41 protein-coding genes and 1 pseudogene (1 of these 42 running past the window's edge) are annotated in these 57,671 nt (G+C 73.4%); 22 read left to right on the top strand and 20 right to left on the bottom strand.

The annotated features are described in order from the left end of the window. Positions 1-311: the 3' portion of an AzlC family ABC transporter permease gene (locus tag FSY66_RS08805; RefSeq protein ID WP_144793822.1), read on the top strand. 526 nt of this gene lie to the left of the window's left edge; 311 of the gene's 837 nt are visible here — the last part of the coding sequence; its start codon lies beyond the left edge, outside the window; it ends in the stop codon at positions 309-311. Beyond that, the gene (locus FSY66_RS08800; protein WP_144793819.1) at positions 304-633 is read left to right on the top strand and encodes a branched-chain amino acid transporter permease; all 330 of its coding nucleotides are present in this window, start codon (positions 304-306) and stop codon (positions 631-633) included. The genes FSY66_RS08805 and FSY66_RS08800 overlap by 8 nt, the downstream gene beginning before the upstream one ends. Positions 634-649: 16 nt before the next feature. On the opposite strand, the gene FSY66_RS08795 is transcribed toward FSY66_RS08800, so the two are convergent. Continuing rightward, positions 650-1,399 (bottom strand): GAP family protein, encoded by a 750-nt coding sequence (locus tag FSY66_RS08795; protein WP_144793816.1) that lies wholly within the window; start codon positions 1,397-1,399, stop codon positions 650-652. Between the two features lie 202 nt (positions 1,400-1,601). Between FSY66_RS08795 and FSY66_RS08790 the strand changes: the two genes are divergently transcribed. The 4 genes from FSY66_RS08790 (at position 1,602) to FSY66_RS08775 (ending at position 7,408) form a co-directional block, all read left to right on the top strand. After that, on the top strand, positions 1,602-3,101 hold the full coding sequence (locus FSY66_RS08790) for a sensor histidine kinase (protein ID WP_144793813.1): 1,500 nt from the start codon (positions 1,602-1,604) through the stop codon (positions 3,099-3,101). Then, positions 3,098-3,841 (top strand): response regulator, encoded by a 744-nt coding sequence (locus FSY66_RS08785; RefSeq protein ID WP_260853606.1) that lies wholly within the window; start codon positions 3,098-3,100, stop codon positions 3,839-3,841. The genes FSY66_RS08790 and FSY66_RS08785 overlap by 4 nt, the downstream gene beginning before the upstream one ends. 186 nt (positions 3,842-4,027) lie before the next feature. Beyond that, entirely contained in the window at positions 4,028-5,830 is a 1,803-nt protein-coding gene (locus tag FSY66_RS08780) for an acetyl/propionyl/methylcrotonyl-CoA carboxylase subunit alpha (RefSeq protein WP_144793807.1), read from the top strand. A gap of 168 nt (positions 5,831-5,998) precedes the next feature. Next, positions 5,999-7,408, top strand: coding sequence for an MFS transporter (locus tag FSY66_RS08775; RefSeq protein ID WP_144793804.1), 1,410 nt, complete (start codon positions 5,999-6,001; stop codon positions 7,406-7,408). A 134-nt stretch (positions 7,409-7,542) separates the two neighbouring features. Here FSY66_RS08775 and FSY66_RS08770 read toward each other — a convergent pair whose 3' ends face one another. Continuing rightward, positions 7,543-8,976, bottom strand: a complete 1,434-nt coding sequence (locus FSY66_RS08770; RefSeq protein ID WP_144793801.1) for an NAD(P)H-quinone dehydrogenase — start codon at positions 8,974-8,976, stop codon at positions 7,543-7,545. Positions 8,977-9,162: 186 nt separating this feature from the next. On the opposite strand from FSY66_RS08770, the gene FSY66_RS08765 reads away from it, so the two are divergent. The 4 genes from FSY66_RS08765 (at position 9,163) to FSY66_RS08750 (ending at position 16,034) form a co-directional block, all read left to right on the top strand. Then, positions 9,163-12,144: an ATP-binding cassette domain-containing protein gene (locus tag FSY66_RS08765; protein ID WP_144793798.1), complete on the top strand. Its 2,982-nt coding sequence runs from the start codon at positions 9,163-9,165 to the stop codon at positions 12,142-12,144. A 218-nt stretch (positions 12,145-12,362) separates the two neighbouring features. Next, positions 12,363-13,199 carry a purine-nucleoside phosphorylase gene (locus FSY66_RS08760; RefSeq protein ID WP_144793794.1) on the top strand — a complete coding sequence of 279 codons (837 nt, stop codon included), beginning with the start codon at positions 12,363-12,365 and terminating at the stop codon, positions 13,197-13,199. Next, positions 13,196-14,995, top strand: coding sequence for a phospho-sugar mutase (locus tag FSY66_RS08755; RefSeq protein ID WP_144793791.1), 1,800 nt, complete (start codon positions 13,196-13,198; stop codon positions 14,993-14,995). Before FSY66_RS08760 ends, FSY66_RS08755 begins: the two co-directional genes overlap by 4 nt. Positions 14,996-15,170: 175 nt before the next feature. Further along, the gene (locus tag FSY66_RS08750; protein ID WP_144793788.1) at positions 15,171-16,034 is read left to right on the top strand and encodes a trimeric intracellular cation channel family protein; all 864 of its coding nucleotides are present in this window, start codon (positions 15,171-15,173) and stop codon (positions 16,032-16,034) included. On the opposite strand, the gene FSY66_RS08745 is transcribed toward FSY66_RS08750, so the two are convergent. Together FSY66_RS08745 and nirD are read right to left on the bottom strand one after the other, a co-directional pair. Further along, positions 16,012-16,818 (bottom strand): sirohydrochlorin chelatase, encoded by an 807-nt coding sequence (locus tag FSY66_RS08745; RefSeq protein WP_144793785.1) that lies wholly within the window; start codon positions 16,816-16,818, stop codon positions 16,012-16,014. The two genes, FSY66_RS08750 and FSY66_RS08745, sit on opposite strands and share 23 nt — an antisense overlap. Beyond that, complete coding sequence (gene nirD / locus FSY66_RS08740) at positions 16,815-17,156, bottom strand: nitrite reductase small subunit NirD (protein ID WP_144793781.1); 342 nt, start codon at positions 17,154-17,156, stop codon at positions 16,815-16,817. Before nirD ends, FSY66_RS08745 begins: the two co-directional genes overlap by 4 nt. 317 nt (positions 17,157-17,473) lie before the next feature. On the opposite strand from nirD, the gene nirB reads away from it, so the two are divergent. The 4 genes from nirB (at position 17,474) to FSY66_RS08720 (ending at position 23,655) form a co-directional block, all read left to right on the top strand. Further along, positions 17,474-20,140 (top strand): nitrite reductase large subunit NirB, encoded by a 2,667-nt coding sequence (gene nirB, locus FSY66_RS08735; RefSeq protein WP_144793778.1) that lies wholly within the window; start codon positions 17,474-17,476, stop codon positions 20,138-20,140. A gap of 66 nt (positions 20,141-20,206) precedes the next feature. Further along, positions 20,207-22,321 (top strand): uroporphyrinogen-III C-methyltransferase, encoded by a 2,115-nt coding sequence (gene cobA / locus FSY66_RS13030; RefSeq protein ID WP_144793775.1) that lies wholly within the window; start codon positions 20,207-20,209, stop codon positions 22,319-22,321. A 254-nt stretch (positions 22,322-22,575) separates the two neighbouring features. After that, positions 22,576-23,283: a deoxyribose-phosphate aldolase gene (gene deoC / locus FSY66_RS08725; RefSeq protein WP_144793772.1), complete on the top strand. Its 708-nt coding sequence runs from the start codon at positions 22,576-22,578 to the stop codon at positions 23,281-23,283. 75 nt (positions 23,284-23,358) lie between these two features. Continuing rightward, positions 23,359-23,655: a hypothetical protein gene (locus FSY66_RS08720; protein ID WP_144793769.1), complete on the top strand. Its 297-nt coding sequence runs from the start codon at positions 23,359-23,361 to the stop codon at positions 23,653-23,655. A gap of 508 nt (positions 23,656-24,163) precedes the next feature. Here FSY66_RS08720 and mfd read toward each other — a convergent pair. Next, entirely contained in the window at positions 24,164-27,910 is a 3,747-nt protein-coding gene (gene mfd, locus FSY66_RS08715; protein WP_144793766.1) for a transcription-repair coupling factor, read from the bottom strand. Positions 27,911-28,099: 189 nt separating this feature from the next. Then, on the bottom strand, positions 28,100-29,146 hold the full coding sequence (locus FSY66_RS08710) for a glycosyltransferase family 2 protein (RefSeq protein ID WP_144793763.1): 1,047 nt from the start codon (positions 29,144-29,146) through the stop codon (positions 28,100-28,102). Positions 29,147-29,645: 499 nt separating this feature from the next. Between FSY66_RS08710 and FSY66_RS08705 the strand changes: the two genes are divergently transcribed. The 4 genes from FSY66_RS08705 (at position 29,646) to FSY66_RS08690 (ending at position 34,162) form a co-directional block, all read left to right on the top strand. Continuing rightward, on the top strand, positions 29,646-30,260 hold the full coding sequence (locus tag FSY66_RS08705) for a YveK family protein (RefSeq protein WP_186304521.1): 615 nt from the start codon (positions 29,646-29,648) through the stop codon (positions 30,258-30,260). Beyond that, positions 30,260-31,465, top strand: a complete 1,206-nt coding sequence (locus FSY66_RS08700; protein ID WP_144793757.1) for a glycosyltransferase — start codon at positions 30,260-30,262, stop codon at positions 31,463-31,465. The genes FSY66_RS08705 and FSY66_RS08700 overlap by 1 nt, the downstream gene beginning before the upstream one ends. Before the next feature lie 63 nt (positions 31,466-31,528). After that, positions 31,529-32,986, top strand: coding sequence for a hypothetical protein (locus FSY66_RS08695; RefSeq protein ID WP_144793754.1), 1,458 nt, complete (start codon positions 31,529-31,531; stop codon positions 32,984-32,986). 93 nt (positions 32,987-33,079) lie between these two features. Then, the gene (locus tag FSY66_RS08690; protein ID WP_144793751.1) at positions 33,080-34,162 is read left to right on the top strand and encodes a glycosyltransferase; all 1,083 of its coding nucleotides are present in this window, start codon (positions 33,080-33,082) and stop codon (positions 34,160-34,162) included. On the opposite strand, the gene FSY66_RS08685 is transcribed toward FSY66_RS08690, so the two are convergent. The 10 genes and pseudogenes from FSY66_RS08685 to FSY66_RS08640 all read right to left on the bottom strand — a co-directional run bounded on the left by FSY66_RS08685 (position 34,135) and on the right by FSY66_RS08640 (position 48,003). Further along, on the bottom strand, positions 34,135-35,838 hold the full coding sequence (locus FSY66_RS08685) for a lipopolysaccharide biosynthesis protein (protein WP_144793748.1): 1,704 nt from the start codon (positions 35,836-35,838) through the stop codon (positions 34,135-34,137). The two genes, FSY66_RS08690 and FSY66_RS08685, sit on opposite strands and share 28 nt — an antisense overlap. A 110-nt stretch (positions 35,839-35,948) precedes the next feature. Then, a complete protein-coding gene (locus FSY66_RS08680) occupies positions 35,949-37,748 on the bottom strand; it encodes an alpha/beta hydrolase family protein (RefSeq protein WP_144793745.1) in 1,800 nt (599 codons plus the stop codon). Positions 37,749-37,887: 139 nt separating this feature from the next. Then, a complete protein-coding gene (locus FSY66_RS08675) occupies positions 37,888-39,741 on the bottom strand; it encodes an alpha/beta hydrolase family protein (RefSeq protein ID WP_144793742.1) in 1,854 nt (617 codons plus the stop codon). 98 nt (positions 39,742-39,839) lie between these two features. Further along, positions 39,840-42,320, bottom strand: a complete 2,481-nt coding sequence (locus tag FSY66_RS08670) for a glycoside hydrolase family 2 protein (protein ID WP_144793739.1) — start codon at positions 42,318-42,320, stop codon at positions 39,840-39,842. A 209-nt stretch (positions 42,321-42,529) separates the two neighbouring features. Further along, a complete protein-coding gene (locus tag FSY66_RS08665) occupies positions 42,530-43,555 on the bottom strand; it encodes a DUF1839 family protein (RefSeq protein WP_186304520.1) in 1,026 nt (341 codons plus the stop codon). Continuing rightward, on the bottom strand, positions 43,552-44,541 hold the full coding sequence (locus FSY66_RS08660; protein WP_260853605.1) for a class-II aminoacyl-tRNA synthetase family protein: 990 nt from the start codon (positions 44,539-44,541) through the stop codon (positions 43,552-43,554). Before FSY66_RS08660 ends, FSY66_RS08665 begins: the two co-directional genes overlap by 4 nt. Then, complete coding sequence (locus FSY66_RS08655) at positions 44,538-45,746, bottom strand: acyl-CoA dehydrogenase family protein (protein ID WP_144793730.1); 1,209 nt, start codon at positions 45,744-45,746, stop codon at positions 44,538-44,540. The genes FSY66_RS08660 and FSY66_RS08655 overlap by 4 nt, the downstream gene beginning before the upstream one ends. Next, positions 45,743-46,003 carry an acyl carrier protein gene (locus FSY66_RS12870; protein ID WP_144793727.1) on the bottom strand — a complete coding sequence of 87 codons (261 nt, stop codon included), beginning with the start codon at positions 46,001-46,003 and terminating at the stop codon, positions 45,743-45,745. The genes FSY66_RS08655 and FSY66_RS12870 overlap by 4 nt, the downstream gene beginning before the upstream one ends. A gap of 483 nt (positions 46,004-46,486) precedes the next feature. After that, positions 46,487-46,807, bottom strand: a pseudogene (locus FSY66_RS13110) (4'-phosphopantetheinyl transferase superfamily protein); the annotation flags it as partial. Beyond that, positions 46,795-48,003 carry a glycosyltransferase gene (locus tag FSY66_RS08640; RefSeq protein WP_144793725.1) on the bottom strand — a complete coding sequence of 403 codons (1,209 nt, stop codon included), beginning with the start codon at positions 48,001-48,003 and terminating at the stop codon, positions 46,795-46,797. The gene FSY66_RS08640 and the pseudogene FSY66_RS13110, both read right to left, overlap by 13 nt. 292 nt (positions 48,004-48,295) lie before the next feature. Here FSY66_RS08640 and FSY66_RS08635 point away from each other — a divergent pair, with 292 nt between their 5' ends. Both FSY66_RS08635 and nhaA read left to right on the top strand, forming a co-directional pair. Further along, positions 48,296-48,820: a DUF2505 domain-containing protein gene (locus FSY66_RS08635; RefSeq protein WP_260853604.1), complete on the top strand. Its 525-nt coding sequence runs from the start codon at positions 48,296-48,298 to the stop codon at positions 48,818-48,820. A gap of 238 nt (positions 48,821-49,058) precedes the next feature. Beyond that, positions 49,059-50,354 carry a Na+/H+ antiporter NhaA gene (gene nhaA / locus FSY66_RS08630; protein WP_144793722.1) on the top strand — a complete coding sequence of 432 codons (1,296 nt, stop codon included), beginning with the start codon at positions 49,059-49,061 and terminating at the stop codon, positions 50,352-50,354. A gap of 125 nt (positions 50,355-50,479) precedes the next feature. On the opposite strand, the gene sufU is transcribed toward nhaA, so the two are convergent. From sufU to FSY66_RS08610, 4 genes are all read right to left on the bottom strand, one after another. Then, the gene (gene sufU / locus FSY66_RS08625; protein WP_144793719.1) at positions 50,480-50,983 is read right to left on the bottom strand and encodes a Fe-S cluster assembly sulfur transfer protein SufU; all 504 of its coding nucleotides are present in this window, start codon (positions 50,981-50,983) and stop codon (positions 50,480-50,482) included. After that, positions 50,980-52,344: a cysteine desulfurase gene (locus FSY66_RS08620; protein ID WP_144793716.1), complete on the bottom strand. Its 1,365-nt coding sequence runs from the start codon at positions 52,342-52,344 to the stop codon at positions 50,980-50,982. The genes sufU and FSY66_RS08620 overlap by 4 nt, the downstream gene beginning before the upstream one ends. 127 nt (positions 52,345-52,471) lie before the next feature. Next, a complete protein-coding gene (gene pth / locus FSY66_RS08615; RefSeq protein WP_144793713.1) occupies positions 52,472-53,053 on the bottom strand; it encodes an aminoacyl-tRNA hydrolase in 582 nt (193 codons plus the stop codon). Positions 53,054-53,203: 150 nt separating this feature from the next. Continuing rightward, on the bottom strand, positions 53,204-53,875 hold the full coding sequence (locus FSY66_RS08610) for a 50S ribosomal protein L25/general stress protein Ctc (RefSeq protein WP_144793711.1): 672 nt from the start codon (positions 53,873-53,875) through the stop codon (positions 53,204-53,206). Between the two features lie 576 nt (positions 53,876-54,451). Here FSY66_RS08610 and FSY66_RS08605 point away from each other — a divergent pair. Both FSY66_RS08605 and FSY66_RS08600 read left to right on the top strand, forming a co-directional pair. Beyond that, positions 54,452-56,143: a sugar transferase gene (locus tag FSY66_RS08605; RefSeq protein WP_144793708.1), complete on the top strand. Its 1,692-nt coding sequence runs from the start codon at positions 54,452-54,454 to the stop codon at positions 56,141-56,143. A 281-nt stretch (positions 56,144-56,424) separates the two neighbouring features. After that, positions 56,425-57,671: GH25 family lysozyme (locus FSY66_RS08600; protein ID WP_260853603.1), on the top strand; the 1,247-nt coding region annotated here is incomplete at its 3' end.

The following is a 57,671-nucleotide window of genomic DNA, read 5'->3' as shown; positions in this document are numbered from 1 at the left end:
TCCCGCCGTGGATCGAGGGCCTCGACTTCGCCATGACCGCGCTGTTCGTGGTGCTCGCCGTCGACGCCCACCGAGCCCACCGCTCGCTCCCCCTGCCGCTGATCGCCGCGGCCATCGGCCTTGCCGGCGCGGCCGTCCTGGGCTCGAACATGCTGGCCCCCGCGATGGGCGCCTACGTCCTGGTGCTGCTGATCGGCTACGCCGTCGGCAGGATCCGCGGCCGGGATCTGCCGACGACCGGGCAGACGGAGATCGTCGGCCCCGCCCCCGACCCCGATCCCGCTCCCGGAGAGGAGCCCCGAGATGGCTGAGCTGCCCTGCATCCTGGCGGCCGTGGCGGTCGCGGCGGCCGTCACCTGGGCGCTGCGGGCCCTCCCGTTCGCCATGCTGGCCCCGCTGCAGGAATCGCGGCTGCTGCCCTACATCGGCGACCGGCTGGCCGTGGGCGTGATGATCATCCTGGTCATCTATACCCTGCAGGACCTCGATCTGGTCGCCATGAGCGTCTCGATCCCGGCAGCGGTCGCCCTCGCCGTCACGGTGGGGCTGCACCTGTGGCGCGGGAACATGGTCCTGAGCCTCGTGGCCGGAACGCTCACGCACGTGGTCCTGGCCTCCCTGTGGCAGGCCTGAGCCCGCGAGGACGCCGTCACAGCAGCCGCCCGATGCCGCGCAGGCCCACCAGGACGCCCACGATGCCCAGTCCCCAGGCCACCGCATCGGGCGCTGTGCGCACGGCCAGCTCCCGCGCCGACGACAGCGGGCCGCTGCCCCGCTCCCCCAGGACCAGCCTCGCCAGCGCGAGCAGCAGCGCCGGCAGGACCATGACCAGGCAGTACAGCGCGATCAGCAGCATCGACGACGCCGGACCCAGGTCGTAGCGCCCCATCCCGGCGATCGCCGCCAGGTACGGGATCATCGTGGCGGCCTCCACGAGCCCGGCGGCCAGGGCCAGCAGGGCCACCCCGCGCCAGCTGCTCACCACGCGATCGGCGCGGTCGATCCATCGCCGCATCGAGGCCTCCGGATCGCCTCCGCGCCTGCGGATCTCCGCCGGATCCAGCCACCAGCTCAGCAGGACGAGGGCCGCGCCGACCACGACGAGCGCCGCAGCGCCGGCCCGCTGCTCGAGCACCGCCGCGACCGGGGCCAGCAGCGCCTGCAGGCCCGCGAGCAGCGCCAGCCCCAGCGCCCAGTAGAAGACGGCGATGATCCCCAGGTAGCCCAGGACCCGCAGCGCCGTCGCCCGCGCGCCGAGGCCCCGCGAGCGTCCGCTCAGCAGCAGGAGCACCGCCGGGATGGCCAGGGTCCCCGCGCTCGTGGCGTCCAGCAGGGCCAGCACGGCGAACATGATCTGATCGTGGCCGCTGATCTGCGTCAGCTCTCGCATCGTGTCCATGCCCTCGAGGCTTCCGGACGGGACGCGGCCCGGGCATCGGCCATCGGTCGCGATCCGAGGGCCCCGGGCGGCCGCCGCTGCGCACCCACGGGACGGGCGGGCTCCCCCGGAGGTCCCGGCGAGCTCCCCCGTTCGATGGAGATCGCCCGGAGGAGCCGGGCGGCCCTCCCTGCTCGCGCCCGGGGCCCGCTAGCCTCGGGTCATGACCGAGCCGCCCGCCCCGCCCCGCGTGTCCGCGCGGGATCTCGGCATCGCGGGGGCCTACGCGCTGGCCACGACTGCGACCTGGGCGGCCCACACCTCGCTGACGGACGTGGCCGGCCTTCCGCTGGCGGTCCCCCGCCCGATCGCGCTGCTCCTGCTGGTGGCCGCCAGCGCTGCCGTCGCCCTGCGCCGAGTGCGCCCCGGAGCCATGCTCCTGCTGACGGGCGGACTGGGCACCGCGGCCCTGGTGCTCGACAGCGGCGTCGGCGGGTTCCTCCTGGTCTTCGAAGCGGTCTTCTCCGCCGTCCTGCACGGCTCCCGGCGGCTGATGCGGCTCGTGACGGTCCTGTGCGTGGGCACGACGGGGGTCCTGCTGCTCGCGACGCTGGTCGTCGTGGACCTGCGCTCGCTGGGATTCGCCGTGAGCCTGCAGGCGTTCCTGGTGCTGATCCTGCCGCTGCTGTGGGCCGGGGAGGTCCGCGGCCACCGCGAGGCCAGGGCCCAGGCGGAGCGGGCCGCCGCCGCCGAGCGGGAGGCGGCGGACCGGCTGCTCGAGCTCGAGCATGCCCGCACGGCGCTGCGGCTGCAGGAGCAGCGCACGCACCTGGCCCAGGAGCTGCACGACGGGGTCACCGGGCACCTCTCCGCCGTGGCGCTGCAGACCGGCGCCCTGCGCTCGAGCGCCGCGCACCGCGCCGACCCCGAGGCCCTGGACCGCTCGCTCGAGGCCGTGCGACGCAGCGCCCTGGAGGCCATGGCGGACATGCGCAGCCTCATCGACGTCCTGCGCACCGACGGGTCGGAGGCCGCCGGCGCCGCCTCGTGGGACAGCCTGATCGCCCGGCTGCGGGCGCTGCGCCCCGACGCCGCGATCGAGATCGACGACGATGCGGTCGCCGCCCTGGAGCGCCGCGGGATCTCCGCGCACGCCCTGCGCATCGGGCAGGAGGCCGTCACGAACCTGCTCAAGCACTCCGGGCCGGGCCCGGTGCGCCTCTCGCTCGGCCTCGCCGCGTCCTCGGAACCGGAACCGGGCTCGACTCCCGCTCCCGGGACGGCCGCCCCCGACGGCGCGGACCGGGAGCCGGCGGCGCGCCGGTCCGCCGGGCCGACCCCGGTCACCGGCGCCCGACCGGGCCCTGCGGACGCGCGGGACATCGTGCTGCACGTCGACTCGCCGCTGCCCGGCACGCCCGCGAAGGATCACGGGGCGGGCCTCGGGCTCCCCTCGATGGCCCACCGCGCCGCCGAGACGGGCGGGTCCTGCCAGGCCGGGCCCACGGGCCAGTCGCAGTGGCGGGTGCTCGCCGTGTGGCCCAGCCAGCCGTCGCACCGGGAGACGCGGGTTCCCGGCGCCGCGGCCGGCCCCGCTGCACAGATCCCCGCGGCCCCCGCAGCCGGTCCCGCCGCATGCCACGCCGCAGACCCCGATGCGGGCCCTGCGGCCCCGGCCGACGCGGCAGCCCGGCCGCAGCCCTCCCAGGAGCCCGCCTCGTGATCACCGCAGTGCTGGCCGACGACCACGCCGCCATCCGCGCCGGCGTGCGCATGATCCTGGAGACCGCGGATCCGCCGATCTCCGTGCTCGGCGAGGCCGGCACCGCGGAGGCCGCCGTGCAGCTGGCGGACCGGACCCGCCCCGATGTCGTCCTGCTCGACGTCCGCATGCCCGGCGACAGCGGGCTCGCCGTGATCGAGCGGCTGCGCGGCAGCGGCGCGGCGGTGCTCATGCTGACGTCATTCGCCCTGGACGACTACATCGTGGCCGCGCTGAGCGCCGGCGCCTCCGGCTTCCTGGTCAAGACCGCCGAGCCGAGCGAGATCGTCGAGGCGGTCCGCCGGGTCGCCGCCGGGGACGCCGCGCTGTCGCCGGAGGTCCTGCGAGCGGTGATCGACCGGGCCGTCGCGCGCCCCGCTTCGACGGCCGCGCCGAGGCCGCCGCGGCCGTCGGGGGCCGAGGACGATGCCGCGGCGGCAGGAGGCCGCGCCGGCGGCGAGGGCTCCGCAGAGGACCCCGCCCCGGGGCCGGGCCCGGCCGGTCCGGCCGAGCCGCTGACCGGGCGCGAGCGCGACGTCCTGCGGCTGCTGGCCCGGGGCCTGAGCAACCAGCAGATCGCCGCGCAGCTCGTCGTCGCCGAGTCCACGGTGAAGACCCACGTCTCCCATGTGCTGACGAAGCTCGGCGCGGCCTCGCGTGTGCAGGCCGCCCTGTGGTGGGGCCGCCACGGCGACGGCTGACTACACTCGAAGCGTCCTCGGTGCGCGGGCCGCACGCGAGGAGCACCAGCCGCAGCGCCGTCGGGTTTGTCGATCCCCTACATCACGCTCCCGCAGCGGATGTGATCGAATGAGCGTCTGACCGGGGCCGGACAGGGCCCTTCCGCCGACCTGCGCGCGAGCCGCGTCTTCCGAGGAGAGCAACCAGTGACCGCACCGCAGGCCCCCGCCGCCGACACGACCGCCGCGCGCAGACCAGTGACCAAGGTCCTGGTCGCCAACCGCGGCGAGATCGCCGTGCGCGTGATCCGCGCCGCGAAGGACGAGGGCCTGACCTCGGTGGCCGTCTACGCGGACCCCGATCGCGACGCTCTGCACGTGCGCATGGCCGACGAGGCCTACGGCCTGGGCGGCACGACCGCGGCCGACTCCTACCTGGTGATCGACAAGATCCTCGACGCCGCCGCTCGCTCCGGCGCGGATGCGGTCCACCCCGGCTACGGCTTCCTCTCAGAGAACGCGGACTTCGCGGCCGCCGTCATCAGCGCGGGGCTGACCTGGATCGGCCCGCCCCCGCACGCGATCGCCTCGCTGGGCGACAAGGTGGCCGCGCGCAAGATCGCCGAGTCCGTCGACGCCCCGCGCGTGCCCGGGACCTCCGATCCGGTCGACTCCGCCGACGAGGTGCTGGCCTTCGCCGACGAGCACGGCCTGCCGGTGGCCATCAAGGCGGCCTTCGGCGGCGGCGGCCGCGGCATCAAGGTCGCGCGCACCCGCGAGGAGATCCCCGAGCTCTACGCCTCGGCCGTGCGCGAGGCCGTGGCGGCCTTCGGGCGCGGCGAGTGCTTCGTCGAGCGCTTCCTGGACTCCCCGCGCCACGTCGAGACCCAGTGCCTGGCCGATGCCCACGGCAATGTCGTCGTCGTCTCGACGCGCGACTGCTCGCTGCAGCGGCGCAATCAGAAGCTCGTCGAGGAGGCTCCCGCACCGTACCTGTCCGACGAGCAGATGCAGCGCCTGTACTCCTCGTCCAAGGAGATCCTGCGCAAGGCCGGCTACCAGGGCGCCGGGACGTGTGAGTTCCTGGTCGGCCAGGACGGGATCATCTCCTTCCTCGAGGTCAACACGCGCCTGCAGGTCGAGCACCCGGTCTCCGAGGAGGTCACGGGGATCGACCTGGTCCGCGAGCAGTTCCGCATCGCCCGGGGCGAGGAGCTGGGCTTCGACGACCCCGTGGTGCGCGGCCACTCGATCGAGTTCCGCATCAACGGCGAGGATCCCGGCCGCGGCTTCATGCCGGCGCCCGGCACCCTGTCGCGGCTGCGCTTCCCGTCCGGGCCCGGCGTGCGCGTGGACTCCGGCGTGGTCGAGGGCGAGACCGTCTCGGGCAGCTTCGACTCCATGATCGCCAAGCTGGTCGTGACGGGCGCCGACCGGGACCAGGCCCTGGCGCGCTCGCGCCGGGCGCTGGCGGAGCTCGAGATCCAGGGCATGGCCACCGTCGTGCCGTTCGACCGCGCCGTCGTCGACGATCCGGCCTTCGCGCCCTCCGGCGACCAGCCGTTCTCGGTGCACACCCGCTGGATCGAGACCGAGTTCGCCAACGAGCTCGAGCCGTTCGCCGGCACGCCCGAGGCGAGCGCGGAGGCCGAGGAGCGGCAGACGATCGTCGTCGAGGTGGCCGGCAAGCGCCTCGAGGTCGCGCTGCCCGCGACCGTCCTGGGCTCGGGCAAGCCGCAGGCCGCCCCGGCGGCCAAGAACCGCCGCGAGCGCGGACGCGGCGCGGCCAAGGCCTCGGGCAACGACCTCACCTCGCCCATGCAGGGCACCGTGGTGAAGCTGGCCGTGGACAACGGCGCCGAGGTCTCCGAGGGCGACACCGTGGTGGTCATCGAGGCCATGAAGATGGAGCAGCCGCTCAAGGCGCACAAGGACGGCACCGTCTCGGGCCTGGAGGTCACCCCGGGCGACACCGTCTCGGCCGGGACGGTGCTGGCCACCATCCGCTGAGCCTTCCGCTCCCGCCCGCTCCTCAGGGGCCGGTCCGACGCCCTCCGCGGCCTCGGACCGGCCCCTGAGCCCGTTCCGGGTTGCTCACATGCTGAGACGGAATGTCACGATGCGGTCACCGCTCTCTATCCTTCTCGACGGATCAGCCCCTCCGTCGAAAGCACCGCCATGTCCACGACCGTCGACGGCGCCGCAGCGCACGGCACCGCCAGCAAGCCCCCGGTGAAGCGCAGCCAGGTCGTCCTGGCCTCCCTCATCGGCACCACCATCGAGTTCTACGACTTCTACGTCTACGCCACGGCCGCCGTCGCGGTCTTCCCGGCGCTGTTCTTCACCGGGGAGGACGAGACCGCCAAGCTGCTGGCCTCGATGGCCACCTTCGGGGCGGCCTTCGTCGCCCGCCCCGTCGGCTCCGTGATCTTCGGCCACTTCGGCGATCGCATCGGCCGCAAGGCCACCCTGATCGGCGCCCTGCTGACCATGGGCATCGCGACGTTCCTGATCGGCCTGCTGCCGACCTACTACGCGATCGGGCTCTGGGCGCCGCTGCTGCTGACGATCCTGCGCTTCTGCCAGGGCCTGGGCCTGGGCGGGGAGTGGTCGGGCGCCTCGCTGCTGGCCACCGAGTACGCCGAGGAGGGCAAGCGCGGCCGGGCCGCCATGTGGCCCCAGCTCGGCGCCCCGTTCGGCTTCATCCTGGCCAACGGCTTCATGCTCCTGCTGACGGTGGCCATGGGATTCACCTCGGCGGCCGTCGACGGCCTGGACCACGGCTTCCTGGTCTGGGGCTGGCGCATCCCGTTCCTGGCCTCGATCGCCATGGTCCTGATCGGGCTGTGGGTCCGCATCTCGATCGAGGAGACCCCCGTCTTCCAGCAGGCGCTGGACACGAAGCAGGACGTCAGGTCGCCTCTGGGCGAGGTCTTCCGCACGTCGTGGGTCCAGATGATCCAGGGCACGTTCATCATGCTGGCCACCTACGTGCTCTTCTACCTGATGACCGCGTGGATCCTCTCCTACGGCATCGGCTCCCCCGACGACGGCATGCTCGGGATCCCGTACCGGTCGTTCCTGGTGATCCAGCTCATCGCGGTGCTGCTCTTCGCGGCCATGGTCCCGGTCTCGGGATGGCTCGCCGACCGCTTCGGGCGCCGCTCGTCGCTGCTCGTGATCACCGCGGCGATCATCGTCTTCGGCCTGGTCTTCGGCTGGTTCATCGCCCCGGAGAACCTCGGCACGGGCACCGAGATCGACATCGTGCGCCTGCTGTGCTTCCTGGCGCTCGGCATGGCCCTGATGGGACTGACCTTCGGGTCGATGTCGGCCGTGCTCCCCGAGCTGTTCCCCACGAACGTCCGCTACACGGGATCGGGCATCGCGTACAACGTCGCCTCGATCCTGGGGGCCGCGCTCACCCCGTTCGTCGCCGTGTGGCTGACCTCGACGTTCGGCGTCTCCGCGGTGGGCCTGTACCTCTCGCTGGCCGCTCTGATCACCCTCGTGGCCCTCTGGTTCTCCCCGGAGACCAGGGACGTGGACATGCACACCGTCGGGCAGCGGTCCCGCCCGGTGCGCTGATCGCACAGCCGCACCGAACGCGCGGCGCCGAGCGCCCAGCACCGACGACGGGCCCCGGGAGATCACCTCCCGGGGCCCCGTCGTCGTCCTCGCCGGAACATCCCGCCTCCGCACCCGGCGCGGAGGCGGGCCGGTCACATGCGGTGGTGCAGGCGCCGGGCGACCTCCGAGATCGTGCCGGACAGCGACGGGTAGACGGTGAAGGTCTCGGCGAGATCGTCGACCGTGAGGCCCTTCGACACGGCCACGGACAGCGCGAAGATCAGCTCCGAGGCGCGCGGGCCGACCACCACGCCGCCGAGCACGGTGCCCGGGCCCTTCCGGGCGATGATCTTCACGAAGCCGTCGTCGACGGCCATCATCTTGGCCCGGGGGTTGTTGGGCAGCGGGATCTTGTAGACGTCGGCGGCGTAGCGCCCGGAGCGCACGTCGCCCTCGCCGATGCCCACCGAGGCGATCTCCGGGGACGTGAAGATGTTGGAGGCGACCACGTCGGTGCGCAGCGGCCGCACGGCGTCGCCCAGGAAGTGGGAGACGGCGATGCGGCCCTGCATGGCCGCGACCGAGGCCAGCGGCAGCTGGCCGGTGCAGTCGCCGGCGGCGTAGATCGACGGCACCGCGGTGCGCGAGACGCCGTCGACCTCGATGTGGCCCGAGTCCGAGACGACCACGCCCGTGCTCTCCAGCCCGAGGCCCTCGGTGTTGGGGATCCCGCCCACGGCCATCAGGCAGTGCGAGGCGGCGACCTTGCGGCCGTCGTCGAGCGTCACGACCACGCCGTCGTCCGTGCGCTCGACGGCCGAGGCGCGCGAGCGCGACATGACGTTGAGGCCGCGGCGCTCGAAGACGTTCTCGAGCACCTCCGCGGCGTCGCTGTCCTCCCCGGGCAGCACCTGATCGCGCGAGGACACGAGCGTCACCTTGGCGCCCAGCCCGTTGTAGGCCGAGGCGAACTCCGCGCCCGTGACGCCCGAGCCGACGACGACGAGGTGCTCCGGGATCTCGGTGAGCGAGTACAGCTGGGTCCAGTTGAAGATCCGCTCGCCGTCCGGGCGCGCGGAGCCGAGCTCGCGCGGGTGCGCGCCGACCGCCAGCAGGACCGCGTCGGCGTCGAGGTCGTACTCCATGCCGTCGGAGGCGCTCACGCGCACGGTGCGGTCGTCGACCATCGTGCCGCGGCCGTCGACCAGGTGGATGCCGTCGCGCTCCAGGCCCCGGCGGATGTCGCGGGACTGCGTCGCGGCCAGGCGCAGCAGGCGGGTGTTGACGACCTCCAGATCGACCTCGAGGCCGTTGAGGCTCTCGTCCTCGCTCGTGGCCCCGGCCACGTGGACGCCGAGGTCCTGGGCCTCCGTGAAGCGGTTCATGGTGTCCGCGGAGGCGATGAGGGTCTTGGAGGGCACGACGTCGGTCAGCACCGCGGAGCCGCCCATGCCCTTCTCCTCGATGACCGTGACCTCGGCCCCGAGGGTGCGCGCGTGCAGGGCGGCCTCGTAGCCTCCGGGGCCGCCGCCGATGATGACGAGTCGCTTGGTGGTCTGCCGGTGGGAATCCTGGGATGAGCTCACACGGCCATTGTGCCAAAGCCGCCAGCGCCGCAGCCGTCCGACGAGGGCGCGGGCGGGTGAGAGCCCTCACCGGCGGAGGCGGCGCACCGGGGCCGCGTCACAGTTCGGGCGCCGATGCCCCGGCGGATATATTCGCGGTCGTGAAGGGGGTTCCCCTCCCCCTCGTCGCCGCGGCTCGGAGGCCCCATGCACCCCCTGTCCCTGACCATCGCGGGGCGGACCCGCGAGCTGGATCCGCGGCGGCCGTGGACGGTGGGCTCCTCGCAGTACGCCGACGTCCGCGTGGAGCACCCCGGCGTGCAGGACATCCACGTGATCCTGCGCTGGAGCGGGGCCTCCTGGACCGTCGAGGACCGCGGCTCCGATGCGGGGACCGCGTTCAACGGCTTCCGGCTCCAGGCGCACATGGCGGCCCTGCTGGAGCAGCCGGCGCAGATCACCCTGGCCTCCGACACCGGCCGCGGCCTGCTCGTCGAGCTGGCGCCGCAGCGCCCGGCGCCGGAGGCCGCTGCGGGCCGGCGGCCCGGCACGGACCAGGTCCCCCGGCCCCAGCGCGCCGACGGCCCCTCCGGCGGCGGGGCCCATGCGGCTGCGGCCGGACCCGGCGGGGCCCGGACCGACGCCGCCGCCGAGGAGATCCCGGCCGCCTCCGCGGAGCCGACGGTCCTCGCCCTGCCGGTCGAGCACGCCGCCCGCGGCCGGGCCGCGCAGGAGGGCCCCGGCCCCCGCGAGGGCACCCGCTCGGCGGCCTCGCAGCCCGGGGCGAGCCCGGGCGCCGACGAGCTCACCGGCACCGGGCCGGCAGCGGACGACCTCCACTCCGAGGAGATCCCCGCGGCCTCGGCCGAGCCCACGGTCTTCGCCGTGTCCATGAACCGGGGCCGCGCGGCCCGGGCGGAGGCCGACCGGGAGGCCGCCGAGGGCCCCGGCGGGCAGCCGGCGGTGGAGATCGAGCAGCGCTCCTGGGTCAACCGCCCCGAGGCCGCGGAGGTGCTGCGCGCGCCGGAGGGCGCCGAGGCGCTGCAGTCCGGCATGCGCCTGTCGCCCGCCTTCCGCGCCCGCGACGTGGGCGGGACGCTCGTCGTCGGCCGCGATCCCGCCGCCGACGTGCTGATCGACGGCCTGCTGGTCTCCCGGCGCCACGCCCAGGTGACCCGCACGCAGCGCGGCTCGGTGCTCACGGACCTGGGCTCCACCAACGGCACCTGGGTCAACGGCGAGCGCATCTCCGGGACCGTCGAGCTGCTGCCCGGCGCGCAGGCCGTCATCGGCGGCGTGCCGTTCCTGCAGACCGAGCTCGGCCTTGCCGAGGTCGTGCGCACCGAGGGCAACATGTCCATCGTGGTGCGGGACCTGACCTACACGGTCCCCGACCGCAGGAACCCGAGGCAGCGCAAGACGCTCGTCGACGACATCGCCCTGGAGATCCCGGACCGGTCGCTGATCGCGGTGATCGGCCCGTCGGGAGCCGGCAAGTCCACGTTCCTGAACTGCATGCTCGGCGATGTGAACCCCGACGAGGGGCGCATCGAGTACCACGGGCTGGATCTGGCCCGGTTCGGCTCGGCGCTGTCCTCGCAGATCGGCATGGTCCCGCAGGAGGACGTGCTGCACCGGGAGCTCACGGCGCAGCAGGTCCTCGAGTCGACCGCCGCGCTGCGGCTGCCCGAGGACGTCGACCGGGCGTCGCGGAAGGCGCGGATCGCCTCCGTGCTGGCCGCGCTCGGGCTGAGCGAGCATGCCCGCACCCCGGTCGCCCAGCTCTCGGGCGGGCAGCGCAAGCGGGTGTCGACCGCCATGGAGCTGCTGACGGGCCCGCGCTATCTCTTCCTCGACGAGCCGACCTCGGGCCTGGACCCGGACATGGACTTCGAGGTCATGGACCTCCTGCGGCGGATGGCCCACGGAGAGGTCGGCGGCGCGGACGGCTCGACCGTCGTGGTGATCACCCACTCGACCGCGAATCTGGACCTGGCCGACCGCGTGCTGGTCCTGGCCCCGGGCGGCTCGGTGGCCTACTTCGGCGAGCCCGCGGGGATGATGCCGTACTTCGAGCGCTCCCAGGGCCTCGGCCCGCAGGTGCGCGAGGTCTACAAGGGCCTCAAGGAGGATCCCGCCCGCGCCGCCGCGGCCTTCCGGCGCGAGCGCGACGACGACGGCCCCCGCGAGCGCGTGCACGCCCAGGAGCCGACGGCCGCCCCGCACGCGTCGTCGCGCCGCGGGCTGCACCAGCTCTCGGTGCTGCTGCGGCGCCAGCTCCAGCTCATGCGCACGGATGCGGCCTCCGTGCTGATCACGACCGTGATCGCCCCGGCGCTGCTGGCCCTGCTGGTGCTCGTCGTGCCGGGCGAGCACGGGCTGACGTTCCCCGAGTCCACGGACTCCGAGGTCAACCAGCCGCAGATCCTGCTGATCGTCATCCTGCTGGCGGCCGTGGCCCTGGGCCTGTTCCCGGCCTGCCGCACGTTCCTGGACGAGAAGCGGATCTTCCTGCGCGAGGCCCGCACCGGCCTGGGCGTGTGGCCGTACGTCGGGGCCAAGACGCTGCTGACGATCGCCGCGTCGCTCGTGCAGTCGCTGATCCTGGTGCTGGCCGTCCTGGCCCTGATCCCCAACGAGCCCATGGGCGCCTGGGGGCCGATGTGGCTCGAGCTGTGGATCGTGACCTTCCTGCTGACCATGACCTCGTGGCTGCTGGGCTTCCTGGTCTCCGCCCTGGTGCCGCGCTCGGACGTGGCGATGAACGTCGCCTCGCTGCTCGTGGTCGTCCAGCTGATCTTCTGCGGCGGCCTGTTCGCCATGGAGGGGGCCGCCGATGCGATCTCGCGCGCGACGCCGACCCGATGGGCCTATGCGGCCATGGGCCAGACGGGCGATCTCAACGAGATCGTGCGCACGGCGGCCGTCACGCTGCCCCAGGAGGAGGCCAATGCCGATCTGCAGGAGGACCACGACCGGGCCGTGGAGGACGCCCGACAGGCCGGGGCCCCCGAGCCCCCGCCGCTCGAGCTGCCCCCGATCGACGACTCCGGCGCGGTGCTCGACCCGCTCTGGGAGCGCACGACCCTCAACTGGTGGGGCGCCGCCGGGATCACCGCCGGCTTCGGCCTGGTGTTCCTCGTCGCCTCGGTCCTGCTGATCCGGCGCACCAAGCGCCGCAAGCGCTGAGCCGCCGCCGGCTCCCCCCGGGCCGCCCCGGTCCGCCCTGCCGCGGGCGGGGCGGCGGGCCGCCCGCGGGCTGCTTTGCCGCCGGAGGGCGCGCTGGCAGGATGTGAGGCGACGAGGGCGTCGGCTGCGACCGGGCGCCCGCACCGACGGCGGTGCGGGGCCGCGCGGTCGCCGCGACGCCCGCACGAGCTCCGATCCCGCTCCTGGAGGCCCGCACCGTGACCCAGCAGACCGCATCCGATGATCCCCTCGCCGGCGCCGACCCGTTCGAGGCGGCGCGGCGCGCCGCCGACGCGGTGCGCGAGCGCACCGGGGTGCAGACCCACGAGATCGCGCTGACCCTGGGCTCGGGCTGGGGCGGGGCCGCCGATCTGCTCGGCGAGACCGTCGCGGAGATCCCCGCCCCCGAGATCCCGGGCTTCTCCGCGCCGGCGCTCGAGGGGCACGTGGGCACGCTGCGCTCGATCCGGCTGGCCGACGGCCGGCACGCCCTCGTGATCGGGGCGCGGACGCACTTCTACGAGGGCCGCGGCGTGCGGGCCGTCGTCCACGGGGTGCGCACCGCCGCGGCCGCGGGCGCCTCGACGATGGTGCTCACCAACGGCTGCGGGGGCCTGAACCCGGAGTGGACCCCCGGCACTCCGGTGCTGATCGCGGATCACCTCAACCTCACCGGCCGCTCGCCGCTCGAGGGCGCGACGTTCCAGGACCTGACGGACCTCTACTCGCCGCGGCTGCGCGATCTCGCGCGCACCGTGGACGGGTCGCTGCCCGAGGGCGTCTACGCGCAGTTCCCCGGCCCGCACTACGAGACGCCCGCCGAGGTGCGCATGGCCGGCGTGCTCGGCGCGGACCTGGTCGGCATGTCCACCGCGCTCGAGGCCATCGCCGCGCGCCACGCCGGGCTCGAGGTCCTGGGACTGTCGCTCGTGACCAACCTCGCCGCCGGCATCCAGCAGAGCCCGCTGTCCCACCGGGAGGTCGTCGAGGCCGGGCAGGCCGCCGCGCCCCGGATCGCGGACCTGCTCGCGCGCATCGTGGGGCAGATCCGATGAGCCCCCGCAGCGATTCCGGGACCCCCGACGGCACCGCCGAGGTCCAGGCCGCCGCCGAGGGGGCCAAGCTGCTGCTCGCGGTGCGCGGGTGGATCGACCAGGACCCGGACCAGGGCGATCGCGACGAGCTGCGCGGTCTGCTCGAGCTCGTCCAGGACCCGTCCTCGCCCGAGCAGCGCGCCCAGGAGGCCGTGGCGGATCTCGCCGAGCGCTTCGGCGGGACCCTCCGGTTCGGCACCGCGGGGCTGCGCGCGCAGCTCGGGGCCGGGCCCATGAGGATGAACCGCGCGGTCGTGCGCCGCGCCGCCGCCGGCGTCGCCGCCCACGTCCTCGAGGCGGCCGGCCCGGATCCCGCCCCGCGTGCGGTCATCGGGTTCGACGCCCGCCACCGGTCCGCGGACTTCGCGCGCGACACCGCCGCCGTGCTCACCGCCGCCGGGCTGTCGGTCGAGCTCATGCCGCGCCCGCTGCCGACCCCGCTGCTGGCCTGGGCCGTGCGCTCGCGCGGAGCGGAGGTCGGCATCATGGTCACCGCCTCGCACAATCCCGCCGCCGACAACGGGTACAAGGTCTACCTCGGGGGCCGCTGCGTCGATGCCGCCGGGCAGGGCTGCCAGATCGTTCCGCCGCACGACGAGCAGATCGCGCAGCGGATCGAGGCCGTGGGCGATCTGCGGGAGCTGCCGCTGGCCGACCACGGCTGGACGACGCTTCCCGAGGACATCGACCGGCAGTACCTCGAGGCCGCCGTGGGCGCCGCGCCCGGGGAGGCGTCCGAGCCCGGCCTGAGGATCGTGCTGAGCGCGATGCACGGCGTCGGCGGCCCCACGGCCCTGGCGGCTCTGCAGCGCGCCGGATTCGACGACGTGCACCCCGTGCCCGAGCAGTTCGAGCCCGACCCGGAGTTCCCGACCGCCCCGTTCCCCAATCCCGAGGAGCCCGGGGCGCTGAGCCTCTCGCTCTCGCTGGCCCGCGAGGTCGACGCCGACCTGGTGCTGGCCAACGACCCGGATGCCGATCGCTGCGCGGTCGCCGTGCCGGATGCCCGCGATCCCCGTGCGGTCGACGGGTGGAGGGCGCTGACCGGCGACGAGGTCGGGGCGCTGCTCGGGCTGGCGGCCCTGCGGGCGGCCGACGGGGCCTCGGACAGGCCGATCGTGGCGAACTCGATCGTGTCCTCGCGCCTGCTGGGGCGGATGGCCGAGGCCGCCGGGGCGGCCCACCGCGAGACGCTGACCGGCTTCAAGTGGATCGCCCGCGTGCCGGGGCTCGTCTACGGCTACGAGGAGGCCCTGGGCTACTGCGTGGACCCCGGGACCGTGCGGGACAAGGACGGCATCACCGCCACCGTCGGGATCGCCCGCCTGGCCCGCGCCGCGGCCGCCGACGGGCGCACCCTGCTCGACGAGCTCGACGACCTGGCGCTGCGCCACGGCCTGCACACCGCCTCCCAGCTGTCGATCCGGGTGGCCGATCTCGAGCTCATCCCCGCGATGATGCGCGCCCTGCGGGAGTCGACGCCGACCGAGCTCGCGGGGTCCCCCGTCGTCTCGGTCGACGACCTCTCGCAGCCGGATCCGGGATCGGGGCTGCTGCCGACCGAGGGAATGCGCCTGCTGACCGAGGACGGCACCCGGGTCGTCGTGCGGCCCTCCGGGACCGAGCCCAAGCTCAAGTGCTACCTCGAGACCGTCGCCGGGGTCGGCTCAGCGGACCGGCTGCCCGGCGCCCGGCAGGCCGCGCGGGAGCGCCACGACGCGCTGACCGAGCAGCTGCGGGAGCTCTTCGCGGCCTGAGCCGCGCCCCGCGGTCCTGACGCGAACCGGGCGCTGGACGGGTCGTCGGGCGACCCGCCCCGCGCCGTGTGGAGTGCGTCATGGCCGCCCCGACGCGCGATCGGGCGCTGATAGCCTCGGCGGGGCCTGATCGACGGGTCCGTGCCTGTCCGAGAGCCCCGGTGAGGAGGCGGCCGTGGAACTGCTCGACCCGGAGACGATGTTCCGCGCCGTCGATCTGCTGGGGGTGTTCGTCAACGCCGTGCTGGGCGGAGCGATCGCCCGGGCCATGAAGCTCGACCTGATCGGCTTCCTGGTGCTCGGCGTCCTCTCGGGCCTCGGCGGCGGCATGATCCGCGACGTCCTCCTGCAGATCGGCCAGCCCGTGGCCCTCACGGATCCGGCGTATCTCACGACCGCGATGATCGGCACGGTCCTGGCCTTCAGCCTCTCCTTCGAGGGCAGGTGGACGAACCGGGTCCTGGTCGTGGCCGACTCCCTCTCGCTCGGCTGCTGGGCGGCCACCGGGACCTCCAAGGCGCTCGGCGCCGGTCTCGGCTGGGTCCCCTCCGTCATGCTCGGCATGATCACGGCCGTGGGCGGCGGCGCCGTGCGCGACGTGTGCATCGGCCGCATCCCCGCGATCTTCGGCGGCAGCACCCTCTACGCCACGGGGGCCTTCGTCGGCGCGATCGCCATGACGGTGGCCTGGGAGCTCGGGCGGCCGAACTGGGGCATGGCCATCGCCATCCTGCTCGCGGCGTCGCTCACGGTCCTGGCGCGGCGGCGCGGCTGGATGCTTCCGGGACAAGGCGGCTGGGACGCCCGCCTGGCCGGCCGGCAGCTCGCCCGCAGCGCGTCCGCGCGGCGTCCGCGCATCGTCGTGCACCGGGGCGCGCACCGCGCCCGACGCGCAGGCGGGAAGGGGAGCCGCGGCGGCTCGCATGCGGACCGGGGCCGGCAGACGGGCGACGACGCCGGCGGCGGAGCCGGCGATCTCGGGGCCGACCGCCCGGACGACGGCCCCTCCGGCGGGCTCAGTCCCGCCGATCCCCGGTGACGCCCAGCCGCGCCAGCCCCTCGCGCCGGCGATCGAGCACGATCTCGACGATCTCCTCCGCGATCCCGTCAGCGCCCAGCAGCGGAGGGCTCAGCACGTCGGCCCCGGCCTCGGCCGCTCGCTCGTGGAAGTCCCCCGGCGACAGCAGGAACGACGCCGCGGCCACCGGCCCTCGGGTCTGCGCGCGCACCTGCTCGACGGCCCGCGCCGCGCTCGGCCGCGCGGCCGAGACGAAGCCCGCCGTCACGGCGCGCCCGGTCAGCCGCTCGAGATCCAGGGCCTGAGCACGGACATCGGCGACGGCCCGCTCGTCCGAGGAGCCCGCGGCGATGAGCACGATCGGCCCGTCTCCCCCGCCGGCATCGGTTCCCCGCGTACGGCCCCCGTCCTGTCCCGCGCCCCGCCCGGGCCGCGCCTCGGCCAGCCGGCGGGACAGCAGCTCCGAGAGCCGCCGGTCCGGGCCCAGGGCCCCGGTGACCACGTGGTGCCCCCGCCCCTCGACGGCCCGCCGCAGATCGTGGCGGACGTGGTATCCGGCCGCGAGCAGCAGCGGCACGACCACTGCCGGGCGATCTGCCAGCTGCTCGCAGCGCTGCGCCACGTCGGGGCTCTGGACGTCGACCCAGGTCTCGAGCACGGTCGTCCCGGGCAGCGCGCGAGCCACCGCCCCGGTGATCCGCGCCGTCGTGCGCCGGGCGGCCGGCGAGCGCGATCCGTGGGCGCACAGCAGCAGGACCGGGTCCTGCGCCGCGCCGGGCGCGGCTGCCGCGTGCGCAGCCCTCACGAGCTCAGCGCGACGCTGACCCTGCCGTCGTCGGAGACGGTGACCTCGTGGACCGGCAGCGCGTACTCGTCGGAGCTCAGGCACTGCCCGGTGCGCAGGTCGTAGACCTCCTTGTAGAGCGGGGAGGTGAGGGTGGGGACGCCGTCGAGGGTGGCCCCGACGATGCCGCGGGCCATCACGAGCGATCCGGTCCGGGGATCCGCGTGGTCGACGGCCGCGATCGTGTCGTCCGGCAGACGGAAGACGGCCACCTGGCGCCCCTCGACCAGGGCGGCCTCGCCCCAGTCGACCTCGAGGTCCTGGACCGAGCAGATCTCGGCGGCGGTGCTGGTGGTCATGGGTGCGGCTCCTCGCATGCTGGATCGTGCGCAGCGGGTCCTGCCGGCGCTCGGACGGCATCCTCCCGAGGGGCACGGCAGGGCCCGGGCGGCGCCGACGCGGCTGCCCGCAGGCCGTCGCCTCCTGTCGATCGAACGTACCCGAGAGGCCCCGATCGCGCAGGTCCTCGAAAACCTCTTGGCAACTGAGGCGCGCCTTCGCGGCCTCGTGTGATGCCATCGGACTCGCGGGCTCTCCACCGGCCGCGGGTCATCGCCCGACGGGTCGGCGGCGGGCCGCCGACCGAGCACGTCCGTGAGCCGAAGGAAGACACCCCATGCCGGACACCACCGCCCACGACCTCCCCGCCGCCGAGCCCGGCTCCGCCGGGCGGCGCATCCTCGTGATCGGCGGCGGCCCCGCCGCCCACCGCTTCGTGCAGGCCATGATCAAGCGCGGGCTCGGGGAGGACACGATCACCGTGCTCTCCGAGGAGCAGTGGACCCCGTACGACCGCGTGGCCCTCGAGAAGCTCTTCCTGGACGTCGAGCGGGACCTCACCCTGGGCGACCCGGACATGTGGACGCAGACCCCCGGCGTGGTGCTGCGCACCGGCCAGCGCGCCGCCGAGCTGGACGTCAAGACCCAGACGGTGCTGACCCGCAGCGGCGAGACCTTCCCGTACGACGAGCTCGTGCTGGCCACGGGCTCGAACGCCGCGACCCTGAACATCCCCGGGGCGCACCGCGTGCATGTCTTCCGCACGATCGACGACGTCCAGGGCATCGTCGCTGAGGTCGAGCGGCTGCGCGGGGAGCTGGGCCGCAAGCCCCGCGGCGTGGTCGTCGGCGGCGGCCTGCTCGGCCTGGAGGCGGCCGCCGGGCTGCGGGACCTGGGCGCGGAGGCCACGATCCTGGACGTCGCCGAGTTCCTGCTGTGCACCCAGATGGACCGGGAAGGCGGGCTCGCCGTCAACTCGCTGATGCGCGATCAGGGCCTGGACGTGCAGTGCTCGAGCTACATCCAGGGCGTCGAGCTCGACGAGCAGGAGAACGTCGTGGGGGTCGATGTGGCCGACGGCCCCGGCCCCGATGCCGTCGTGCGCCGCCTCGACGCGGACATGGTCATCCTGGGCATCGGCATCCGCCCCCGCTCGGGCCTGGCCCGCCGCGCGGGCTTCCACCTGGCTCCGCGCGGCGGAGTCGTGGTCGACGAGGCCTGCCGCACCTCGGTGGCGCACGTGTGGGCCATCGGCGAGGTCGCCCACATCCTGGACCAGACGTGGGGCCTGGTGGGCCCGGCCAACCAGATGGCCGAGGTCGTGGCCGACCGCCTGCACGGCGGCGAGAGCTCCGTGTCCGGCTTCGACACCTCGACGCGCCTGAAGTTCGCGGGAGTGGACGTCGCCTCGTTCGGCGACGTGTACGCGACGACCCCCGGGGCGATCGAGGTCGACTACTCGGACCCCGTGGCCGGGATCTACCAGAAGATCGTGGTCGCCGAGGACCGCGAGACGCTGATCGGCGGCGTGTTCGTGGGCAATGCCGAGCCGTACGACGCCCTGCGCCCGCTGCAGGGCCGGCCGCTGCCGGCCGAGCCCGCCCGCTACCTCTCGGCCGCCGGCGGCGACGCCCCCGAGACCGAGCTGCCCGACGACGCGATCCTGTGCTCCTGCAATGCGATCCCGTTCGGCGAGGTCCGCCAGGCCGTGCGCGACGGCCATCAGAGCATCCCGGAGCTCAAGAAGTGCACGACCGCGGGAACCCAATGCGGCTCGTGCGTCCCCATGATGCAGAAGACCCTCGAGAAGACCATGGCCGCCATGGGCCTGACGGTGTCCAAGGCGCTGTGCGAGCACTTCGAGCTCTCGCGCGCCGAGCTCTACGCCGCGGTGCGCGCGACCGGCATCCGCACCTTCCCCGAGGCGCTCGAGCGGTTCGGCAAGGGGCAGGACGGCTGCGCGATCTGCAAGCCCACGATGGCCTCGATCCTCGCCTCGCAGCCCAGCGCCTACGTGCTCGACGAGGGCCGCGGGTCCCTGCAGGACACGAACGACCGCAATCTGGGCAACATGCAGAAGGACGGCACCTACTCGGTCGTCCCGCGCATCCCCGGCGGCGAGATCACCCCGGAGAAGCTCGCCGTGATCGCCGAGGTGGGGCGCGAGTACGGGCTGTACACCAAGGTCACCGGCGCTCAGCGCATCGGGCTCTACGGCGCCCGGCTCGAGGAGCTGCCCGCGATCTGGAAGCGGTTCGTGGACGCGGGCTTCGAGTCCGGGCAGGCCTACGGCAAGGCCCTGCGCAATGTGAAGTCCTGCCTGGGCTCGACCTGGTGCCGCTACGGCGTGCAGGACTCGGTGGGCATGGGCATCCGGCTGGAGAACCGGTACCGCGGCCTGCGCTCGCCCCACAAGTTCAAGATCGGCTCCTCGGGCTGCGCGCGCGACTGCGCCGAGTCCCAGTCCAAGGACATCGGCGTGATGGCGACCCCCGAGGGATGGACGCTCTACCTGGGCGGCAACGGCGGCGCGAACCCCGCCCACGCCCGGGTCTTCGCCGAGAGCATCTCGGAGGAGCAGCTCGTGCAGTACGTGGACCGCTACCTCATGTACTACATCCGCACCGCGGACAAGCTGCAGCGCACGGCCCGCTGGCTCGAGGACCTCGACGAGGAGTACGGCGACGGCATGGTCCACCTCAAGGCCGTGCTGATCGACGACTCGCTGGGCATCTGCGCCGACCTCGAGGCCGACATGCAGCGCCAGGTGGAGGGCTACGAGGACGAGTGGGCCGCGACCCTGCGCGACCCCGAGCGGCTGCGCCGCTTCCGCCCGTTCGTCAACGCCCCGGAGGCCTCCGACGACGCCTCCCGCCAGTACGTGCTCGAGCGCGAGCAGATCCGCCCGGCCACCCCGGAGGAGATCGCCGCCTCGGAGGCCGAGGACGGATCGGGCCCCGTGCTCATCTCCGGCACCCGCATCCCCGTGGGCGCCCAGGGCTGAGGCCGCGGCGCCGGGCGCCTCGGCATGAGCGGCCCGGCGCCGCCGTCGGCCCCTAGGCTGATCACCATGCTTCTCGAGACCTCCCTCGACGGTGTCCGGCTCCTTCTGCTGGGCGCCGACGACTCCTCCCGATCCGCCCGCCGCTTCCGCGCCGCGGGAGCGCAGGTGCGCGCCGTGGAGGTCCCGGACGGCGCCGACGCGCTCCCTGCCGCGACGGCCCCTGGAGCGCGCGGACCCCAGGACGACGACGGAGCCGCGCCCGGCGTGGTGGTCGTCGTCGGCGATCGCGAGCCCTGGGAGCCCGTGCTGCAGCGGCTGCGCGAGGCCCACGGCCCGCTGCCCGTCTCCGCGGTCCCCGCCCCCGGCGAGGGGGTCTCCCTCGTGGGCGGGGGTCCCGGCGAGCCCGGGCTCATGACGGTGCGCGGGCTCGAGGCCGTCGCCGATGCCGATGTCGTGCTGGTGGACCGCCTGGCGCCGCAGGGAGTCGTGGAGGCCCAGGCCCCGCATGCCGAGATCGTGCGCGTGGGCAAGTGGCCGGGCCACCACCCGGTGCCCCAGGAGCAGATCCAGCAGCAGCTGCTCTCGGCCGCGGCCGGCGGCCGCCGCGTGGTGCGGCTCAAGGGCGGCGATCCCTATGTCTTCGGCCGCGGCGGCGAGGAGGCCGCCGACTGCGAGTCCTGGGGCGTGCCGGTCGAGACCGTACCGGGGATCACCTCGGCCGTCGCGGTCCCGGGCGCCGCAGGCATTCCGCTGACCTTCCGCGAGGTCTCCCGGGCCTTCACCGTGGCCTCGGGCCACGTCCCGTTCGACGACGACGAGCTCGGCGGCTTCGCGGCCCTGCTGGGCACCGGGGCCACGCTCGTGGTGCTCATGGGCGTCTCGACGCTGCCGCAGCTCGCGGCGGGGCTGATCCGCGCCGGGGCCTCCGCCGAGCTGCCGATCGCGCTGATCGAGAAGGGCTTCTCCCCCGACCAGCGGGTGCTCACGGGCCGACTGGGCACTGCCGTGACCGATCTGGCCGCTGCGCAGTCCCCGGCCGTGACCGTGATCGGGCCGGTGGCCGCGCTGGCGGCCGAGGACCGCGAGCGCGTCCTGGGCGAGCTGACCCCGCACCGCGCCGTCGCCCCGGGCAACGGGGGCGACGGCGCCGGAGCGACCGGGATGACCGACCGCAGCGCACCGACCGACCGCACCGCAGGGAGCCCCGTGGCCCACGACCGACCCGCCGACATCGAGCAGACCGAGCAGACCGAGCACGGCCCGCGGCCCGAGGCCTCCGGGACCGAAGCCGAGGCCCTGAGCCGGGACCGGGGGCAGGGGCAGGCTGGGCCCCTGGCAGGGCGGCGCATCGCCGTGACCGCCCACCGCCGGGCCGACGACCAGATGGGGGCCCTGCGCCGCCGCGGGGCCGAGGTCCTGGCCGCCCCGTCCCTCAAGCTCGTGCCGGTCGAGGAGGACGCGGAGGTCGTGGCGGACACGCGGCGGCTGCTCGCAGCCCGGCCGGGGCTGTTCGTGATCACGACCGGCTACGGCTTCAAGCGGTGGTGGGAGGTCGTCGAGGCGGCCGGTCTGGCCGACGAGGCGCTCGAGGTGCTGTCGCGGGCCGACCTGTGGGTCCGCGGCCCCAAGGGCCGGGCGGCCGTGCGCAATCTGGGACTGCGCGACGTCGGCATCTCCCCCGACGAGACCCTCCCTCCGCTGGTCGAGCTCATCCTGGACGCGTACGACCACGATCTCTCCGGGGCCGTCGTCGCCTGGCAGGAGAACGGCTTCGCCGACCGCGACCAGCGCGAGCGGCTCGTGGCCGCCGGCGCCGAGGCCGTGACCGTGACCCCGCACCGCTGGGCCGATGCGGACGAGACCGGCGCCGTGCCCGAGCTCATCCGCTCCGTCTGCCGGCGGGACCTCGACGCCGTGACCTTCACGTCGGCCGCGGGCGCCCAGGCGCTCGTCTCGACGGCCGCTGCCATGGGGCTGGGCGACGAGTTCGCGGCCGCCTTCCAGCCCGGGCCCGGGGCGGGAGACGGGGAGGCGGACGCGGCACCGGTGCTCGCGGCCACCGTCGGGCCGGTCACGGCCCAGCCCCTCGAGGAAGCCGGGATCCCCGCCCTGGTGCCGGAGCGCTTCCGCATGGGCGCCATGATCCAGCAGCTCGTCGATGCCCTGGGCCCCCGGGGCTGAGGCCTCGCCCCTCGGTTCCGGAGCGGCCGCTCGTGCGTCCACGCGCCGGCGCTCTCGCACCCGCGCTCTCGCACCCGCCCTGTCGCACGGGCCGGCACGCGCCGCGCAGATCCGCCGAGCAGCTCCGGCGCGTCGGCGGTAGCCTCGGACGGACGCGCCGCCCGGCCGCCGCACGCGGTCGCCGCCGAGCGGCCCCGCCCGCTTCCCGGCCCGGATCCGCCGGGCCGCCCCGCACGAGGAAAGGCTCTGCCCCCATGACCTCCGAGTACGACCCCGCCGAGCGCCTGCCCATGTCCTCGATGTCCGACGTGTCCGCGGCGGACATCGCGGCGCGGGTGGATCACACCCTGCTCAAGCCCGAGGCCTCCGCCGAGGCGATCGACGCCCTGTGCGCCGAGGCCCGCGAGCACGGCTTCGCCTCCGTGTGCGTCAACGGCCTGTGGGTCGCCCGCGCCGCCGAGGCGCTCGCCGGCTCGGACGTGCTGGTGTGCACCGTGGTCGGCTTCCCGCTGGGAGCCTCGACCCCGGCGGCCAAGGCATTCGAGGCGCGCGAGGCGATCGAGAGCGGAGCCCGGGAGATCGACATGGTCATCGACATCGCCGCGGCCCGCGCCGGCGACCGGGAGGCCCTCGAGAACGACGTCCGCGCGGTGGCCGAGGCCGTCCACGCCGGCGGTGCGCGGCTCAAGACCATCATCGAGACCTGCCTGCTCGACGACGCGCAGAAGGCCCTGGCCTGCGAGGCGGCCGTGGCCGGCGGCACCGACTACGTGAAGACCTCCACCGGGTTCTCCACGGGCGGGGCGACCGCCGAGGACGTCGCTCTCATGCGCCGCGTCGTCGGTCAGCGCATCGGGGTCAAGGCCTCCGGAGGCATCCGCAGCCACGAGGCGGCGGTGCGGATGCTGCGGGCCGGCGCATCCCGCATCGGCGCCTCGGCCGGCGCCGCTCTGCTCGGCTGAGGACGTACACTGATCCCAGGAAACCGCACCACTGCGGCGTCGTCGCGGCGCCGCACGCACTGAAACGAGGAGCCCATGGCCGTCGATGCTCAGGGACGCAAGGTCCGCCGTCACTCCGGCGAAGGCAGCGCCGTCACCAGCCTGATCCTCCTGGTCGGCGCCATGGCCACCATCCTGGTCAGCTTCTACCTGTTCGCCCACCACGACAACTGGCTGTTCCTGCTCGGCATCGTCGTCTACGGCATCGCCCTGCTGGTGCCCACCGCGATCATGTCCTCCAGGACCTCCGGGCACTCGACCGGCGGCCTCGACACGGTCATGGACGGCCCCCGCCCGAACGCCACCAACGTGAGCTCCTCCGCCGGCCACTGACACCGCGAGCACCGCACCGGGTCCGTCGTCGACGACGGACCGGATCCTTCCCGCACGGCGCGTCGCCCTCCTGCCCCACGGCGGAGGCGGCGCGCCGTCGTCGTGCGCCCTCGCAGCTCGGCCGCGGGCCTCGTCTGCCGGCACGGCCGCGGGCGCGGCAGAGGCCCCGCACGAATCGGTGTGCGGGGCCTCTGCTGTGCCGCGGGCGCTCGACGCCGTGACGCAGGCGCTCGGCCTGCGCGGCACGACGGATCAGCCGCCTCGGGATCCGGTGCGGGCCCCGACGGCGATGCGCCGCTCGCAGCGGGTGCTGGTGCCCCCAAGGTCACAAGCACCCGCGGGCTATGACAGGAGCGGCGCGAAGGGCTGCCCGCTTGCGGCGGCCCGACCAGAAGGATAGGACGCAGACGCGCTCGACAGGGCCGCTGCGACCCGGATCCACGGCATTGTCCCCCCAATTGGCGAGGATCCATGACATTCGTCGTCCGCTGCGCACCGCTGGATGCGCTCAGGCCGATCCGCCGGCCTGCTCCTGGCCGTCCTCGCCCGCGGCCGAGGGCTCCGGCGCCTCGAAGATCGTGAGGAGCACCTGCCGGGCCCATTCCAGGACGGCGCCGTCGGTGAGGTCCTTGCCGCCGACCCTGGCGGTCTTCGGCTTGGGGATCAGGATCTGGCGGGTGCCGGCGGCATCCGCCCCCGGCACCGGCACGGTCTTGGCGCCGGGGTGCATGCGCTTGAGGCGCATCTGCCGGGACTCGGGCAGATCCGCCGGGGCGAAGCGGATGCTCGGCCCCTGCACCGCGATGTCCGACAGACCCACGGAGCGCGCCATGACACGCAGCCGGGCCACCTCGAGCAGCAGCCGAGCGGGCTCCGGCAGCTCGCCGTAGCGGTCCGTCAGCTCGGCCTCGACCTCGACGATCCCGGCCTCGTCGGTCGCCGAGGCCAGCGTCCGGTAGGCGTCCAGGCGCAGCCTCTCCCCCGGCACGTAGTCGTGCGGCAGGTGCGCGTTGACCGGCAGCTCGATCTTCATCTCCGTCGGCGCGGTGTCCTCGTCGCCGCGGAACTCCGAGACCGCCTCGCCGACCAGCCGCAGGTACATGTCGAAGCCGACGCCCTGGATGTGCCCCGACTGCTCGCCGCCCAGCAGGTTGCCGGCGCCTCGGATCTCGAGGTCCTTCTGCGCGAGCTGCAGCCCGGCCCCGAGCTCGTTGTGGGCCGCCACGGCCTTGAGCCGCTCCAGGGCGGTCTCGGTCAGCGGCTTCTCCACGTCGTACAGGAAGTAGGCGTAGGCGCGCTCGCGCCCGCGGCCCACGCGCCCGCGCAGCTGGTGCAGCTGGGACAGGCCGTAGCGGTCCGCGCCGTCGACGATCAGGGTGTTCGCGTTGGCGATGTCCAGGCCGGTCTCGACGATCGTCGTGGACACCAGGACATCGAAGCGCTTCTCGTAGAAGTCCACGATGATCTGCTCGAGCTCGGCCTCGGACATCTGCCCGTGGGCCACCGCGACCCGCGCCTCCGGCACGAGCTGCGAGAGCTCCGAGGCGCGCCGGGTGATCGTGGAGACGCGGTTGTGCACGAAGAAGACCTGGCCCTCGCGCATGAGCTCGCGGCGGATCGCGGCCGTGACCTGGCGGTCCGTGTAGGCGCCCACGTAGGTCAGCACCGGATGGCGCTCCTCCGGGGGCGTCGCCAGGGTCGAGGTCTCGCGGATGCCGGTCAGCGACATCTCCAGGGTGCGCGGGATCGGCGTGGCCGACATCGACAGGACGTCGACGTTCGTGCGCATGGCCTTGAGCTTCTCCTTGTGCTCGACGCCGAAGCGCTGCTCCTCGTCGATGATGATCAGTCCCAGGTCCCGGAACCGGATCTCCTTGCTCAGCAGGCGGTGGGTGCCGATCACGAGGTCGATCGAGCCCTCCCGCAGGCCGTCGATCACCTCCTTGGACTCCTTGGCCGTCTGGAAGCGCGACAGCGACGCGACGCGCACCGGGAAGCCGGAGTAGCGCTGGGAGAAGGTCTCGACGTGCTGCTGGCCCAGCAGCGTGGTCGGCACGAGCACGGCCACCTGCTTGCCGTCCTGGATGGCCTTGAAGGCGGCCCGCACGGCGACCTCCGTCTTGCCGTAGCCGACGTCGCCGGAGATCAGGCGGTCCATGGGGACCTCCTTCTCCATGTCGGCCTTGACCTCGTCGATCGTCGTGAGCTGATCCGGGGTCTCGATGTAGGGGAAGGCCTCCTCGAGCTCGCGCTGCCACGGGGTGTCCGGCCCGAAGGCGTGGCCGCGGGTGGCCATGCGCGCCGAGTAGAGGCGGATCAGCTCGGCGGCGATGTCCTTGACGGCCTTCTTGGCCGCGCGCTTCTTGGCGCTCCAGTCCGAGCCGCCCATCTTGGACAGCACGGGGGCCTCGCCGCCCTGGTAGGTCGAGATCTGATCGAGCTGGTCCGTGGGCACGAAGAGCCGGTCCTTGGGCCCGTTGCGCTTGGACGGCGCGTACTCGAGCACCAGGTACTCGCGCTGCGGCCTGGGCTGGCCCGGCTTGGTGACCGCCCCGGCGATCGGGCGGGCGATCAGCTCGATGAACTGGCCCACGCCGTGCTGCTCGTGCACCACGAAGTCGCCGGGCTTGAGCTCGAGCGGGTCCACGGCATTGCGGCGACGGCGCTGCGGCAGCTGGGTCCGGCCCTGGGCCGCGTACGCCGAGGAGCGTCCGAGCAGATCGGCCTCGCTCAGCAGCGCGACCTGCTCGGTCTCCACCACGAACCCCGTGGACAGGCTCGCCGTGGTCAGCTCGACGGTCCCGGGCCGGGGCGCGGCCTCCAGGGTCTCGTGGCGCGCGGCAGGGATGTCGGCGCCCCGCAGCAGCTCCGCCAGGCGCTGCAGGGGGCCCGGCCCCTCCGTCACGGCCACGACGCGCCAGCCCTCGCGCACGAGCGAGCCCAGGTGCTCGAGCAGCGCCTCGACGTCGCCGCCGAAGCGCCGCGGGGCCCGTCCGGACACCGTCAGGGTGTCGGCGTCGGTGTCCATGAGCCGCACGAGCGACTCGTCGGTGTCGGCGTCGACCTCGGAGAGCTCGGCCCCCACCGTCAGCGCGGTCGTGGACCACCAGCCCAGGCCGGCCTCCAGCGCGATCTCGCGGGTCTCCTCCAGGCTGTGGAAGGACCCGGAGGCGAGCGTGCGCCCGTCGTCCTCGAGCTCCTGCGCCTGGGCGACGTCCAGCGGCGCCCGGTCGGTGTCGGCGGCGGACTCCCAGGCCGCGGCCAGGAACTCCTTGTTCGTGGCCACGAGGTCCGCGGCGCGCGCCCGGACCTTCTCCGGCTCCTGGACGACGACGATCGAGCCCTCCGGCAGCAGGGAGAGCACCGGGACCATGCGATCGGCCAGCAGCGGTGCCAGGGACTCCATGCCCTCGGAGTAGATCCCCCCGGCGATCCGCTCCAGGATCGCCTCGGCGCCGGGGAGACGGTCCTTGAGCCGGGCGGCGCGCGACTGCACCGCCGGGGTGATCAGCAGCTCGCGGCACGGCGGGGCCACGATCCGCGTCGGGTGATCGCCGCTGCGCAGGGTGCGCTGGTCGGCCACGGCGAACCAGCGCAGCTCCTCGATCTCGTCGCCGAAGAACTCGACGCGCACGGGGTGGTCCGCCGTGGGCGGGAAGACGTCGATGATCCCGCCGCGCACCGCGAACTCGCCGCGCCGCGACACCATGTCGGAGCGGGAGTAGGCGGCATCCGCCAGGGCCCGCACGACCTCGTCGAAGGACCGCTCGGCACCGCGCTCGAGGATCACGGGCTGCAGATCACCCATCCCCTCGACGACGGGCTGCAGCACGGCGCGCACCGGCGCCACGATCACGTCGAGCGGCTCCTCGCCGGGATGCGCCAGGCGGCGCATCACGTCCAGGCGCTGCCCGACCGTGTCCGAGCGCGGCGAGAGCCGCTCGTGCGGCAGCGTCTCCCAGGCCGGGAGATCGGCCACCTGCGCCTGCGGGCTCCAGGACGGCAGCTGGCGCTCTAGGTCCTCCGCCTCGCGGCCCGTGGCGGTCACGACGAGCAGCACGGGCCTGCGCCCCTCCCCCGCGGGGACCTCGCGCAGACCGGCCAGGAGCTGGCTGAGCAGGGCCGGGCGCATGCCGTCGGCGACGCTGATCACCGTCTCCGCGGAGCGCTCGGCGGGCCTGACCGCGGTGTGGGCGCGGGCCGTGGACAGCGAGCGCTCCTGGGCGAGGACGTCGGCGAGGCCGGTGAGGGACATGTGCTGCTGGACTCCTGGTTGCTGGATCCTGTGGTGCCCGACCCGATGGGTGGAGCCCGCCGACGGCGAGCGCGCAGGACAGAGCCGGGGCACGCCGGGTCCGGACGGGCCAGTGCGGCCCGCGGTCGGAAGAGCTACAGCGTACCGGGGGCTTCCGACGTCTCAGGAGGATAGGAGCGGACCCCGGCCTCAGCGCCCCATAGACGGGTCGTAGTCGACCATCTCGTCCGTAGTCTCCTGGCGCCGCTGGAGCAGCTGCATCCCGCCGGGCACCCGCGCGATGCGCGCCTTGACGGCCACCCGTCTCTGCGCCGGCATCAGCTCGGCGGCCAGCAGCAGCTTCTGCTTGGCCTCCTCGAGCCGCCCGGCCCGCAGGGCCTCGTTGGACTGCCGGATGATTCGCTGCGGGGACCCGACGGACAGCCGGTGCTCCACGAACGCGATCTCCTCCGGCGTCATCTCCTCGCGGAATCCTGCGAGCAGCAGCTGCAGGGCCCGGTCCTCCCCGCGGCCCATGTCCTCGACATCGGAGCTCATGGATCCCGGGGACCACCACAGCAGCAGCAGGACCTCCTCCAGGCGGTGGAACCGCCAGCCGGAGAAGACCGCCCGCAGCCACAGCTCCCAGTCCTCGACGTAGCTCTGTGTCTCGTCGAAGGGCCCGACCTCGTCGAAGAACTCCCGAGGGAACAAGCTCGCCAGGCTGCCGATGTTGTACTGCAGCATCACCTCTCGCTGGCGCTTCGGCTCGGGCAGGGGCTCGCGGTGCAGAGGCCGCGTCGTGTCGAGCGGCCCGCGCGTGATCTCGACGCCCTGCAGCGAGACCAGCAGCCGGCCGCCTCCCAGCCGCTCGCGCTCGGCCATCATCCGGGAGATCGCCGCTGGCATGAAGGCGTCGTCGGCATCGAGGAACGTGACGAACTCGCCGCCGGCGATGCGCAGCGCGCGGTTGCGAGCCCCGGCCACGCCGGTGTTCTCCTGGCTCTGCACGATCACGCGCCGGCCGGGCAGCTCCATGCGCTCGTACACGCGGGCGAGCTCGGCAGTGGCGTCCTGGGAGCCGTCATCGATCACGATGATCTCGAGGTTCTGCCAGGTCTGGCGCATCAGCGAGGTCAGCGCCTCGCCGATGAAGCGCTGGGCGTTGTAGGCGCCCATGATCACCGTCACGAGCGGGACGCCGCCCTCGTCGGGCACGGCGGCCAGGTGTCTGCCTCGGTGGTCGTTCGTGGTCACAGGGGTCTCCCGTCATCGATGCTGCTCGGGCGCCGCCTGCCGGATCGCGCGGCAGCGCCGGCGGCCGCCCATGGCCGCGCTCGGGTCGCGACGCCGCCCCCGCGGCGCTCGAGCGACCCTCCACGAGCCTGGCACCGCCGACCCGGAATCGGAACTCCGACATGTTTCGCTCCATGAGTTCCCGAACCGATGTCCCCACATGCGCGGGGCGTCATCCGGGCGAAGGAGTGCTCGGAGCCGAGGTCGGCACCCCGTGTGTCCGCACAACTGTGCCGGGCTCGGGTCGGCAGGCCTGTTCGAGGAGGCTCGGCCGCCCAGGCCAGGCGGTATCGTCTGAGCCCGATGCGCCGGGGCCGCTTCGAGGGCCCCTTCCGCCTGTCGGCCGACCGTGGTCTCGGATCCGGCTGACAGGCGGCGCGACGGCGGGCCCGTCGCGGGGCGCAGGATCCATGCATCGCCCGGGGTGGGGACCCCGAGCAGCTTCGAGGGGAGAACCGTCGTGACCCTGGCACGCTATCTGAAGGCGCTGCGGCGCTGGTGGCCGATCGTGGTGCTGTGCGCACTCGTAGGGCTCGGACTGGGCTACGGCTCCGCCATGCTCATGCCCAAGTCGTACGAGGCGCAGACCACGATCTTCGTGAACGTCTCCGAGTCCGCCACGGTCCAGGACCTGCAGATGGGCGAGCAGTTCGCCCAGTCCCGCGCCGCCTCCTATGCCGCGATCGGCACCTCCTCCGAGGTCCTGCATCCGGTCGCGGACGAGGTCGGCGACGAGGTCGGCGACGAGCTCGAGGACGCCGTGACCGTCACCAACGCGCCGAACACGGCCACGCTCAGCGTCACCGCCGAGGACCCCGATCCGCAGCGCGCGGCCGAGATCGCCCAGGGCGTCTCGGAGAGCCTGGTCGAGCGTGCCGCGGATCTCGAGGGCTCGTCCGCGCCGGATGAATCCCCGGTGCAGCTGTCGATCATGGACGAGGCCGGGGTCCCGCTCGTACCGGCTTCCCCGTCGCCGTCCATGAACACCCTCGTGGGCGCCGTGGTCGGGCTGGTCGTCGGGCTGCTGATCGTGCTGGCCCGGGCCGGATCCCAGGCTGGCAGGCGCACCTCGTGATGCCGCGCTCCCGCGACCGCGCCGGCCATGGAGTCCGCGTGCTCGTCGTGTGTCCCACCGAGTACGGGGGCCAGATCGAGCACGCCGCGGACACCGCCATGGCCCTGGCCACGGACCCCCGCACGCAGCGCGTGGTCCTGCTCTCCCGCAAGGGCGCCGACGCCTACCTGGGCCGGCCCCGGATCGAGGGGCTGCAGATCGTGGAGACGATCCCCCCGAGGCGCACCGGATCGGGCGCCCTACACCGCGGGATCCAGATCCTGGACCTGGTGCGCGAGCACCTGCAGATCCGCCGGTTGGCCGCGCAGGCCGGGCCGGGAGCCGTGGTGGCCCTGGACTCCTCGAAGTACCCGTTCCCATCAGTGCTCACCCCCGGCAGGGGCCAGGCCTCCGTGCTGTTTCTGCACAACGTCCGCCCGCACCACGACGACGCAGGCGCCCCCCTGCGCCTGCGCCTGCTGCGTCGCTTCGAGCTGGGTGCTGCCACCAGCTGCGACCGCGTGATCGTTCACGGAAGGGACCAGCAGGACACCGCCCGGGCGAACCTGGGGGAGATCCACGGCGATCTCGTCGCAGTGGCCCTGCCCACGAGCACGCGGATCGACGAAGCGGCTACGGCCGAGTCCATACCCGTGTCCCTTGACGACGACGGCCCCGCCGCCTCGACGCGCCTCGAGCTGCCGGAGCAGCCCTACGCCCTGGTGCTGGGCGAGCTGCGCGCCAACAAGGGAGTGGAGCTCGCCATCGATGCCGCCGGAATGGCGGGCGTGCCGCTGCTCGTGGCCGGTCGCGCCGAGAGCCCGGAACTCGCCGCGACCCTGCGCGAGCGGGTCGAGCGCGCCGGCACCGTGCGGCTCGAGGACCGTTTCCTGGAGCGCAGCGAGTTCCAGAGGGCCCTGGAGGGCGCAGCCGTCGTCGTGCTGCCCTACACGCACTTCGACGCCCAGTCCGGAATCCTCGCCAAAGCCATCGCCGCGGGGCTGCCCGTCGTGGCCTCGGACCTGGCCTCGCTGCGCGAGCAGAACGGCACACACGCCCCTGCCCGCTTCGCCGACATCCACGACCGCGCCGCGTTCGCCGCGGCGCTGCGGAAGGCCTTCGACGACGCCGTCGCCGCCGGGCCGCACACCGGTGCCGGCACGTCGTCGCACGCGGACTGGGAGCCCACGGTCGAGGCCGTGCTCGGCGCCGACCCCCACGGCTGAGCAGGACACACCCGACCGGGGTCTTCGCAGGAGCGGCCCCAGGACCAGGAAGGAGCAGGCAGCATGACAGAGATCAGCACGCTGCGCCCGGCTCGGCACACCGCCCTGCCCGATGGCCGCCTCCCCGAGACCGGAACGCGCCTGGACCGTGCCCTGTCCGGGCTGCTGATCGTGCTCTCTGCCTTCCCGTACGCGGGAATCGCCGTGGGCGGCGACACGAACATCCCCATGTCCTCAGTGATCGCAGGGATCCTGGTGCTGCGCGCCGTGCGCTACCTGCCCCTGTTCGCAGTCGCCGTGGTGCTGGCGGCGGTCCCGTTCTTCTCGGCCTTCATCCGTCTGTTCCTCACCTCCGACCCGCTGCAGCCGATTCCCACCATCACGTGGGTCGCCGCGACCCTGGCCCTGCCGGGGGCCGCCGCCGCCGTGCTCTTCCTGCGCCGCCGTGCGATCGCCTGGCTGTCCTGGACGCTGATCGGCTCAGCCGGCTACGCCGTGGTGCAGAAGCTCGTGTTCATCGACCGGCTCGACACCATCCCGTTCATGTGGCTCTATACCCTGCCGGGCTACGCCAACATGTCGGACTTCGCCGACACCTTCCTGCTGTACGTGCGACGGCCCTTCGGGTTCTTCCCGGAGACGTCGTTCATGGTCGGGTCCGTGACGCTGATGGCCATGGTGCTTATCGTGCTGCTGCGCCACTACGGCATGACCCCGTCCTGGCTCGAGTGGTCCGCGGTGGGCCTGGCCGTGTGGGCGGCGGCCATCTCGGGCTCCGGCTCGGCGGTCGTCGTCGTGGCGGCAGTGGCCATGGCGATCATCCTGCCGGTGGCCCTTCGTCAGGCCTGGCTGTTCCTGCTGGGCGTGCCAGCTGCCGCCCTCGGCGCCGCCGTGGTGGCCTCCAGCGTGCTCCAGGAGCGCTCGGAGAGCTTCAACTGGTCCTGGGCCGACCGCGGCAGCTCGGTTCAGGCCGTGGTGAAGAGGCTGATGGAGGACCCGATCGCCTTCTGGGGCGGACTGGGCCGCGGCAACGTGAACCAGGAGTTCGTCTCCGGGCGCATGCCCCTGGAGACCTTCCAGCACTACAACCCGATCCCCGATGTGTACTCCGTGCTCGGGCGCATCATCGCCGAGAACGGGATGCTGGTCGGCGGCCTGACGGTGGCCTGCATGGGCCTGCTCATCCTGCGCTCCGGCGGGCGGGTGCCGCTGCTGATCGGCGTGCTGCACGTCCTCACGTGGCTCGTGGTCGCCGGGGCGACCATCAGCTACGACAACGCCTTCTGGCTGTGGGGTGGGGCTGGTGCGGCCCTGGGCCTCGAGCTGACCCGGCGCTGGCCGGAGGAGCCCGTCCCGGACGCGCGCCGCATCCGCTCCACAGCCGAGATCGAGGACGACTTCGATCGCCGACAGGATCTGCTCGACGCACCGGCCGGTGCCGCCGGGCCGCACCCCCGCAGCAGCGGTGCGAGCGCTGCCGGCCCGCGGCACGACGACGGCGCGAGTGCGGCAGCGCCGTGAGCGCGCTGACCCGCTGAGCCGGCTGCGGGCCCCGCACGGCCGTGCCGCACGTCTGCCCCTGCTTCACCTTCCGCCTACGAGGACAGGACGAGAATGCGCATTCTGCACGTCATCAACGACGCCGAGACCGGCGGCGCACAGACCCTCGTGGAGGCTCTGGCCCGCCACCGGGACCCGGGCGACGAGGCCCACATCCTGGTGCTGCTGGGCCGCGGCGGACTCAGCGACCGGCTGGAGGAGGCGGCCAGCTCCGTCGAGCACGTGGGCATGTCCCGGAAGGACCTGGTCCCAGCGCGGGCCGCAGTGCATCTGCTGCGCATGGTCCGCAGGCTGGACATCGACGTGGTCCACTCGCACCTGCAGCAGTCCGATCTGCTCAGCGCGCTGACCCCGCACGGACGCCCCCGGGTCTCCACGCAGCATTCGAGCCAGGACGGATCCTCCTCCGCCGTCGCACGCTTCGCCTGGCAGGTCGCCGCCAAGACGTCCTTCCGCATGGATGCGGTCGTGGCCTGCGCGCCCTCGGCGCGACGGGTCGCCACCGAGTTCGGCTACACCTTCCCCGCCGAGAAGATGCCGGTGATCGTCAACGGGACCGCGACGGCCCCCGCCCCCTCCCCCGACCCAGGGGGCCACCGGCTGCTGCATCTGGGGCGCTACGCCCCGGCGAAGGACCATCGCACTCTGTTCATGGCCATGGCGCTGGTCCATGAGAAGCTCCCCGCCGTGACCCTGCGCTGCGCCGGCAACGGGGTGGACGAGGACAACGACGAGCTCACGTCCTGGCGCCGAGAGCTCGGGCTGGAAGGCAGTCTCGAGCTGTGCGGCACGATCTCGGACGTGCGCTCCGAGCTGCGGGCGGCCGATGCCCTGGTCTTCTCGAGCTCCACCGAGGCCCTGCCGATGGCGGGGATCGAGGCGCTGAGCGAGGGCTTGCCTGTCGTGACCACGGACGCCGGGGATGCCGGGCTGCTGGCCGTCGACGAGCATCTGCTCTGCCCGCCGCGCGATCCCCGCGCGCTGGCCGGGCGCCTCCTGTGGCTGCTCGAGCGCTCCCCGCAGCAGCGCGAGCAGCTGCGCCGCGAGGCCTGGCAGCTGTGCGGCGAGCGCTTCGGGATCGACCGCACGGTCGCCCGCTACCGCAGCATCTACCGCGATCTGGTCGGGGTCGCCTGATCCGAGCCCTCATCGCGTGAGGGATCCTCAGCCCGGGACGGTTCGTCGTCCCGGGCTGCCTGCTCGGCGGCCTCGGCCACGATCCGTCCGTCGGCGCGCACGGTGCGCATCATGCGCACGGCCATCAGCGCCAGCCCGGCCCCGACCACGAGGATCGTGGGCCAGCTCGGCAGCAGCCGCGACACCAGCACGGCGAACTCGCCGTAGGCGATCGCTCCGGCGAGCATGACGGCCCAGCGCCTGATGTCCTGTCCCTGCACCCGGTAGGGCAGGTCCCGGTTCGCACCCATGACCTGCACGGCGCTGAGCAGCAGCGACGGGGCCACGGTGCCGAGGATGACCCACTCGATGTCCCCGGTGCCGGTCGCGAACCACACGGCAGGCAGGGTCAGTACCAGGATCGCGAGGTTGATCAGCGAAGCCCGCAGCGCCGACCCGCGAAGGGTCATCACCATGCTCGCCGGCTGGTTGATCGCCTCGGCGATCAGTCCGATCGTCAGCGTGGCCAGGCCCATGGCGGCGAAGGCGAAGTCATCGCCCATCCACGCGGTCATCAGCTCCGTGGGGATGCTCAGCAACGCCACCCCCATGAGCATGCCGATGCCCAGGGTGAGCGTCTGGCAGCTCTTGAGCACGCGCGAGGCCTGCTCCCCCTCGGTCACGCGCAGCGGGTAGCCGTAGGGCATCGTGATCCAGCTGACGATCAGGCGGCAGCTCTGATAGACGCGCATGAGGGCGCCGAATGCTGTGGCCGCCGCCAAGCCGAGGGTCGGTCCGACCAGGAACAGCGGCAGCTGGTAGACGCCCAGCAGGGCCAGCGAGCCGATGGACATGACGGAGGACAGCCGCAGCAGCGGGGCCCCGTGATCGGCCCACAGGCGCCGATCGAGCACCGGCGCCCGGAAGCGGCGCCACACCGCCCACAGGCACACGAAGGGCGGGAGCATGAGCGAGGAGCACTCGACCACCACGATCCCGAGCAGCCCGCTGTCCGTGAGCAGGACGGCCCCGTAGCCCAGGGCCCGCAGGATGATCGACACGACGGCGGCCTTGCGCTCGATGTCCGGGCGGTTGAGCCCCCACAGCACCGAGTTCAGGCCGCGCCCGACCATGGAGACGAACAGGGTGCAGCCGGCCAGCACGGTCATGGGCAGCACGGCGTGCTGGTCCTGCTCCGGGACATCGACGGCCGCCAGGTACAGCGGGAAGGCCAGCAGGTACACGACGGTCAGCCCGGCGCCGAGCAGCACGAAGACCAGGATCGCCGCCGTCACGAAGCGCCGGCGCTCATGCGAGGCGCTGGGGCCCTCGGTGATGCCGGTCAGGGTGCGCACGATGCCCGAGCCCAGTCCGAAGTCGGTCATGGTCAGCATCTGGATCGCGCCGATCGCCAGGACCCACAGTCCGTACGACGGCGCGCCGACGATGGCCACGGCCAGCGGGTACAGCAGCAGCAGCCCGAAGATCGAGGTGAAGCCGGAGAGGTAGTTCCACAGGATGTTCTGCCCGAGCCGCTCCGAGCCGGTGTCGGCCGAGGTGTCGACCTCGGGCTCCTGGCCTCCGCGCACCTCGTCCGCGGCCGTCTCGGCGGGCAGCGGCGCGGCCGGGCTCTGATCCCGGCGCCGATGACGGCGCAAGGGGCCGGAGGCGGGGCCTTCGAGGCGGTGCTTGGCCATGCGGACGGTCCTCCTGGACGGGTGCGGACCACGAGGTCCTCATGTGCGAAGGGGAGACAGGGCCCCTGCGCGAGGTGCGGCTGCTGGGCCGCGGTGGAAATCGCACGTGGTCAGGACGCGCCCTCGGTATCCCCCGATGCCGTCGGCGCAGCGCGATCCCCATCGCCGCCGCTCGATGCGAGCATGTCCCGGAGCATCGTACGCACCTCCGCCCGCCCGGAGGCTGCAAGCAGGGCGTGGTCCAGTGAGGGGACATCGTGCACCCGAACGGCGTGTCCGAGCCGTCGCGCCAGGCGAACGCCCCACTGGCCGCGGGCCTCGCGGAACTCGGCCAGGTCCTCGGCACCCAGGATGAGATCGATCTCACGCGCCCCGCCGGGCAGGACCAGCATGCTCGAGACCGCATCGCTGATACCGAGCAGGGCCAGCAGATGCCGAGCCGGGGCCGGGGCATGCGTCTCGACGACCCCGCGCAGACCGCGCAGCCGAGGACGCAGCGCGTCCCGCACCCTCACGGACCACGACGGCCGCCGCTCGGGCCCGCCTGCCTCGCGTGCGAGGGACTTCGTGAAACCGCGCGGGGCGTTCTCCCAGCTGTCCCGCTCGGCGTAGAGCAGGTCGTAGTAGCCGGTCCCGGGTCGCCAGGCCACGTTGTTGACCGCGATGACCCGCCGCGTCACGTCCCGCTTCGCGCTGCGCAGCGCCAGCCAGGAGCCCACGCACAGCCCGACCGCCGTCACGGGCAGGCCTGTGCGCCGCTTCAGCCAGTCGGCATCCGATGCCACGGCGCGCAGCGTCGCGGGGTCGTACGGCGAGGGGATCGTGTCCAGGCGCGGGTCGGAGAGGATCCCGCACCCCGGGCGCTCCGCACGCAGAACGGTCATGCCGTCGGCCGCCAGGTCCCGAGCCGCGCTGGTCCACAGCCCCGTGGGACCGTCCGACGGCTCGGAGGCCGCCGCGATGAACTGCACCGCCGTCGCAGGCAGAGGACGCCCGTCGGCTCCAGCGCAGTGATCCTCCGCAGCGCTGAGCACGGCCGGCCTTCCGTCGGCCACGCGCACGAAGGTCTCGATCACCCGTCGCGGCGCCCCGGAGGAGTCGGGCACCGTCAGCGCGGCAGCGGCCCTGGGCTCCATGTCCACGGCGCGCTGCGTCTCGGGACCCAGCGGGGGCTCGAGCGCAGCCGCGGCCGTCAGGCGCTCGACGATCTCGTGGATGGCAGCCCGCGGGACCCGGGCGAACTCCGAGCCCACGCCCCACAGCATCTCGGCCGCCTCCCGGTCCTCCTCCTCGCGAAGGCTCCACTGCGCCGAGGGCAGCGGGCTGCGCCGGGGATCCGGCAGGGTCCGCAGGCACTCGGCCTGCCCGCGGCTCCACAGCATGCCGCTCACCTCGGTCCCCTCGGCCTCCGTCGGCCGGGGCACGCTGACCCGACGCAGAGCCTGGTCGCGACGCAGCTGAGCCCGACCGCCCAGCGGCTCCCACAGCTCGACCCAGTCCAGGCCCGCAAGCGGCTGAGCGTCCGGACCGGCGGCTGCCTCGGTGCCATCACCCGCGGTCTCCGCGGCCGTGCAGGCATCCACCAGCACGGCCGCGCCCAGACGCAGGCCCACGGCGTGCACCGCGAGTCCCGGGGCGCGTCGTCGCAGCTCGCTCACGGCCGCGCGCACGTCGGCGCGCCAGGCCGAGCGGACGTCGTCGCCGTCGAGGTCGTGGGAGTCCCCCGAGCCGCGCAGGCTCAGACGCAGCACCAGGCAGCCCTCCTCCGCCAGCTCCCGGCTCAGCACGGCGATCGCGGCCGTGGACACGACGCGCTCGCGCCCCAGCGGTCCCACGACCAGCACGGCCGCGCGCGCCCTGCCGTTCAGGGGGCTCTCCAGGACGCCCGCCGCCGCCGGAGCCTCCAGCACACAGGCCCTCGCCGATCCGCCGCGCACCGTGCGATCGTGGCCGACGGGGATCCACGTCTGCTCGAGCCGCGTGCCCGCAGCCCGGCGCCCGGCACCGGCCGGGCCGGGCCGTCTGCCCGGACGGATCCCTTCGCCGGGCTCACGAGACCCGCGCCCCTCCCGCGGGTGCTGCGGCATCCGGCACCGGAAGGGCGCTGCGCAGCGAGGCGACCAGCAGCCGATGCGACTCGCTGGTGAGCAGCGAATGGTCCATGTGCTCCAGTCGCTGCTCGCTGATGGACAGCCCGCGCTGGGCGAGCTCGCGCACCGCGCGGTCTGCGCGGGTCTGCTCCCAGCGCCCGATGTCATCGGGGCCGTTGACGACGTGCACCGGCTGACGGGCCGCCATGGGCTCCAGCACGGACTCCGGGCCGATCACTCGGCCTGAGCGGTTCAGGCGCAGCCACAGCGGGTAGGGCATCTCCCAGCGCATCCATCGCACGATCTCCGGACGGATCTCGGCCTTCAGGCCGCGCACATCGTGCTCGCGCAGGCGTCGAGCCGCGATCCTGACCAGCGCCGTGACCGGGGAGGCCTTCTCGGCTCCGCCCTCGGCGGGCGCATCCGAGGGACGGTCAGCGACTGCCGTGTCGGCCGCGTCGGGGAGTGCGGAATCATCGGCGATGCCCAGGTAGGCGCTGCGCGCCTTTGCACGCTCCACGGCGGGGAGGTCTGCGTCGTAGACCAGGCGCAGGCCCTCCCACCAGGAGAGGTCCATCTTCCACTCGGCGTGCCCGATCAGCGTGATCGAATCGGAGAGCACGGGGCGGCCGTGCAGCTCACCCAGGCAGGCGGCCCAGGCCGAGGCGCAGTGCAGCCCAGCGTGGACCTCGGCGCAGCCGTGCTCGCGCAGCCACTGGACCATGTCCTGCAGTCCGATCGCCGAGCGCAGCGTGTAGGAGTTGCTGGCCTGCAGCTCATCCACCGGGGTGGAGTCCGCCACGACCGGACGGTCGCTGCGCAGCACCACGAAGCCGCTCGCGGCCAGCTCGCGGGCGGCGTGGGGCCATTCCCCGCCGCCTGCTCGTCCGTCAGGGCCTCCCCCGGAGACGATCAGGCCCGGTCCCCGCCAGCGCAGCGCCTCGGCCCGCGGGTCCTCGCCTGCTGCCTCGTCCCGGGACATCAGGGAGGTCTCGGCCCAGGTCACGATGCCGACCCGCGGTTCGGGGCCGACGTCCACCAGGCGCTCGTGGAGCCGGGCGCCGTGCTCGTCCTCCCAGCTGACCTCGCGCACCGGGGCCGCGACGGGCCCGCCCTGGACAGCCTCGTGCTCCGGCAGGGCATCCATGACCAGGTCGAGGACATCGTCGTGCAGATGGGTGTCGAAGGGCTCGACGGCGTACATGGCCTTCGCCCGTCGGCGGTCCTTCTCCTTCACGATCACCGTGTGCTCGGGACTCGGAGCGGGAAGCCCGCTGAGGCTCTGCGCCTGGGCACCGGTCAGGGTCAGGCTCAGAAGATCAGCCTCTCCCTCGCGCTGCGGCGTGGAGGATGCCAGCGCGGCGCGCATGCGGGTCCACTGCCGCACGAAGGCGCTGCCGCCCACGGGCTCCCAGGCCACGACGGTGCCGAGCTCCCCGGACATGCTGGCCAGCAGGGCCGCTCCGATCCGGTAGCCGATCGCGTGCACCGGGACCTGCGGCAGACCGCGGGACCCGCGGACGTGGGAGATCACGGTGCGGACGTCGTCCTGCCACCGTCCGACCAGATCGGGGTCGCCGTAGAGCGGCTGCGAGTCCGAGGTGCCGCGCCAGAAGAAGCGCACCGCGGTGTAACCGCGCCGGGCCAGCAGCACGGCCAGCCGTCGCACCGTCAGCAGGGACAGCACTTGCTCGCGCCCGGCCGGAGGAGCGAGCACCACGATCCCGCGGCTCGTGCCATCCTCCGGTGCGTGGATCCACGCGAGCACGGCATCCCGACCGCTTCCCACCCAGGTGGGCTGTCCTTCGATCATCTCTCCCCCATGAAGTTCGGCTGCGGCCCTGCTGAGCCGCCCGCACACTCGTGACGGCCGCCCGATCCGTCCCCCGACGGATCCATCGGCCCTCGGCGTCAGCCGACGCGGTCCGCAGGACCGGTCGTCGCCGTGGGCGGCCAGCGGTCCTCCTCGATCATCTCGACCCGCCGGCTCGTGCCGGGCGCCAGGTCGAAGCCGTCGTCCTCCGGGATCAAGCCCGGCCCGGAGGGGACGCACACGCTCGAGGACGCCGCCTCGGCCCGCAGCACCAGCGCGCGGCCCTCTGCACGATATCCGCGGCCTGACCCGTCCGGCGCATGTGACGAACCGGCCGGGGGCGCGTCCGCCGACGGCGCCGCGCGGAGGTCCGCGAGCGCATCACGGCTCGTGTCCCCCAGCAGGCGGACAGTCTCGAGCACGGAGCCTTCCGGAACGTCGTCCGAATCATCCGCGACCAGGAGCTTCGCGGCCAATGCCTCCCATTGTCGATCGCCGAAGCCCCAGGACCGGTCGAGATCCATGAAGCCGCCGAGTTCGCTCTCGGCGCCGAATGTGACGGCCCCCGGGCCGTCGAGCCGGACATCGACGTCCCGCTCATGACTGCGCACGCCCACCGTGGTCCACACGCTCAGCCGCAGGACGGCGCGCAAGCGGATCGGGCGGTCGCACAGGACGTGCACGTGCAGCCCGGAGAGCCCTTCGTCGGTGATCGCCACCGCCACGGGCGCACAGGCCCGCCGCATGGCGTACCACGTGGCCTTGGGGCGGCCCTCGGAGTCGAGCAGCCCCCACCCGGCCCCGGGCAGCAGATCCCGCGCGGCCAGGACGATCACCCCATCGCACTGCGATCCCGGCCGACGCAGATCCACGAGCGTTCGCTCGACGGCCCGGGCTGCAGCCGCCCGCTCCAGGCGCAGCTGCTCCGTCCTGGTCAGCTCGTCCCAGTCGGCTTCCGCACGGCCCCCGGGGGCGGCTCCGGTCGCGCCCCGGTCGGCGTCGATCCCGGGGGCGATCCACCGCCGCGCATAGTGAGCGCTGATCTCCTCGAAGTCCCACGACGCCCCGGGGTCCCTGGCCGCCGCGGCCCGCCACGCGCTGCGCGCATCGTGGTCCTGGTCGGCCGTCTTGGTGCCGAACGCCTCCTCGGCGGACGACGGCGCCGGCGGGCAGCCGAAGGCCAGTGCCTCGGCCGCGAAGCGCACGCCGCTGAGGCGAGCATCCGAGAGCGGGCGTCGGTAGGCGCCCACGCCGAACCAGTGGGAGATCCCCTGGTCGGGCCGTGTGGGCGGGGTCCCTCCGCACGGGCTCGTGGCGACGTGCACGACCCCGGGGACGAGCTCTGCGCACAGCCGCGGGATCAGCTCGTCGATCGCAGGGATCGCCATGTCCTGAGGCGGGCGCCCCCACAGAACGGGCTGCTGCAGGACCTCGTTGCCGCCGGAGAGCACCGCGAGGCAGGGGTGTGCGCCCAGCCGCGGCAGCCAGGTCCGCATCTCCGCCTCGAGCTGCCCGAGCCATTCCGGGGTCTCGGGAGGATCGAGCGTGGCCAGCATCGCGTCCTGCCACACCATCACCCCCAGGCGATCGCAGGCGCCGTAGAACGCCGCGGACTCCCATGCCCCGGTGCCGGAGATCCGCAGGATGTTGGCCCCGGCGGAGCGCATCGCGCGCACGGTGCGCTCGATCTCCGCGGCCTCGCCGCCCAGGCTCAGCGGATCGACGGGTGCCCATACCGCCCCCCGGGCGAAGATCCGCTGCCCGTTGACGAACAGGCGGAAGCCGCCGCCGTCGGTCTGTCCCACGATGCGCCGGAAGCCCACGGACGCCTCTGCCAGAGACTCGAGGGGCCCGTTCTCGGCGCCGGCCCGGATCGAGAGGCGGTGCAGGACCGGGTCGCCGTGCGTGGCCGGCCACCACAGCGGCGGTCTCGTCACCCCGAGACGGAGCTCGCTGCGTCCGGCGGGCACGTCGAGGCTCTCGGAGGACCCCGCGCAAGCGAGCTCCACGGTCACGGGCCGCACGGCTTCCAGAGTCACGACCACATGGGCGGTGCACAGGTCCGCATCGAGGCCTGTGCGGATGCCGACGACCGTCGCACCGTGATCCGGGACGCGGCGCAGGTCTGCCTCGCCCCACGGTCCCACCGCAGGCTCGGTGCCGCCCCAGTGGATCCGTCCCATGAGCGGCGTGCGCCGCCAGCGCAGCGACTGGTCCCCGACGAGCGACGAGCGCCAGCGGGGACGGGGCCTGCGCGGCACGGGCAGCAGGCTCAGCGCACGGCACACGACTGCGATCCCATGCCGCCCGGCGTCGGCCTCGAACCGCGCGGCGACGTCGTCCAGCCCCGTGGACGAGGTCGCGATCCGCATCCCGTCCCACCAGATCTCGGAGACGGTGGCGACACCGCGCAGGCGCAGCTCCCAGGTCGCCGGCCCCGGCCCGGACGCGCCCGGTGGTGCAGGCGGCAGATCGATCTCTGCGGTCCACCACCAGTCGCGCGCGTCGGGGTCCGGATCAGGCTCGAGGCGTGCATCGCGCAGGGCGGAGGCGACGGTGCCGGGGACGGTCGCGGGCACCGCAACCTCCGCTGCCGCTGAGATCTCGCGCTCCAAGGCCGCCGCTGTCCCGGGGCCGCCGGAGACCGCCGGCGCGGCGCCCTCCCACGAACCGGTCCACCCGACGGCGCCCGGCGCGGTGGCGCTCAGGGTCCATGTCAGCGCTTCGAGGGCGTTGTCCCCAGGCGCCGCCCCGACAGCGGCGGGGATGCTCGGTTCACTCAGCCTCGTCATCCCCTCGGCCCGGCGTCCACGGACCTGCCCCCCGCCCAGGCGCTCAGGGCGCCTGCGGCGGCGGCCCAGCGGTCGGCGATCGAGCCCATCGTCGCCTCGATCGACGCGGATGCCCTTCCTCGCGCCACGCGGGCCAGCTGGAACTGCAGGCCCTTCGCCTCCTCGGAGACGGCGGTCCAGTTCTGGGCCGCCGTCTCGAGGGCAGGGTCCTGCGCATGTCGGCAGGCCTCGGCGGCCAGCATGGCGACGACGCCGAGCTGCCGTGTCGTCTCGAAGCACAGGGCGTGGTAGCCGTCCATTCCCCGCCCGCCGAGCCATTCGAACCGTGCTCGCAGGATCGCCATCAGCTGCTCGGCCGGATTCTCCCGGGGCGCCCTCGAGGCATGCAGCCGCAGCAGGCGGCGGGTGGCTGCGACAGCATCGACCTCGTCCGGGCTGCGCAGCCCGTCCAGTCGAATGAGCTCCGTGTACGGCGACGGCACGATGCCGTCCGCTCTGCCCGGGCCGAGGACGCGGTCGAAATCCTCTCCCCCCAGGCGGTGCAGGCCCTCGTTGTGCAGATAGACGAGCTCTTGCGCCGGGGGATCCGCTGCCAGCACCACGATCGAGGTCTTGGTGTGCTCGATCCCGTACGAGACCCCTCGGGTGTCCGGGAGCCAGAACGCGTCGGCCTCGATGAGCATCGCATGGCCGGCATCCAGCTGCTGCAGGACCTGCTCCTGCAGGCCGAGCCAGATGTCGTGCTCTCCCACCCGGATGCCGTAGACCTCCTCGAGATCGCGGTGCTCGACCTTGAGGAACTCGAACTGGGTCGTCTGCGCGGCGGCGGCGACCGCTGCGGCGAACATCGGCTCGGGCGCGTGCCCGAGCCCGTGCAGCAGCTCGATCCACACGTCGAGGTAGCAGTTCGTGTTGGACCACACCGATTCGTCGCGGTGCAGCCGATGCTGTTCGAAGCCCGCCGCGCTCAGGCCGACGACGCCGAGGCCGTGCGCCGTCGCGGATGTCGTCTCCTGGTTCACAAGGCCTCCCCTGCGGGCAGCCCGAGCAGGCGGCAGACCTGCTCGGGCCACGACCGGATATCCGGCCCGTGGGCCCGTGCCAGGGCGAGCGCGACCCGCTCGAGGCCGAAGCCGAAGCACGCGGAGTGCGCCGTCCTCCCGTCCTCGGTCCGCAGCTCGAACTCGGCGCCGAAGTGATCCTCGTGGTAGTTGCCCGAGGCGATGGCCGTGCGGTGCGACTCGTAGATGGGTGCGGTGATCTCGAACTTCAGCTCCGCGTCCCGCTGCCCCTTGGCGAGCATCACCCCGGCACGGCCGAAGAACGGGTCGTTGGCGCTCTCGACCTCCACGTCCAGACCCAGGTCTCGCAGCAGTTCCGCGCCGAGCTCGAGCATGGCTTCTCGGTGCGCCACCGCCTGCTCGGGTGTTCCGACCAGCACGAACTCGAGCATGCGGAACGAGACGAAGCGCAGGGGGTCGGGAGAGGGCTCGTTGCGGAAGCAGTCGCCGATCAGCGAGTGGACCGTGCCGTCGACCACGCCCTGCGAACGGCCGCGCTGCAGCGATGCGTAGAGCGGGTGGCATGCTGCAGGAACCAGGGCGAAGCCGCTGGTGGTCATGTGCCCGTCCCATGGCTGACCCGCCTCGCGGTCCGCCAGCAGCCGGCGGTGGGCCTTGGTATCGCCCTCGAAGATGTCGATGGTGCCCAGCAGCTGGGGGAAGCTCGCGACGTAGTCGGTCCGCTCGAGCAGGCTCCGACCGTTGACCGGGGGGAAGCGCACCGCTTCGAGCCTGCCCGGGCGGGGCAGGTCGACGGCGCGCTCGCGAGCGGCCAGGATCAGCCCCTGGACCACGGCCTCCATGACGGCTCCGGTGCCCGTGATGCCCTCGCCGAGGGTGGGCAGCAGCCAGCCCGCCTCGGTCAGCTCCGCCTCGAACCGCTGTTCCGGGGAGAGCTCCTCGTCCGCTGGGGCCTGCCGGGGACCTCGATCGTCGGCCATGGTCATGCCCTCCCCTTCGAGACGGTGAGCAGCGACGCGCTGCTGCCCAGGATGCGGTCGTTGTTCACCTGCAGCGAGGGCCCCATGGCATCGCGCAGGGCCCGTGCGAGCGAGTGGGGTCCGGTGTTCGAGTACGACGCGATCCCCACGACGACCATGGCGTCCGCGACGATCCTGCGCACCGATTCCGAGGACGAGACCTTGAGGGTGTTCATGGCGATCGAGAAGTGCAGGGACGAGGCCTGCGCCGGGTCCTGCGCCGCGGCCTCGAACCGGGAGACCGCCGCGCGCACGGTGTCGATCATCGACTGGATCTCGACCTCGAGCTCTGCCAGGCGCAGCGCGCCCGGGGGCACGCTGCCGGGCGTCGCACGGGCCTTCTTCTGCACGAAGCGGCGCGCGATCGCCCCGGCGCCGAGCGCGAGGCCGAGCCATGACGAGGCCCACAGCGTGTGCGAGGCCGGCAGCATCGTCTGCGCCGAGACCGTCGCGAAGTCCGCCGGGAGCACGAGCTGCGCAGGCACCGTTCCTTCGAGCTCGAAGCCCTCCGACATGGTGCCGCGCAGCCCGAGCGAGTCCCACTCGCTCGTGCGCTCGAGTCGCAGCTGCTCCCGCGGGACGACCACGAGGGACTGCTCGGATGCGGGCGCCTCGGGGCTCTTCCGGGCCGTGACGAGGATCGCGTCGGCGAAGCGCGCGTAGGAGATCACCGGGGCCGACTTGGCCACGGTCACGGTGCCGTCCTGGTTCGGCACCACCGCGCACGAGGAGGTGCGGGTATCGCCGCCGATGTTCTTCTCCGTGGTCGAGGAGGCCAGCAGCAGCTGGTCCGCGGCCACCCGGCGAGTGAACCGCGACAGCATCGTGTCCGCTTCGAGATCGATGTGGCGGGTCAGGCAGAGCTCCTGGCTGAAGTGCATGGCGATCACGGCGGCCGATGATGCGCAGACGCTGCCCACGGACTCCACGAGGGCGCAGATCTCGGTGATCGTGCGGCCCAGGCCGCCGTGAGCCTGGGGCACGTGCGCACCGAGGATGCGCTGCTGGCGAAGCGCGTCGAGCGTCTCCTGCGGGAACCGGCCCTCCCGGTCGACATCGGCGGCACTGCCCGCCGCCGCATCGACGACCGCCGAGATGCGGCGGTCCCAGTCCCCCTTCCGATCTGACCCATCGAGCATCGAGGTGCCGGCTCCCGAGGTCGCCGCGCTCATCGTTCGTCCCCGAGCTGCTGCACCGCGGCCGCGATCGACCCGAGGCTCTCGAACGTCTCCTTCGTGAGCATGGCCTCCGGGAACTCGATGTCGAACGCGTCCTCGACCCCCAGCATCACGTTGACGGACGCGTGCGACGTCATCCCCGCCCCGTAGAGGCTGGCCGACTCCTCCAGCGACGCCGCATCCTGCGCGAGGTGGGCGTGCTGCGCGACGACCTCACGGACCTCGGCGATGATCTCTTCTCTGCTGGTCATGCTCTCTCCCCCGATCTGCGAAGACCCCGCTGGGGCCTCCTGCGTTCGTGGGAGCGCGCCTGCCGCCGTCATCCCGGCGTCCGGCCACGCTCCCCTGTCTTCTTCTCCATCCCCCGTGAAGGCGCCCCGGGGCGGACCCGCTCGGCGGGCCCGCGGCCGCGCCTCAACGGCGGCGGTCTGCTCGGATCCCCCGGATCCGACGTTCACGGTGGTCTCCTCCGGCCCCCTTCCCCCCGGGTTGGAGCGTCCCGAGAGCGCGATCGCTCGGGCGGCCGCGAAAGCTCCCCCTCCTTCGTTCGCCCCCTCGGCCCTGGCCGAGGAAACGCCGGCCAGCACGACCGCGATCCCCCGGGAGCGGGCGTAGTGGCCGACCCTCCCCCGCAGCCGGACCCGGACCCGTCGTAGCATGCCCGGCCCGGCGTCCCCACCCGGTGCGACGTGCAACCGGTCCCAGGTGCCGTCCGGCGAACCAGGGAGCACCTGGATGTCGGTCCATGAAATCGGATCCGAGGCGCCCACGTCCAGACATTTCATGACAGCTTCCTTGGCGGCCATGCTCTCGGCCATGACCCGGACGAGATCTCCCGCTGCGGCCGCGGGACGGGTCGAGCGGTCGAGCACGGCCTGCTCGTCGGCATGGAGCACGCGCCGCACGTAAGCGGCCCCGAAGCACTCGAGCGACTCCGCGACGGGGCCCTGGGACTGCACGTCGCAGCCGACGGCGATGATCCGCCGCGAGACGGGCTCCGCCCCCGGATCGTGCCGGAGGCCGACCCCGGCCGGGGCGGCAGTCAGCGGCCCCACCGGGCCGCTCGGCCTGCCGCGGAGCCCACCGGGCCGGGCTGCGGCGCGGCCGCGGCATCGGTCGGCACGCGCTGCGCAGCGATCGCGGTCGGCCGCTCGACGGGACGGCCGCCGATGCCCCACGGCTGCACGTCGAGTCCGTAGGCCTGCGCCAGGCGATCGTGCTGGATCCCGGCGCAGTTCTCCTGCAGGGCCCGATCCTGCTGGCGGAGCATCTCCTCACGCGTGCTGAGCTGCCGGATCCGCTCCCACTGGGCGGCGAGATCGGAGGGCGCATCCAGCACGATCGGCAGGGACACCTCATGGAAGGCCTGGATCGAGCGCACCGCGATCGGGCGCCGGAGCCGGGCAGCCTCCAGGACCGTGATGGGGAATCCCTCCCAGGCCGCCGTGTGCAGGTAGAGGTCCGCTGCGGCGAGACGCCGTTCGACCTCGCCGGGCGAGACCCAGCCGGTGACTTCGATCCCGGCGGCCTCGAGGTCCGCCTGCATCGCATCGTCGCCCCCGCCGACCCACAGGGCGCGGACCGCATGGCCCCCTGCTCGGACACCGAGCACCGCATCGCGGAACCAGGCGGGATCCTTCTGCTGGGCCAAGCGTCCGGAGCCGACGACCAGCGGGCCGCCGGGGTGGGCCGAGCAGGCGACGAGCTCGGGGACCGAGCTCGTGTCGAGGTCCTCCGCGATGTTCGGCACGTGCACCAGCTGCACCTTCGGATTCCACCGGCGAGCCGGTGCGAGCTCGGCGCGGGAGCACCCGGCCAGAACATCTGTGCGCTCGAGGAGGGCCCGCTCGACGACCCGGTAGCCGAAGCGCTCGAGCGACGACTTGTCCTGCCGCGCGAAGGCCCAGGCGTGGGGTGTGTAGACGCTTCGGAAGCCCTCGAGACCGACGGAGGCCAGGCGCGCCCATACGCCGGCGTAGCTGCTGTGGGAATGGACGACGTCCGGGCTCAGGTCGCGGATGAGTGCTCGCACGGTGCGCACCGCGTTGGCATGACCGCCCTCCACAGCGGTCACCGAGGCGAAGTCGTCCTGCCATGCTGCGCCCAGCGTGCCCGCCTCGGGCCGCAGGCGGCACACGATGTGATGCGTGGCCTCGGGCAGGTCCCGGACGTAGTCGCGGACGGCGGCGGCGACGCCGCCTCCGAACGCCTCGACGACATGCAGGACGTCGACCGCAGAGCTGCGCTCCATGCAGTTCCCCCAGACACCGGGCGCTCAGCCCGATTCGAGCGGCGCTCCCGCACGAGTCCCCCTCGATGCCGGCGCCGCGGATTCCCCGATTCCTGCGGAGCACTCCCCCGAGCGCGCCGTACGTCGTCCCATCCTAGGCGAACGGGGCCGCGCGCACGGATCGACACCACCCAGTTCGGCCCACAGCCGCGCCGCCCCGCGTCCCCGGACGCCCCACGGCCGCCGCGTCCGACCACGTCACCCGGACACGGCCTCCGGCGGGGCGCCTCCCCGTAGGATGAGCATCGGACCGATGTCATCAGCCATCCAGGAGGACCCCGTGGCCGTCAACGCCAGCCAGACCATCAACGCCCCCGTGGACAAGGTCATCGAGACCTTCACGGACGAGGCCTTCAACCGCCACGTCGCCGAGCGCGGCGGCGCGACCCTGGTGTCGCAGAGCGTCGAGGGCGACACCTCGGGTCCCTTCAAGGTCACGATCGTGCGCAGCATGGGCGCCGAGAAGCTGCCCGAGATGGCCCAGAAGTTCGTCAAGGGCGGCCTGACCGTGACCCAGGTCGACACCTGGTCCGGTCCGCGCGAGAACGGCTCGCGCGATGTCCAGACGGAGGTCTCCGTCGGCGGCATGCCCGTGTCGGGCTCCGGCACCCAGACCCTCGCCGCCAAGGGCGAGACCACCGACGTCGTCGTCGACGTCACCGTCAAGGCCAATGTCCCGCTCGTGGGCGGCAAGCTCGCCGCCATGGCCGAGCCGTACGTCGGCAAGGCCCTGAGCCTGCAGTCCCGCGAGGCCGATGCCTGGATCGCCTCGCACTGATCCCCCGGCGCGGCGGACCGGCCGCGCACACGCCCGGCCGGCGCCGCAGGACGAGCGCCCGCCCGGCGCTCTCGGCAGCGGCCCCCTGGCCCCGCAGCAGCGGGATCAGGGGGCCGCTGCCGTCCGGGCCCACCGCGCCCGGTCGGCGCGCGCCGGCCTGTGAGCGGCCGTACACTGTGCTGGTCCTCAGCCGCCGCCCCCGGGCGACGACCGCACCGATCCCCGGAAGGCCCCCCGCATGTCGCAAGCCGAAGCAGCCCAGAGATCGCCTCTGATCAGGTTCGGAGACTTCCTGCGGCAGGACGTGGTGGGCGGCGTCCTGCTGCTCATCGCCCTGGTCCTCGCCCTGGTGCTGGCCAACTCGCCGGCGGAGGGCTTCTACTTCGGGCTGCGCGACGCCGAGGTCGGCATCCACGCCGTCCCCGGGCTGACCCACACCGTGGGCGAATGGGCCGCCGACGGCCTGCTCGCGATCTTCTTCTTCCTCACGGGCCTGGAGCTCAAGGCCTCCTTCGTGGACGGCGAGCTGCGCAACCCCGCCAAGGCCGCCGTCCCGATCGTGGCCGCCTTCGGCGGCGCGGCGGTGCCCGCGGTGATCTACGCGGTCATCAACCTGACCGCCGGAACGGATCTCGAGACGATCAAGGGCTGGGCCATCCCCACGGCCACCGACATCGCCTTCGCCGTGTCGGTCCTGGCCGTCGTCGGATCCGCGCTGCCGCTGGCCATGCGCACGTTCCTGCTCACCCTGGCCGTCGTCGACGACCTGATCGCGATCGTCATCATCGCCATCTTCTACAGCCAGGGCTTCAGCTTCCTGCCGCTGCTGGGATCGTTCGCCGTGCTGGCGGTGTACTGGGTCCTGACCCACCGCTTCGCGAACTTCTTCATGGCCCGCGCCTGGGCCGCCTGGCTGATCCTGCTCCCCCTGGGCTTCGTGGTCTGGATCCTGATGTACAACAGCGGCATCCACGCGACGATCGCGGGCGTGCTGCTCGGCTTCGCGACCCCGGTCCTGAAGACCCACCCGCATGTGATCGACGACGAGGACCCCGCCCAGGGCCTGGCCCCGACCCTCGAGCACCGGTTCCGCCCGCTGGCCAACGGCTTCGCCGTCCCCGTCTTCGCGTTCTTCTCCGCCGGCGTCGCGATCGGCGGCCTGGAGGGGATCCGCTCCGCGGCCACCGACACCGTCGCGATCGGCATCGTGCTGGGCCTGGTGCTCGGCAAGACGATCGGCGTCTTCAGCTCCGCCTGGCTGATGGACCGCTTCACCCCGGCCAGCAAGGACCGCGACTACCAGTGGATCGACATGGCGGGGCTGGCCATGGTGGCCGGCATCGGCTTCACGGTCTCCCTGCTGGTCGCGGAGCTGTCGTTCGGCGTCGGCTCCCCGCGCAACGACCACGCCAAGGTCGGCATCCTCTTCGGCTCGACCATCGCCGCGGTCCTCGGCGGCGGGCTGCTCGTGTGGCGCAACCGCCACTACAAGCGGCTGCGCGCCGAGGGCGCCGAGGTCGACACGATGGGCTGACCCGCCCGGCCGGGCCCCGCCGTCCAGCGGCCGCGGGGTCGACGGCGCGCAGCGACGACGACGGCGCCCCCTGCCTCCCGACGGAGGAGGGGCGCCGTCGTCGTCGAGCCGGCAGCCTCGGGCGCTCAGCCCTGCTGCTCGGCCAGCGCCTGGTCGATCGCCTTCTCGGCGGCCACCCAGCCCAGGGCCGCGCACTTCACGCGGGCCACGAACCGGGAGACGCCGACGAAGGCGGCGGCGTCGCCGAGCAGCTCGACATCGGGCTCGGCCCTGCCGCGGGAGTGCAGCATCTCGCGGTACGCATCGAGCTGGGTGCGCAGCTCGCTCAGGGGCGTGCCGGGGGCCATCTCGGAGAGCACGGAGGCCGCGGCCATCGAGATCGAGCAGCCGTCGCCCTCCCAGGTCACGGAGGCCACGGCGTCGTCGGCCAGCCCGACCCGCAGGCGGATCTCGTCGCCGCAGGTGGGGTTGTACTCGTGGTCGTGCCCGGCCGCGGTCTCCCCCGGTGCGAGCTCGACGACCGCAGGCTGCCCCGGGCGCTCCTGCACGGGCGCGGCCAGGCCCTCGCCGACCCTGCGCTTGGAATGGTCCAGGATGACCTCCTGGTACATCTGGTCCAGATCGCTCATGCCGTGCCCTTCCCGCCGTCGCGGCTGTCGTCGGTGTCGTCGACCCGGAAGTAGGGGCGGACCTTCTCGAGCTCCGCCAGGAAGCGGTCGACGTCCTCGGTCGTGTTGTACAGGTAGGCGCTCGCCCGCGTGGTGGCGGTCGTGCCCAGGCGGCGATGCAGCGGCTGCGCGCAGTGGTGGCCCACGCGCACGGCCACGCCCGCGACGTCGAGCAGCTGGCCGACGTCGTGGGCGTGGACGCCGTCCACGACGACCGAGGCCAGGCCGACCCGCTCGACCCCCGGCCGCGGCCCGACCAGCCGGACGCCGGGGATCCGCTCGATCCCGGCGGCCAGGCGGGCGCCCAGCTCGGCCTCCCATGCCTCGATGCGCTGCATCCCGACGCCCTGCAGGAAGCGCACGGCCTCGGCCAGGGCGACGGCCTGCGAGATGCGCTGGGTCCCGGCCTCGAAGCGCGTGGGCGCCGGCATGTACTCGCTGCCCTCCATGGTGACCCGGGTGATCATCGACCCGCCGGTCAGGAAGGTCGGCAGCGCCTCGAGCAGCTCGCGGCGCCCCCACAGCGCGCCGATCCCGGTGGGTCCGAGCATCTTGTGCCCCGAGAACACCGCGAAGTCCACATCGAGGGCGTGGAGGTCCACGGGCAGGTGCGGGACGGACTGGCAGGCGTCCAGGACCACCAGGGCGCCGACCCCGCGCGCGGCGGCCACGAGGGCGGGGACGTCGTTGATCGCCCCGGTCACGTTGGAGACGTGGGAGAAGGCCAGGACCCGGGTGCGCGGCGTGACGACCTCGTCCAGGCGCTGCAGCTCGAGCAGGCCGTCGTCGTCGACCGGGATCCAGCGCAGGGTCGCGCCGGTGCGCGCGCACAGCTCCTGCCACGGGACCAGGTTGGCGTGGTGCTCGGCCTCGGTCACGACGATCTCGTCGCCGGGGCCGAGGCGGAAGCGCTCGGAGGCGGGGCCGGAGCCGTTGCTGCCCGCCGTGGCGTTGGAGAACGCGTAGGTGAGCAGGTTCAGCCCCTCCGTGGCGTTCGAGGTCCAGACGAGCTCCTCCTCGTCCGCGCCCACGAATCCCGCGACGGTGCGTCGCGCCTCCTCGAACGCGTCGGTGGCCTCGACGGCCAGGGTGTGGGCGCCGCGGTGGACAGCCGCATAGGACGAGCTCAGGAAGGACGTCTCCGCGTCCAGGACGGCCTGCGGGCGCTGCGAGGTGGCCCCGGAGTCCAGATAGACGAGCGGGCGGTCCCCGACCTCGCACTGGAGGATCGGGAATGCGGAGGCGATGCGGCGGGCCTCGGCGTCGTCGATCGGGGCGGCGCTCGGCGAGCCCGCGTCCTGGGATCCGGTCGGGGTGTGCATGCGGTACCTCCATTGCGTCGGCGGCGGCTCGTGGCCTTCTCGGGCGCGCGGCACATCCACGGTAGTCCAGGCCCCGGACGCCGCGATGCGGCGGGTCACCCGCCGTCATCCGTCGGGGGCCGGCGGCTCAGGCGCCGTGGACCGCGTTCTGGGCGGCCGTCAGCCCGTCGTCGATGATCCGCTCGACCGCATCGGCGGCGCGGTCCAGGTGCACGGGCAGGGCCTCGGACTCGGCGGCGGTGAACGGGCGCAGGACGAAGTCCGCGGTGTCCATGCGGCCCGGCGGGCGGCCCACGCCCACGCGCACCCGCACGTAGTCCTTCGTGCCCGCGGCCTTGGTGATGTCGCGCAGGCCGTTGTGCCCGCCCTCGCCGCCGCCGCGCTTGAGCCGCAGGGCGTCGAACGGGATGTCGACCTCGTCGTGGACGACGATCAGCCGCTCGGGGCCGACGTCGAAGTAGCTCAGCAGCGCGGAGACGGGCCCGCCCGAGGTGTTCATGTAGGTCAGCGGCTTGGCCAGCACCAGGCGGGGCCCGCCCGGCCGCAGGCGCGTCTCGATGACCTGGGCCCGCGATCTGTGCGCGGAGAACGACCCGCCGGTGCGCCCGGCGAGCTCGTCGAGGACCATCTGGCCCACGTTGTGGCGCGTGCGCGCGTACTGGGGGCCGGGATTGCCCAGGCCCACCACGATCCAGCGATCCGTCGTCATGCGGGGCCGCTCCTCGGGCTGCTCGTCGTCTCGGGTCCTGCGGCGCAGGCGCCTGCCGCGCACGGCGATGGCACCCCGCCGCGGGGACGGGGTGCCATCGGGGCTCCGGCGCGGCCCGCTCGCGCAGGGCGGGCGGGCCGCGCCAGGGGGTCACTCGCTGTCGGAGGACTCCTCGTCGGAGGACTCGCCGCCCTCGGAGTCGCCCGACTCCTCGCCGGACTCGCCCTCGGCGCCCTCCTCGGTCTCCTCATCCGTCTCCGGCTCCTCGCCGAGGTCCTGCTCGATCGGCTCGGAGACGTTGATGACCATGGTCTCGGGGTCGGTCAGGACCTCGACGCCGTTCGGGACGTCGATGTCGGAGACGAGCGCGTGCTCGCCCGGCATGCGGGCCTCGATGTTCAGCTCGACCTGCTCCGGCACGTTCAGCGCGTCGGCCATGACGGTGATCGTGGTCTCCTCCTGCGTGTAGATCGCGGAGGGGTCCACCTCGCCGGTCACGTTGATCGGCAGGTCGACCTCGACCTTCTGGCCGCGCTTGACGGTCAGCAGGTCGATGTGGACGATCTCCGGGCGGATCGGGTGCCGCTGGATCTCCTTGAGCATGGCCAGGTGGTCCTGGCCGTCGTCGGCCGTGACCTCGATCACGGCGTTGGCATTGCGGGAGATCAGCATCATGTCGTGGCCCGGCAGGGACACGTGGATGGGATCGTGCTCGGCGCCGTAGATGACGGCGGGGATCTTGTCGGCCTTGCGGATGCGGCGGGCGTAGCCCTTGCCGAAGTCCTTGCGGACCTCTCCGGGGACCTTGGTGGTGTCAGCCATGTGGCTCCTCCTGGTGGATGATCGCTGCGTGTCGGTTCGCCGGTGCCGGCCTGAGTCGACCGGACCGCGTCCTCCCGAGCACGCTGCGCCGGTCGGGGCCGGGGCGGATCGCCGGGGCCGCGACGCACCAGGGCGTCTGCTGCGCGAAGAATGCAGGTTCCAGCCTCGTCGATAACGGGAGTCCGCGGGCCTGCACCCGGGCTCCCCTCGCCTCGGCAACCGGACAAGGATAGCAGTCGGGCGCGGGACTGCCCAGGCGGGGCATCGACGCAGGTCGCCGCCGGTTCCCGCACCGCCATCGCCGCCCGCGGAGCACATGACCACAATGGGGACGCCGCATTCCGCCTCCGACCTCGTACGATGGTCTCGTGGATCGGGATCGTGCCGGCCTGCCGTGGGGACGGCGGGCCGTCGGCGCCGTCCCGGTCGATTCAGCAGTCAGAGGACTGCCGGGGGCACCCCTGCAAGCGCGCCGCCGTGCCGGAGAGCGCGGTCGCCGGCCTGCGGCATCGCCGCACGCCGCCGGAACGGTGCGCGACGGCCCCCGGGCAGTCCATCAGGGGGAGGGTTCCATCCATGGCCGGTTCGCTGGACACGTCGCAGGAGACCGATCGGCACCACCGCCGCGTCGACGCCGATTCCGAGACCGGGCTCGCGCAGGGCCGCCGCGCCGCCGCGGGCCGGGCAGCGCACGGCAGCTCGGCCCCCGGGCCCCTGCCGCCGTCGTCCGACGGCCGCGCCGCTCAGCCCAGCACGGGCCCCCTGCGCACCGTCGCGACCCCCGATGCTCCGCCCAGGCCGCTTCCCGTGGCCCCCGAGCCGGACTGGCGCAGCCGCTACACCACACGGATGCGCCTGATCGATGCGCTGGCGATCCTGGCGACCCTGGCCCTGGCCCAGCTCGCCCGCTTCACGCTGCTCGACGAGGAGGCCGAGCTGGCCCTGGGCTCGATCGACGTGCACTACGCCGTCGTCGGGCTCGTCCTGGGCGTCCTGTGGTGGCTGTGGCTCGATCTGCGCGGCACCCGCACGGTCCGCCTGATCGGCGCCGGGATGGACGAATCGCGGGAGGTCGTCACCGCGACGGTCACGCTCTTCAGCGCCGTGGCGATCGTCTCGTACGCCTTCGCCCTCCCCGTCGCCCGCGGCTACGTCCTGGTGGCCCTGCCGGCCGGCGTGCTGCTGCTCATCGTGGGGCGGTGGCTGCTGCGCACGCAGCTCATCCGCGGCCGGCAGCGCGGTGAGTCGATGGCCCGCACCATGGTCGTCGGCCGCCGCAGGAGCGCCCTGGAGACCGTCGAGTCGCTGCGCGCCCACGTCGAGTCCGGCCTCGATCCCGTGACCGTCTACACCCCGGACAGCCGCAGCAGCCTGCCCGGCCACCTCGAGGCGCTCGAGGTCCCCAATGCCCTGGCCCCCGGCCAGCCCCCGTCGGTCGCCGGGATCCTCGAAGCGGTGCACCGCCATGAGATCCAGACCCTGGTGCTGGCCGCCAGCTCGCCGCTGACCTCGGCGGAGATCCGGCACCTGAGCTGGTACCTGGCCGACGCCCGGGTCCGCCTGGTCCTCAACACGGGCCTGACGGACATCGCAGGTCCCCGCATTCACACCCAGCAGGTGGCCGGGCTGCCCCTGATCCACGTGGCGACGCCGCGGATGACCCGTTCCCGCCGGGCGCTCAAGCGCGCCGTGGACATCGTGGGCTCCCTGGCGGCGCTGCTGGTCTTCTCGCCGATCATGCTGATCGTCGCGCTGGCGGTGAAGGCCCACGACCGCGGCCCGATCCTGTTCCGGCAGCAGCGGGTGGGACTCGACGGGACCCGCTTCCGGATGCTCAAGTTCCGCTCGATGTACACCGACGCGGAGGAGCGCAAGGCGGCCCTGCTGGCGGCCAACGAGTCCGGCGGCGACGTCCTGTTCAAGATGAAGGACGACCCCCGCGTAACCCGGCCGGGCAAGATCATCCGGCGCTACAGCCTCGACGAGCTGCCGCAGTTCGTCAACGTCCTGCGCGGCGAGATGTCGCTCGTGGGCCCCCGCCCGCCGCTGGAGTCCGAGGTCAGCAAGTACGAGGCCTACGTCCACCGCCGGCTGCGGGTCAAGCCCGGCATCACCGGCCTGTGGCAGGTCTCCGGGCGCTCCGATCTCGACTGGGACCAGGCCGTGCGCCTCGACCTCTACTACGTGGAGAACTGGTCCGTGCTGGAGGACTTCCTCATCCTGATGCGCACGGTCAAGGCCGTCTTCGCTCACGAGGGGGCCTACTGATCGGCCGGCTGCCCGCGGCCACGCCGGAGGCCGTCGCACCCCAGGGTGCGGCGGCCTCCGCATCTCATCGACCCGCATCGTCGAGCCGCGTCGTCGCTCTGCATCCCCGGTTCACGCGAAGTTCGCTCAAGAAAAGCTGATAACGGCCTGATCAGCAGCCGTGCGCTCCCCTATGCTTCAGGAAGTCCGTGCCCCTCCCCCCACCTGCACGGATGTTCGATCCTCCCGAGAAGATAGGCCCTGCGTTGTCTCCCTCCCCCCGCCTCACAGGCACGTGCTCCGTGCTGTCCATCGCGGCGCTGGCCGTGACCTCCCTGCTCACGGCCGCCCCCGCCTCCGCCGATGAATCCCCCGCCACGGGAACCACCGCGGCGGGCGCCCCCGCCGGGAAGCTGCCCCTCGTCGACGGCGAGGTCGTGTCCTACGACGAGGACGCCGTCGCCTCCTACGACGATCCCGAGCTGCCCGACGCCGCACCCTCGACCGGCGATGACACCCCCGGGGCGACGATGGGCCAGCACCGCAAGTCCCTCGAGGAGGCCAAGCACCTGTCGGAGGACTCGGAGCGGACCATGGAGCGCATCGAGAGCGGCGAGGCGCCGAACCCCGAGTCCGCCGACGACACCCCGGCAGCGGCCTCCGCGGCAGGGGCCGGGCCCGCCGGCTCCATGGCGCTGACCCGGCTGGGCAGCGCCTGGCAGCCGGCCGGCATCCAGGGCATGGACGTCTCCGGCTGGCAGCCGTCGGTGAACTGGTCGCGCGAGTACGCGATGGGCGCGCGCTTCGCCTACGTCAAGGCCACCGAGGGCACCACGTACCGCTCCCCCACGTTCGACAGCCAGTACATCGGCTCGTACCAGTCGGGGATGACGCGCGGGGCCTACCACTTCGCGATCCCCACGCGCTCGTCGTCGGGAGCCGCCCAGGCGGACTACTTCATCGACAACGGCGGCGGCTGGTCCCCCGACGGCCGGACCCTGCCGGGGCTGCTCGACATCGAGTACAACCCGTACCCGGCCTACGGCAACATCTGCTTCAACCTCAGCCAGTCCGAGATGGTCGCCTGGATCGAGAGCTTCTCGAACCGCTACGAGCAGCGCACCGGCCGCCTGCCGGCGATCTACTCGACGACGGATTGGTGGCAGACCTGCACGGGCAACACGTCGCAGTTCGGCGACCACCCCCTCATGCTGGCCCGGTGGACCGGCTCCCCGGGCCCCATGCCCGCGGGCTGGACCACCTACGACATCTGGCAGTACTCCGAGTCCGGGCCCTTCTCGGGCGACTCGAACGTCTTCGGCGGCAGCGCCGCCAAGCTGCGCGACCTGGCGGTGAACCCGGACTACCGCCCGATCGGCGGCCGGGCCCCCCAGTCCGCCGTCGCCGGCACGGGCTTCCGCGACGTCCCGGCCGACCACCAGTTCGCCACCCAGATCCGCTGGGCCGGGCAGCAGGGCTACCTGACCGGCTGGTCCGACGGGACGTTCCGCCCGAACGAGAACATCCACCGCGACGCCATGGCCGCCGT

Source organism: Kocuria palustris (assembly GCF_007666205.1).
Taxonomy (GTDB): Bacteria; Actinomycetota; Actinomycetes; order Actinomycetales; family Micrococcaceae; genus Kocuria; species Kocuria palustris_A.
The sequence above is the reverse complement of the archived record's forward strand: the minus strand, read 5'-3'. Positions and strand labels throughout refer to the sequence as shown.

What these genes read in the sequence shown, in the direction of transcription:
- cobA (WP_144793775.1), top strand. Translation starts at nt 20,207, where the DNA reads ATGCTTCTCGAGACCTCCCTCGACGGTGTCCGGCTCCTTCTGCTGGGC.
- FSY66_RS08700 (WP_144793757.1), top strand. Translation starts at nt 30,260, where the DNA reads ATGCCGCGCTCCCGCGACCGCGCCGGCCATGGAGTCCGCGTGCTCGTC.
- FSY66_RS08655 (WP_144793730.1), bottom strand. Translation starts at nt 45,746, where the DNA reads ATGAGCGCGGCGACCTCGGGAGCCGGCACCTCGATGCTCGATGGGTCA.
- FSY66_RS08795 (WP_144793816.1), bottom strand. Translation starts at nt 1,399, where the DNA reads ATGGACACGATGCGAGAGCTGACGCAGATCAGCGGCCACGATCAGATC.
- FSY66_RS08660 (WP_260853605.1), bottom strand. Translation starts at nt 44,541, where the DNA reads ATGACCATGGCCGACGATCGAGGTCCCCGGCAGGCCCCAGCGGACGAG.
- deoC (WP_144793772.1), top strand. Translation starts at nt 22,576, where the DNA reads ATGACCTCCGAGTACGACCCCGCCGAGCGCCTGCCCATGTCCTCGATG.
- nirD (WP_144793781.1), bottom strand. Translation starts at nt 17,156, where the DNA reads ATGACCACCAGCACCGCCGCCGAGATCTGCTCGGTCCAGGACCTCGAG.
- sufU (WP_144793719.1), bottom strand. Translation starts at nt 50,983, where the DNA reads ATGAGCGATCTGGACCAGATGTACCAGGAGGTCATCCTGGACCATTCC.
- FSY66_RS08605 (WP_144793708.1), top strand. Translation starts at nt 54,452, where the DNA reads ATGGCCGGTTCGCTGGACACGTCGCAGGAGACCGATCGGCACCACCGC.
- FSY66_RS08620 (WP_144793716.1), bottom strand. Translation starts at nt 52,344, where the DNA reads ATGCACACCCCGACCGGATCCCAGGACGCGGGCTCGCCGAGCGCCGCC.
- FSY66_RS08690 (WP_144793751.1), top strand. Translation starts at nt 33,080, where the DNA reads ATGCGCATTCTGCACGTCATCAACGACGCCGAGACCGGCGGCGCACAG.
- FSY66_RS12870 (WP_144793727.1), bottom strand. Translation starts at nt 46,003, where the DNA reads ATGACCAGCAGAGAAGAGATCATCGCCGAGGTCCGTGAGGTCGTCGCG.
- FSY66_RS08765 (WP_144793798.1), top strand. Translation starts at nt 9,163, where the DNA reads ATGCACCCCCTGTCCCTGACCATCGCGGGGCGGACCCGCGAGCTGGAT.
- FSY66_RS08790 (WP_144793813.1), top strand. Translation starts at nt 1,602, where the DNA reads ATGACCGAGCCGCCCGCCCCGCCCCGCGTGTCCGCGCGGGATCTCGGC.
- FSY66_RS08675 (WP_144793742.1), bottom strand. Translation starts at nt 39,741, where the DNA reads ATGATCGAAGGACAGCCCACCTGGGTGGGAAGCGGTCGGGATGCCGTG.
- nirB (WP_144793778.1), top strand. Translation starts at nt 17,474, where the DNA reads ATGCCGGACACCACCGCCCACGACCTCCCCGCCGCCGAGCCCGGCTCC.
- nhaA (WP_144793722.1), top strand. Translation starts at nt 49,059, where the DNA reads ATGTCGCAAGCCGAAGCAGCCCAGAGATCGCCTCTGATCAGGTTCGGA.
- FSY66_RS08640 (WP_144793725.1), bottom strand. Translation starts at nt 48,003, where the DNA reads ATGGAGCGCAGCTCTGCGGTCGACGTCCTGCATGTCGTCGAGGCGTTC.
- pth (WP_144793713.1), bottom strand. Translation starts at nt 53,053, where the DNA reads ATGACGACGGATCGCTGGATCGTGGTGGGCCTGGGCAATCCCGGCCCC.
- FSY66_RS08610 (WP_144793711.1), bottom strand. Translation starts at nt 53,875, where the DNA reads ATGGCTGACACCACCAAGGTCCCCGGAGAGGTCCGCAAGGACTTCGGC.
- FSY66_RS08695 (WP_144793754.1), top strand. Translation starts at nt 31,529, where the DNA reads ATGACAGAGATCAGCACGCTGCGCCCGGCTCGGCACACCGCCCTGCCC.
- FSY66_RS08775 (WP_144793804.1), top strand. Translation starts at nt 5,999, where the DNA reads ATGTCCACGACCGTCGACGGCGCCGCAGCGCACGGCACCGCCAGCAAG.
- FSY66_RS08755 (WP_144793791.1), top strand. Translation starts at nt 13,196, where the DNA reads ATGAGCCCCCGCAGCGATTCCGGGACCCCCGACGGCACCGCCGAGGTC.
- FSY66_RS08685 (WP_144793748.1), bottom strand. Translation starts at nt 35,838, where the DNA reads ATGGCCAAGCACCGCCTCGAAGGCCCCGCCTCCGGCCCCTTGCGCCGT.
- FSY66_RS08635 (WP_260853604.1), top strand. Translation starts at nt 48,296, where the DNA reads ATGTCATCAGCCATCCAGGAGGACCCCGTGGCCGTCAACGCCAGCCAG.
- mfd (WP_144793766.1), bottom strand. Translation starts at nt 27,910, where the DNA reads ATGTCCCTCACCGGCCTCGCCGACGTCCTCGCCCAGGAGCGCTCGCTG.
- FSY66_RS08720 (WP_144793769.1), top strand. Translation starts at nt 23,359, where the DNA reads ATGGCCGTCGATGCTCAGGGACGCAAGGTCCGCCGTCACTCCGGCGAA.
- FSY66_RS08800 (WP_144793819.1), top strand. Translation starts at nt 304, where the DNA reads ATGGCTGAGCTGCCCTGCATCCTGGCGGCCGTGGCGGTCGCGGCGGCC.